The sequence below is a fragment of the Mycobacterium sp. NTMscope_Eco_3 genome (genome assembly GCF_976985685.1).
In genome coordinates, this window is record NZ_CDRJYZ010000001.1 from 5,365,218 (window position 1) to 5,421,806 (window position 56,589).

Consider the following 56,589-nt stretch of genomic DNA (forward strand, 5'->3'; position numbering starts at 1 on the left):
CGACCAGGTAAGGCCGTTGCAACGGAACGCCCAGCAGCGTCCCCTGGATCCCCCGGACGATGGAGACCCTGCCGTTGTATTCGGCGACGTAATAGTTGCGCTGGATGACCCACCACCCGACGGTGAGGCCCGCGATGACCAGCAGTACGGCCAAGGCGGCGACGACGGCCATCCGTCGACGGGACCACCGCGGCCGATGCGTCGTTTCCGGTTGCGGCGCAACACGTTTGGCGGACTCTTCGCGCGGCCTGATAGCCGAGGCGCGCCCGGCCGAGGTGTTGGGCAGCGTCATCTGATCCTCGTCGCCCGACACCGCGCCGGCCAGAATCGGCTGGGTTTGCCCGTAGTCGTAGTCGACAACGTCGGCGACCACGACGGTGACGTTGTCCGGCCCGCCGCCGCGCAGCGCCAACTCGATGAGGCGATAGGCGGCCTCGGCGACGTCGGGAATCTGCAACGCCTCGAGGATGGTCTCGTCGCTCACCGGATCCGAAAGCCCGTCGGAGCACAGCAGGTAGCGATCGCCGGCGCGCGCTTCTCGCATGGTCAGCGTCGGCTCGACCTCGTGGCCGGTGAGCGCCCGCATGATCAACGATCGCTGCGGATGGCTGTGTGCCTCCTCCCGGGTGATCCGGCCCTCGTCGACCAAGGTCTGGACGAACGTGTCGTCCTTGGTGATCTGGCTCAGTTCGCCGTCGCGCAGCAGGTAACCGCGCGAATCGCCGATGTGCACCAACCCAATTCGGTCGCCCGCGAACAGGATCGCGGTAAGGGTGGTGCCCATCCCTTCGAGTTCGGGCTCCGCCTCCACCTGCGCGGCGATGGCGGCGTTGCCGGAGCGCACCGCGTTGTCGAGCTTGGCCAACAGGTCGCCGCCCGGCTCGTCGTCATCGAGGTGCGCCAGCGCGGCGATCACCAACTGGGACGCCACCTCGCCGGCTGCATGACCGCCCATGCCGTCGGCCAGAGCCAGCAGCCGGGCGCCGGCATAGACCGAATCTTCGTTGTTGGAGCGCACCAGCCCGCGGTCACTCCGGGCGGCGTATCGCAGGACCAGGGTCACGGGCGCCACTCCTCGATCCCGGCTGGAAAATCGGCCAAGCCGGGACCATTGTCATTGGCGCGGGTCACGGGCGTAACTCGATCGCCGTTTTACCGATTCGAATTGGCGTTCCTATCGGGACTCGTACCGCAGTCGTCACTTTCGCCCTGTCAAGGTAAGTACCGTTGGTCGATCCTAGATCTTCGACGTACCACTCCGAGCCGCGCTGAGATAGCCGGGCGTGCCGGGTTGAGGCGTAGTCGTCGGTGAGCACCAGGGTGGAGTCGTCAGCTCGTCCGATCAATACCGGTTGACCGCTGAGGGTGATGCGCCCACCCGCCAGCGCGCCTTCGGTCACCACCAGGTAGCGGGCCGCGTGCCGGCGCTGGCGCGAAGGCAGCAGGGTACTGCGCAGCGCCAAACCCCGACGCACCATCACGGCACCGGTCGGCGCATAGATATCGGTCCGCAGGATTCGCAGCACGGACCAGATGAATACCCAGAGCAACATCAAAAATCCGGCGCGCGTCAGCTGCAGTACCAATCCCTGCATCTGGCGTCCTTTCCGTCCTAGCGTCGTGTCCCCGGCGCCCGTGACTCCGAGCACATCGGCTACGTCACGATACTTGGACGGTGGTCGACACGGGGCGAAGCACGGCAGCGTTGAGCCCAGCGACTTAGTGGATTCGGACGATGATTTCCGAATGGCCCAAACGGATGACGTCGCCGTCGGCCAACTGCCACTCCTGGACCGGCGCGTTGTTCACGGTGGTGCCGTTGGTGGAGTTCAGGTCCGACAGCAGCGCGACCTGCCCATCCCAGCGGATCTCCAGGTGACGCCGTGACACGCCGGTATCGGGCAACCGGAACTGGGCGTCTTGCCCGCGGCCCACGATGTTGGAGCCCTCGCGCAGCTGATAGGTGCGGCCGCTGCCGTCGTCGAGCTGAAGGGTGATCGTGGTGCCCGCGGCGCCGTAGCCGCCCTGACCGTATCCGCCGTACCCGGCCTGTTGACCGTAGTCGGCGGGCTGGCCGTACTCCGCCTGCTGGCCGTAGTCGGGCTGCTGGCCGTAGTCGTACTCGGGGCTGGCGGCTTCGGGGTATCCCCCGGCCTGGCCGCCGTACGTCGCACCCTGCGCGTGCTCGCCGTACTGGGTGTATTCGGAGGAGCCGTAGTCCTGGCGGCCGTATCCGCCGCCCTGCTGGTAGCCCTGGTCATACCCAGCGCCCTGCTCGGGGTAGGCGGGACGTTGTTCCGGTGGCGCATAGCCGCCCTCATCCTGGCGCGCCGGCCCGCGACCGTAGTCGCCGTATCCGCCGCCGTAGCCCTGGGGGCCACCGCCGGGTGGGCCATAGCCGCCGCCCTGGCGATAGCCCTGGTCGTAACCTTGGCCGCCGCCGTACCCGGTGGGCGCGGGCGGGCGCTGCTCATACGACTGCGGGTAGCCGCCCTGCCCCTGGTCGGGGTAGCCGCGCTGGTCCTGGTAACCCTGCTGAGGCGGGTAGCCGCCCTGTCCCTGGTCGGGGTAACCGCCCTGGCCCTGGTAACCGCCCTGGTCTGGGTATCCCTGCGGGGGCGGATAGCCGCCTTGTTCCGGGTAGGCGCCCTGCTCGGGGTAGCCGCCCTGCTCGGGTTGGCGCGGCGGCGGATATCCCTGCTGAGGTGGGTAGCCGCCCTGCTCAGGCGGATATCCCCCCCGCGGGTCGGGCGCACCCTGCGGGTCCGGGCCACCGCGCGCGTCGTCCTGGGGACGCCGGTAGCGGTCGTCGTAGTACTCGTCGCCGGGCCGGCCGGGCCCCTGATCCCCGCGGTAGCTCGAGTTGTCAGTCATTGGTGCTACTCCTCGTTCATCGCCGAACGCGTTATTTGATTGTGGCCGGACGGCGTCTTCGACCGTCGGGCGGGGCTGGACATCGGGGTTGACAGCACCACGGGCGCGGTACTGGCCGGTACGCAGGTTCGACGACTGCTCGAACCGGACGACCACCTCACCATACGTTTGCCACCCCTGTTCGTGGATGTAGTCAGCCAAGTACCTCGCGAATGAGCTCGACGTGAGATCCGGATCGGCGCTCACCTTTCCGAAGTCGTGCATACCGAGGGTAATGATGTATTCGTTGGGGGCCAAAAGGCGATTTCCGTGAAGCTTCTGAACTCCGTCGCGAGCCTCGCGGCATAACAGGGCTTCTACCTCTTGCGGGACGATTGATCCGCCGAACACGCGGGCGAAAGCATTGTCCACCGTCGCTTCGAGCTTGCGCTCGATCCGCGCGGCCAGCCCCCGTTGGCTACTCATGTCCTACCGTTCGCCTGCACTTGCCAGAAGGTATTGCCGGTGCGCGGCAAACGAATCACCTGCGTGCTGGTTCACTCCCGCATGCTAGCGGGACATCGCGACGGTGCGGGACTCTCGAAATCGTGAGAACTGCGTCCCTGCAGCTCAGATGGGTGCACGCGGTCAGGCCCAGGGCGCCGGAAGGCTTCGAGGCCCGCTTCGGCGGTTCGGGAATCGGGCCATTACAGTGGTATGGTCCATCGGTTGTTTTTCCCGGGCGAGTGGCGGAATGGCAGACGCGCTGGCTTCAGGTGCCAGTGTCCTTCGGGACGTGGGGGTTCAAGTCCCCCTTCGCCCACATTGAGCGGTGCTACGAAAAGTCACGACCTCGCAAGGGGTCGTGACTTTCGTGTTTTGGGAGACCGATTAAGCGCTATGAGCCGGCGCTGCGATATGTCCCGTGGCCCTCGACGATCACGTCGTCTTCGAAGACCAAGACCTCGTTGACGAGATCGCCGTTCTGGTTGCGGTAGGTGATGACGATCGTGTTGACGCCTTGGTAGACGCCTTCGACGGTGAAATGGAGATCCGGAATGCGTTCGAGGGCGGCTATCCAGTACCGACGTAGCGCCGCCTTGCCGCGGACCACTCCCTGTGTTTCCGGCAGGAGCTTGGCGGCCACGGGCGAGGTGAACACCACGTCGTCATGGAAGTCGTCGAGGACGGCGTCGACGTCGTGGGCGTTCCAGCGTTGTGCCCATCGGGTGGAGAACGCGGCCGCGTTGACGTTCATGCCGGCACTGTAGCGCAGAGAAATCCGGTGTACCAGCGACTTTCGTGCGCCGCGCCCGCTCCGGTCACAGCTGGCGGCGAATGTCGAGAAGGTGATGCTGTAGCTCGTGCACGGTGTGTACCGCGACCCAGCGCAGCGACCGTTCGCGGGTTTCCGGATAGTGGTAGAGAACGGTTCGGTCCCAGTCATCGGCGGACAGCCGAGCCAGGACATTGCTGAATAGTGCTGCCGCGTCGGCGAGTTGACGAGCGACCTCAGCCGGGTCCTGTTCGCTGTATCCGTCGTGCTCAGCCCGCTCCTCGCGGCCCATGGACGCACAATCGTGGCCGCTCGTCCGCCGGGCGGCGAGTACCCGTTCGCGCTGCACCAGCAGCACATCGCGCAGATGGCATGCGTACTCCAGCGGTGACCATACGTCGGGACGCGCGCGGGACCGCACCCCAATCTCGTTGTTAGACAGAAGTATAGCAACGTCCGCCGCCGAGGCTCGGATGTCCTGACCGGCGGATGCGGCTCGGCGCAGGTCATACGTAAAACCGCACCCTGCGCAGGGGTCTGTCACAGCACCATCATCTCAGCGGAGAAAACGCGAAGCCGGCCGGCCATCCGCCGCGGATCCGACGGCCCTCAAAGTTGTTGTGCCCGTGCGGCAATCGGCGCACCGGCAAGCCGCAGTTAGCCGGCGGCAGCGGGTAGCCCATTGCGTCGGCCTTGACGGTGAGACAACCCACACAATACCAATGAGGGTAGCCTTACCTAATTCAACCCGGTATGGTCCCGGCACATGGCCTCCTCCAATCAACCTGTGCCCGGCACCGTCGACGATCAGTTGGTCAGCATCCTTCGAGATGACCTGGACCTCAAGTTCGAAACCGTCACTGCCACAACGCGTCTGATAGATGACCTGGGAATGGACTCCGTCGCCTTTGCCGCCGGCCTGGTGGCCATCGAAGAACGGTTCGGCGCGCAATTGAGCGAGGAAGACCTGTTGACCTGCACGACCGTCGGCGACCTGCAGGCCGCGATCGCGGCCGGGGCCGACGCATGAACGTTCTCGCGGCCGCGATGCGCGACGCGATGACGCGGTCGCCGCATGACTTGGTGGTCCTAGACAAAGACGCCGATAGATGGACTGCCCGCCCCTGGCCCGAGGTCCACGGAATGGCCGAAAGCATCGCCACGCATTTACTGCAGCAGGATCACCTTGGCGCCGTGGGACTCGTCGGTGAACCGACCGTTGAGCTGATCGCCGCCATACAGGGCGCGTGGCTGGCGGGTGCCGCCGTCTCGATTCTGCCCCGCCCCAGGCGCGGCGCCGACCTGGCTGAGTGGGCTCGCAGCACCCTGAGCCGCTTCCACGGGATCGGAGTCAGCACGGTATTCAGTCACGGTGCGACGCTGCGGACCCTGCGCGATGCGGAGACGACCCTGTCGGTCAGCAGCCTTGCCGAGGCCGCTCGCACCCCCGCGTCGAATGATCCTCAGAGTCAATCCGATTCGAACGCCGCGATCCTGCAGGGTACTGCCGGATCCACCGGCGACCCCCGAACCGCGGTCTTGTCGCCGGACGCCGTGCTGAACAACATGCGCGGACTCATTCGGCGGCTACAACTCGACGGCGCCGCCGACCGGGCGTGTTCGTGGTTGCCGCTTTACCACGATATGGGTCTGGCATTCCTGTTGACCGCTGTGCTGAGCGGGACGCCGCTTTGGCAGGCGCCGACAGGGGCGTTCTCCGCCGCGCCCCTTCGCTGGGCGGATTGGCTTTCGGCCAGCGCGGCAACATTCACCGCGGGACCCAATTTCGGGTATTCCATGCTCGGCCGCTACTCGGGCCGAGTTTCGGACGTCGACTTGGGAGCGCTGCGGATTGCCATCAATGGAGGCGAACCCGTTGACTGCGAGGGGTTTCAACGATTCGCCGAGGCGATGGCTCCGTTCGGATTGCCGCCGTCCGCCGCTACCCCGGCGTACGGGATGGCCGAGTCAACCTGTGCCGTGACGATGCCCGCCTGCGGGGAGGGGTTGCGCATCGATGAGCGGACGGAATCCGGTACGCGGCAACGGTATGCACTGCTGGGCCACCCCATCCCCGGTATGGAGCTCCGCGTAAGCCCGACGGACCACGGCTCGGATGACCGCCTGGGGGAAGTCGAGATCCGCGGATCATCGATGATGACGAAGTACTTCGGTGACGCGGCCACCGAGACTGATCGCGGTGCGGAGTGGTTCCGCACGGGAGACATTGGCTATCTCGTCGACGGCCAACTGGTCATTTGCGGCCGGTCCAAAGAGATCATCACGATCGCGGGGCGCAACATCTTTCCCACCGAAGTCGAGCAGGTGGCCGCGCAAGTGGATGGGGTGCGCCACGGCGGCGTGGTCGCGGTCGGCTCCAAATCCGGTGCCGCCCAGTCGCGGTTACTCATCGCCGCGGAATTCATGGGTTCGGATCACGATGTGGCCCGTAGCGCTGTGATCAAGCGGGTCATCTCGGTGTGCGGGGTGACTCCGGCCGATGTCGTACTGATGCCGCCCGGATCATTACCCCGTACGTCGTCGGGCAAGCTCAGGCGTCTGGAGGTCCGTAGCCAACTACAGGCCTGAGAGCGAACGCTGTTACGGCGCCACCCGATTCAGGGCGTAGCGCGCCATCCTCCGATTTGGCACGTCGTGTTCGGTTCGCCGAGGACTTCGCAGCGCAGGAACTCGCACCGTCGTCGCACCGTGGTATTGCGGAACCTATTTGATTCGGCCATGAATTGACGAGCGCGTATGCGCCAGTAGCCTTATGAGCTAGCTCAGGAAGGGTTGGAAATGGGCGCAATGCGATCGCAAGGACGATCGCTTATTGCTGCGCGGCCGCGAGCGGTGCTGTGGGACTTCCGTACATAGATGAGCAGGCGCTGATCGCCGAGGCCGGCGGCGACCCGTGGGCGATCAACGCCAGCCTGCAGGCGGGCAGCCCGTTGCAGATTTCCAATCTGGCCGGCGCCTTTCACCGCGCGGGCCGATGCACGGCGGAGGCCGAGAACGCTTTCCAGCAAGCCCGCACCCGCTTCGAGGCCGCCTGGAACCACCATGACGGCGGCGGTCATCCCATCAACGACTCTGACGAAGTTCAGCGCGTCACGAAATCCCTAGGGGCGCAGTCCTTGCAGCTGCCTAAGATCGCCGCGGACCTGGAAAACATCGCCGCGTCGCTAGCCGATGCGCAGAAGGCCGGAGCCGCGCGCATCGCCACCTTAGAAGCCCAGTTGACGAACATCTCGAACATGGTCAGCCAGGCCGTCTCCATCTTGCAAAACGACCACAGCCTCAGCGCCGGGGAAAAGGACGAGCTGCACGCCCTCATCAACACGCTGGAGGACGACGCCCTGCGCGACACCAAGTCCGCGCTCGCCGCGCTGCAGTCAATTCGCAACGGGTACTCCGACGGCCTTCAGAAATCACTGAACAGCCTTCACGCCGAAGGGTACGACGGCGCCCCGCTCCATGGTGCCGATGCTGACGGCGTGGCCCCAGCGTCCCCCGCCCAACAGGCCGCGTTGGCTGACATTCGCCAAGCCACCAACCAGGCCGTTGTGGACCAAATGGCCAAGGTGCGTGCCGCGCAGGAGGCGCTCAGTAAAGCCGCGGCCGACCTGTATACCCATGGCCCGGGTTCGCCGGAAGGCGAGGCGGCCAGCGCCAAACTGCCCAAGCTCAAGGCCGACCTCGCCCGCGCTCTCGACGACCTGGGCAAGATTCCCGACTACAACAGCATTGACCCTGCATCGATAAATGTCGGCCCCGACGGGCATTTCACGTTCACCTATAACGTCAACGGGCAGCCCGTGCAGGCTTACGGCCAGCTCAAGAACGGCACGGGCGAGTTCTTCGACCAAGCCACCGGCACGTACTACACCTTCAACGGCGGCAAATTGACCGGCATGCGCACACCGGATCCCGGGCGAGTGGAAGCGACTTCCGAACCCCTCTTTACGGCCGTAACCCTGGCGGCCGGGGCGCCGGCGCTCAAGGCGGGCGGCGAGGCGGCCTTTCAGGGCCTGAAGATGCTTTTCAGCCGCGAGATGTTGGAGGGTCTGACGGCCGACAACGTGTTCCCCCGCGCACTCGCCGGAGCCGAGGAACACCTCCAAGCCGCAGAACGGAACCTGGCTTCTCATGCCCCGTTACCCGGGGAGCCGGTCCCGGGCACTCACCCTCTCGAGCCGCCCCTGGTGGAGCACACGCCGCCCGCTCCGCACGGCGACGTGCCCGTCGAACATGCGCCGGCCGGACCTCACGTGGGGGCCTTACCTGATAGCCCGGCGCCGGTTGTCATTGATCCAGCGCATCCTGAATTCCACTTGGACAACCCGCTCAACTACATGCCACCCGAGCTGCGAGCAATGTCCGAAGCGCATCTGACCGGCAGCGGGGAAACCGTTCTGGGACCATTTAAACACCCGCTCGGGGGGCCCTCGTACATCGATCTCGCACAGGAGAGGGGCGCAAGCTACTTCGATATCGGCGACGCATGGAACTCGGCCACACCCATTGAGCGACTTGCGGCGAATCAGCATGTGCTCGACATTGCAATCGCAAATCGGGACACTATTAGGTTGTCAACTTCAATCGATAGCATTCTGGATAATACTTATACTGCCGCCGAACTCAGCTACCTGAGGTCGCATGGTTACCAAGTAGTGGACGGCTATACCCTAGTCCCGCCTAAGATCGGAGGTTAGCGGTGAAAACCCTTCTGGAATTTATTGTTCAATATGTCGGCGTTCTTTACCTCAATCCAAAGTACCGGATTACCAATTCATCCAACCGAGGCCTGGCCGACATTGATGCATCGATCTCGTTTACCGGTGAGCAGCTCAGGTGGGACTTAGTCAATGATCGCGGCCTCATCTATTTCGCTGCAGTACCGCTCCTTCAAACAGTCTCCGACGATTGGTTTGGACTAGCATTAATCCGCCAGTACCTAGAAGGGGGCGACGACACGGGAGCAGACGCGCCGATAGATCAGGCCAATTGGTTGTCGACGAACCTGACTCGAGTGGAGGAGTTATTTGCGGATCAGTCGACTGCCGAACGCGTTTGCGAAGAGCTGCTTACCCTGCGCCGGTCTAATTCGTCCAAAAAATGGGGATGGCCGAAACCGGACGAGATCAATTAAGCGCGAAAACTCTAACGTATATCTGCCCAATCGCCGCGCCGCAGACGCCCCCCGGCCATTGAATATTCCTAAGACCGCACCCACTGCGTGATTTCCGGAGTGACCGGGTCCGTGATGTCGTCGAATTCAGGATGCTTCTTGAGCACCGTGCCGATCATCGAGCACACCGGAACAATGCGCTTGCCTTCATCGCGCGCCTCGTTGAGCGCCTCCTCGACAAGGATTGTCGCCAGGCCGCGTCCGCCGTAGGCCGGGTCGATTTCGGTGTGGTAGAAGACGCGTTGGTCGCCGCGGTCGGCGAAATCGGCTAGTCCCACCGTCTTGCCCTCGACGGCGATCGTGTACTTGCCGTCCTCAAGGGTGACAGTGGTTTCCGCGCCGGTCTTATCGGTCGTCATTGGTACGTTCCTTTCTTCGGGGTATCGGTCGAGGCCGCAGCCGAGTGGTCGGCAGCGGCGGGGCGGGCAGCCGGGAAAGCGCTCCCCGGTATCCGTGGACGGCACCGAATCGATCGTCGCCGTCCTCCCACAGTCGGCGGTAGTTGACGATGTCCTCGTGGCTTCGTCCGACGAAGTTCCACCACATCACCAACTCTTCGGCGAACGGCGTGCCGCCGAGCAACAGCAGCCGCGCGGGCCGCTCCCCCACGTTGCGCACATGCAGCTGCCGGTGGCCCGGGCTCAGATACGCCAGGTCGGCGATTGCCAGGGGCGTCCCACCCACCTGAACGACGCCCGAATCACAGAGCACCCCGTGTTCGAAGGCGGCATCGACATCGATGTCCAGTGCCGCACCGGCGTCGAGGTCGAGCTGGGCGCCCAGTAACGGAGTGAATGTCACTGCGGGCGAACGACTCCCGGCCAGCTCGCCGAGGAACACGCGCAGTTCGGCGCCGGGTAGCGAGACCGGCGGGGGCGCATAGTGGGCGAAGCCTCGCTCGGTGTCGCGATGGGAAGCCGGCAGCGCCACCCAAAGCTGCGCGCCGTGCAATAGGGGTTCGGACTCCACCGACACTTCGGAATGGCAGATGCCGGCGCCCGCGGTCATCAGATTCAGCTCGCCGGGCCTAACGGCCGCACGTACGCCGGCGCTGTCGCGGTGCTCCACTTCCCCACTGAACAACCAACTGACCGTCTGTAGTCCCGTATGCGGGTGCGGCGGGACATCCATCCTCGCGGCGACCGGACCGTAGTGGTCGATGAAACACCACGCACCGATCAACGAGCGTCCTCGTTGTGGCAACGTGCGTTGCACCCGTATGGCCCTCGGGCCCCCCAAGGGAACCTCGCGCGGATGCAGCACCTCCACCCCGGGCGAGATGCCCGGGTGTTGCGAAGCGGCGCAGGCGACTTCGGCCGGCGCGGCTTCAAGGTTGCTCATCGTTCACCCTCCGTCGCGGACTCCTCAACGGCGCCGTCATCCGCGACCGTACCCGGCCGACTCACTTGCCCGGGGGCCGCAGCACCTTCATGGCCAGCCGCATGACCGGCTCGGGCACCCGATCCTGCATCGACAGGGCGGTATCGGCGACGCGGGACCGCAACGGCGTACCCCGCCCGAAGACCCGGTTCAGCGGTCCCCCGGACGGCTCGAGGACCACATGCAGCGGCGGGGTGCCCACGGCCGCGCCCAGGGCGTTGGAGATGACCATCCGCTGGATCTCGCTGGTTCCTTCAAAGATGGTGTACAGCTTGGCATCCCGATACCATTTCTCGACCGGGTGATCGGTGATGTAGCCCCAGCCGCCCATGGTTTGAATTGCGCGTTCGGTGGCCTTGACCGCTACCTCGCTGGCGGCCATCTTCGACATCGAGCCCTCCCCTCGTTCGAAGGGAACGTTGTTGGCCGCCATCCAGGAGGCCCGCCAGGTGAGCAGCCGGGCCGCATCGATCTGCGTGGCCAATTCCGCGAGCGGGAACGCGATGCCCTGGTTGTCGATGATGGGCCCGCCGAACGCCTCACGCTCGGTGGCATACGCGGTCGCGTACTCCAACGCCGCACGGGCGATCCCGATGGCTTGGGCGGCGACCATGGGTCGCGTCTGCTCGAAGGTTCCCAACGTCGCTGAACCGGAGCGTTTTCCACCCGCCACAACTTCTCGCGCCTTGGCGAGTTTGTGTTCGAGTTTCTCTTCCCCGCCGAGCAGATTGGCGCGCGGCACGCGCACGCCTTCGAAAAGCAGCTCGGCCGTATGGGACGCCCGACAGCCCAGCTTGTCGAGCTTTCGCAGCAGTTTCAGGCCGGGCGTGCCGCCGGGCACCACGAAGAGCGCCTGACCTCGATGGCCGAGTTCCTCGTCGACTACCGCGTTGACCACGTGCACGTTGGCGATGCCGCCGTTGCCGATCCACATTTTGTGGCCGTCGATGATCCAGTCATCACCGTCGCGGCGGGCACGCGTGCGTAGGTTGCGCACATCGCTGCCGCCCTCGGACTCGGAGATCGCCAGGGCGGCGAGCTTGAGATCGCCTGGGGTGCCGAAACATTCGGGCGCCCACTCCAGCATCTGCTCCGGGGACGCGGCCTGGCCGATCGCTGAGAGCGCCAGGGCGGGCATCACGATGGCCAGGCCGATGCCGGCGCACCCCCAGAACAGTTCCTCCATGAACATAGGCAGGGAGATGCCGGTCGGGTCGCCGATCAGGTCGCGGTAGAACAGCGGGCTGTAGAAACCTTGTTGGGCCGCCTCTTCGAGCACCGGCCAGGGGAACTCCTGGCGTTGGTCGTATTCGAGGGCTACTGGGCGTATTACGGATTCGGCGAACTCATGGGTGCGTCGGGCCAGATCGTGTTGTGCCGCCGTCGGGGTCAGGTCGAACGTCATGGGTGCGCCTTTAAGGTCGACAGACTGGTCTTGCCGACCCCGACTACCCCATTGACTGGTTCAGCAAACTGCCGAGCTGGGATTGCGACGCGACGTCAGGCAGCCGTACGAGGCCCGACTTGGGCCAGCGGCAGATGCAACACGACTGCGGCCACCGGGACCGCCTCGTGTTCGTGCCGCGCCAGCAGCGCCGCATTCTCGGGTAGCTGCCGGGAGTTGATTTCGCCCGACGCAATACGCCGCAGGACGTCGTGGGCGTGAGCCAGCTGGTCACGCTTGCGATACTGGCCGCCCGGCAGCTTTACGCCCGCCCATACGCCGTACTCCTCGCGGTGTGCGATGGCGTGTTGGGCGCAGCGGCGCTGTTGTGCCAGTGGGCAGCGGCGCAGGCATTGCAGGCGCGCCTCGGTGGCCGACCGTTCGTATGCGCGCGCCTTCGCCGCGCCGTCACCACCGTCGTCGTCGGGGTAGCCGAACCAAAGCTCCGGGTTGGCTGCGCACGGGTGTCCCATGTCGGTCTCCTTGTCGAGCGTGAAACGTAGGCAAAAGCGTATACGGCGAGAGGCCGACCGCGCAAGAGAAACGTCGACGGAAACGTATATCTGCATATCCGAGACGGTGGCTGTGTACTATCCGGCCTATGGCCGGAGCGTGTGGTGAGCCGTGAATCGGCCGGCGCGGCTATCCGCGCGTTGCGAGAATCGCGGGATTGGTCATTAGCCGACCTCGCCACCGCGACCGGGGTCAGCATCATGGGGCTCAGCTTTCTCGAACGCGGCGCCCGTAAACCGCACAAAAGCACAGTTCAGAAGATTGAAAATGGGCTTGGCCTGCCGCCGGGCACCTACTCCCGGCTATTGGTGGCCGCCGATCCGGATGCCGAATTGGCCCGGCTGATGGCCGCGCCGCCGGCGGCCGCGATGTCCGCACGGCGTTCCGGACCGGTGGTGGTCGACCGCCATAGCGACACCGAAGTGCTGGAAGGCTATGCCGAAGCCCAGCTCGATGCCCTCAAATCCGTCATCGATCGGCTTCCTGCGACAACATCAAACGAATATGAGACGTATATTCTGTCTGTGATCGCTCAGTGCGTGAAGGCGGAGATGCTCGCCGCCAGCTCCTGGCGGGTGGCGGTGAGCGCGGGCGCCGATTCGACCGAACGGCTGATGGAGCATCTGCAGGCCCTGGAGGCGACGCGCACGGCCCTGCTGAAGCGGATGCCCGCCAGCCTGAGCGCCCGTTTCGACCGGGCCTGCGCACAGTCCTCCTTGCCGGAGCCGATCATCGCCGCGCTGGTGGGCGTCGACGTGGACGAGATATGGGACATCCGCAATCGCGGTGTCATTTCGCCGGGCGCCCTCCCCCGCGTGCACGCCTTCACCGAGGCGGTTGAGACGACGAGCCGAGAACAGGCCAGCCACGACAGCGGCGAGGAGGCACAGTGAGCCATAGCGAAGTCGAGGCGTTGAGCCGCGCTCATCAACTCTTCGCCGGCGGCACGACGCCCGCAGCGCTGGATGCGGACACCGGGCACTACCGCGGGCTGTTGCGGCGGGCCGCCGGGCTGAACGACGGATTTGCCCGTGGCGGCTACCAACTTGCGGTGGACCACAGCCGGCAGCGCCTCACGTCAGCCGCGGGGACCGACGCCGCGGTCACCGACCTGCTCAACGGCGTCCACCGCGACCGCGCGCAGGCCCGCGACCTGACCCAAAACGTCCTCGACGCGGCCCGCGCCGATGCCACGGTGCCCCCGTCGACCCCGTTGGCGCAGCGAGAGGCGATGCGCCGCCGCGTGGCGCGACTGCGTACGCAACGGGCCCACGTCGTGTCGGCGAGGTTGCGTGCGCGACAGCACCATGCGGCCCTGCTGGCGTTGCGGTATCGGCTGCGGCACGGGCGGGGCCTCGGATTGCCGCCGAACGACCGCGCCGCGGTCGCCGTGCGGGCCGCGTTGTCACGGCTGGGCCGTCCCTACGTCTGGGGCGCGACCGGCCCCGACCAGTTCGACTGTTCCGGGCTCGTTCAGTGGAGCTACGCGCGGGCCGGTATTCACTTGGACCGCACCACATATCAGCAGATCAACGACGGCATCCCGGTACCCCGTTCGCAGGTGCGACCGGGTGATCTGGTCTTTCCGCACTCCGGTCACGTCCAGCTCGCCATCGGTAACAACCTCGTTGTCGAGGCGCCGTACGCGGGCGCGTCGGTGCGAATAAGCCGACTGGGCAACAACGTTGCGATACGCCGACCGATATGACACGCCAAGTCCGCCCGGCGATCCGGGCACGACGAGAAGGGTGAGCCGATGCCGGAACAACCCGAGTCCTCGTTAGAGGCCGTTGAGGCGCGGCGATCAACGCTGGCGACTCAGCACGGCGCCGCGTCCGAAGCCGACCGCGTGCTCACCGACGTGCTGAACACCGCTCACACGGCGGCGCGCGAGAGTGTCCGGCGACTCGACGCCATCGCCGAACAGATTGACCATGCCGTCGTGCAGCAAGCGAACCTCGCCGTGGATACGCCCATGGGGGCGCGCGAGTTTCACAAGTTTCTGCTGGACAAGCAACGCGAGATCGCCGCGGTAGTGGCCGGGGCGCGCGAGCTCGTTCAGGCGAAAAGGGCTGTGTTGGAGAACCTTCGGGCGCAGTACACCGTCGGCAGCAGTTAACCGGAACTAGTCCACAACCATGCAGCTCAGTGAATTGTCGGCAGGAACGCCCCTGAGTACTGTCGCCGGGCATGGAGGGGTCGCGTCATTTCCCGCAGCGGGGGCCGCTGCAGCGCCGCCTGGGGATCTGATGTCGGCCTACGACGATCTCCTGGCAGCGGTCAAACACGTTCGAGACCGCACCGGCGATCCAAACGCGTGGCAGACGGGATTGGCGCCCACCGAAGTCTCCGCGGTGATCACGCCGACCACGGGCACCGAGCAACTCGAGGCGATCGTGCGCAAGATCCGCCGACAGCATGCGGACGTGTTCGGTGCCGCACCGGCGAGCAGCCCGCCCACGGGGCGAGTATTCGAAGGAACCGCGACAGCACCGGACCGGGAATCGGGTGCGGCCGCAGACGCCATCGCCAGCGCCGAAGCCGCTCTGGCACAGCAGAACTCGGCGAGTTCGCAACTGGACATGCAGGTCGTTTCGGCCATCCTCAACGCGCACCTGAATGCGGTCGACGGCAGGGAAGCGCTCACCAAGCTGCAACAAGAAACCGAAGCCGCGGTACGGATGAGATCAGACCTGGACACTCCCGCGGGAGCGCGCGATTTCCAACGCTTCCTCATCGGCAAGCTCCGAGACATTCGCGCGGTGGTCCTGAACGCCAGCCTGGACGACACGTCGAAATCGGCGCTGATGGCCGCATGGACGTCGCTGTACGACGCGTCCAAGAACGAACCCAATCGGCCGGGCGAACACCCACCCACGGCGTCCGTTGGTGATGTGCCCGCGGTCGGTACGACCGATGCGTCGAGCGATACCGGCCCCGAATGGGATCCGCTGCTGGATTCGCTGCTGGCCGATGACGACGAACTGTTGCCCGGAGACGTTCCGGGGCCGGACGCGGCGGCGGGCGCCCCGTTCGCGCCCGCAACGGAAACGCCGATGGCGCCCCCGATGCCGAACTTCGGCGGCGGGCCACTCCCGGGTCTGGGCACCATGCCCGCTTCCATGGCGGGATGGGAAGGGCCGGGCGGCCTTCCGTTTTCGGGGCTGCAGGGCGACGACGCAAGCGATCCGGCGCTGCAGGATTTGGCCGACGAAGAACTACCGGATGCCCAAGAGGAAGACCCGAGCGCGCTCGACGCCTCGGACAACCCCGACGAGAACAACGGCCCGCAGGACGCGTCATCCGACGAGCCAGCGGCCGGCCCGACGCCGGTGACCCTGCCCGACGGCGAAACCGTGACCGCCGCCAGCCCGCAGTTGGCGGCGGCGATCCAGGCCGCCGTCGGCGGAACGCCGATCGCGGAAGCGTTCCAACAACAGGGAATGACCATTCCCCCACCGGGAACGGCGGTCGCCAACCCCATCGATGCGCCACACGTGAGTCCGGGCGACATCGGGATGTTCACGGACCGTCACGCCCTTGCCCTCGGCCCTGACAAGGCGCTTCTTGATGGCCAAATTCAGCACATCGCCACCGTGAGCGGACCGAGCTTTCTAGGCTGGGAGCATCCGCCGGCGTCGGCCGCGTCCGCGACCACGCCGACTAAGCCTGAACCACCGACACCTACCCGGCCGGCAACCTCGTCGACCACCTGAGAAAAATGAACTCGCCGGCACGTACGGCGGTCGTCAACAGGAGACAGCGGATGGCAGATTCGATACATGTGGTGCCCGCGCACTTACGTCAGGCCGCCGCGCATCATCAGGACACCTCGGAGTACTTGCGCACCGTTCCGTCGTCGCACGCCGCGATCCAGGAGAGCCTTGATTCGCTCGGGCCGATCTTTAGCGAGTTGCGCGACGCCGGCCGCGAGCTGCTCGAGCTGCGACGCCAGTGTTATGAGCAGCAGGCTGCTGACCACGCCGATTTGGCCGACCAATTGACCGTATCGGCGACGATGTGGGAACAGCACGAGCAGGAGGCTGCACGCAAGTTCGGCGACGTCGTCGACCGCGGTCGATGACCGACGCGAATCCCGCTTTCGACACCGTTCACCCGAGTGGGCACATCCTCGTCCGCTCTTGCCGCGGCGGATATATGCACAGTGTCGCGCTGAGCGAAGAGGCGATGGAAACTGACGCCGAGACCCTGGCGCAGGGCATCGTGCTCACCGCCGATGTGTCGTGCCTCAAGGCGTTGCTGGAGATTCGCGACGAGATCGTCGCGGCAGGACACACCCCGTCCGCCGAGGTTCCTACCCCGCGAGACCTCGATGCGGCCATTGAGAAGTTGCTGGCGCACAAACTGCGCCGCCGCGATGGCGGACGCTAGGCGTTCTGCGCGGATCTCAGCTGCGCTGCCGGTCTAGCGCAGCCATGGCTTCGCTGCGCTGGGATCGGGAGCGATGCCCGTGGGCGGCTCTACGGGATTGGGGCCGAACAACTCTCGCGCGCGGGCGAGCAACGCGCGCACCTCGTCGAGTTGCTGCTGCAGTGCAGATTCAGCCATGTCCCCACGCTACCCAGGCCGTTGCGGGCGCACAATTCACTGACCGCACAAGTCGCCCGGCCACTGCCGGTACGCTTAGCTAGTGGCGATCTTCGGTCGGATGACGGCGCGTCAGCGCCTCCGGAGAGCTACCCGGGAATCCCTGGCGATTCCGGCCTTCAGCTCTCCCATCGACTGCACCCCCTGGGTGACAGGCGGGCTGTGGCCTGCCGAATTGTCGACGGTCACGGCCGAAACCGCCACTCTCGCAGAGTATCTCAGGGCCGACCTGCAGCGAATTGCCAACGGCGCCAACGACCAACTCAAGATGCTCAAGCGGGCGGGAATGACCGACCCGGCCCGGCAGGCAGCCGAGGCGCGGGTCATCGAGGAAGCCCGCGGCCGTGCCGTGCGCCGAGTCGAATCGACGATTCGCTACCTGCATACGGTGCAGAGCGGCGCGCAGGCCCCCGCTGCGCCTCCGCCGGGCCTGGAACGTGCCGCTGCGGACCTGGAAAAGACGCAGGTGCTACCGGCGGTCCGCGAGATCGACGACGCCGCGGAGCCGCCCCAGCCGACGCCGAGATGGCGTCGCCGCCCCGCGGTCGAACCGGCCGCTGGCCCGGACGAACCACAGGCGAGCGAGCCAGAGCCCACCGCCGATGACGAGGCGATCGGGACCGCCGACGCGTCGCATCTCGAGGAGACACAGGTCATTCCGGTGGTCAGGGACGCGGAGCCGGTGGTCGAGACGCCGGCCGAGCGGGCTCCGGAGCCGCCGGTCGAGGAAACTCCCGAGGCGCCGGTCGAGGAAGTTCCCCAGGCGCCGGTCGAGGAAGCTCTCGAGCCGCCGGTCGAAGAATCCACCGCAAGCGGCCGCCACCATGCGGTTGTGGATGAGTCGGTCGTTGGGGACGAGCCGGCGGCACCCGGCCAGGAAGCCACCGCCGATCCGGAGGAGCCGGCCGGGGTTGCCGATGCGCCGCCTCTCGAGGAGACGCAGGTCATTCCGGTGGTCACGGACGCGGAGCCGGTGGTCGAGGCGCCGGCCGACAGCGCACCAGAGCCCGTTGAGGAGCCCCTCGAACCCGCGGCGGGCGGACGCCACCACGCCCCGGCGGACGAGCCCGCGCGGGTTGGCGGCGACGAGCCGGCGGCTAGTGCGCCGGAAGCTCCCGTGGAAGCCGCCGAGGCCGTGCAGGTGCCCGTCGAAAAGCCGGTGGCCCCAACGGGATTCGACAAAGACCGGCTGAACCGGCTCCTCGAGTTCGTGGTACGGCAAGAGCCACGGCTGAACTGGGCGATCGGGGATCGCGCCGACGGGACGACGGTATTGGTCACCGACCTCGCCCACGGCTGGATCCCGTCGGGCATCAGCCTTCCCGCAGGCGTGCGGTTGTTGGAACCCGAGCGACGCAGCGGCAGGGTCGCCGCACTGATCGGGGAAACGACCGGCGTGGTCACCTACACCCCCGGTGATTCGCTGCGCCGCTCGGTCGACTTCGCCGCGACCCGATCTTCTGTCGAGCCGCGCCAGCTGCCGGCCATCGATGACCTGGCGGCGGCGCTCAGCCATGTCACCCGGGGGCGCGCCGAGCTGCCCAAGATCGTCACGCGGTTGGCCGACGCGGCGGCCGCGGGCACGTTCGTCGTCGACCAGGAGGTCGACGTGCTGCGGGTGCATCTCGACACAGCGCGTTACCAGCTTTTGGTTCAGTATCCGAACGTCAATCCGGGACTGCTGCTCAAGTGCATGTTGATGGCGGCCACCGAAGCCATTGCCAGCGGCGACACGGTGTCGGCGAACTACCACCTCGCCTGGTATCACAAGCTCGCCGCGTCGACGCCCGGCAGTTGAGCCGAGAACCCGCCGCGTATGAATTGACGCTGGTCGGAGGGGTCGACGATACTGTCCCTCGTGTCGGGTTCGGGCAGTCGCGCGAATCTCAGCGATAAGGATCTCGTCGAGTCGGTTCTTCGGGAACTGAGCGAAGCGGCCGACAAGTGGGAAGCCCTGGTGGCGCAGGCCGAGGCGGTGACCTACAGCGTCGACCTGGGCGACGTGTACGCCGTGGCGAATTCAGACGGCCGGCTGATCAAACTGACTCTGCATCCCGGGGTGATGACCGGGTACGGCCACGGTGAGTTGGCCGACAGGCTGAACCTGGCGATCACGGCGCTGCGAGAAGAGGCCGAGGCCGAGAACCGGGCGAGCTACGGCGGCCCCCTGCACTGACGTCGGTGACGCGCCAATCGCGCGGACGCGGTTGACGGCCCCGGTCCTGTTCACTCGCTCATCGCCCGGGGCCGGGAGGCCCCGCGAAAGCCTGCGCGATCTCCAGCCAACGCCGCGCGTCGGCGCCTCGGGCCGTGATGTCGAGGGCGCTCAGGGGGCGCCGTTGAGTGACGAGGAAGCAGAAATCCTCCGCCGAGCCGCTGACCCGTTGCTCAGCCTCCGGCGGTCCCCAGGACCAAATGTCACCGCCGGGTCCGCGCAGCTCGACCCGGAACGGCTCGGCCGGGGGCGCCAGATTGTTGACGGCGAAGGCGAAATCGCGGGTGCGCACCCCCAGATGGGCGATCGACCGCAGGCGGTCGGTCGCGGGCCGCGTGATGCCCAGGGCGTCGGCGACGTCGAGACCGTGTGCCCACGTCTCCATCAACCGCGCGGTGGCCATCGACGCCGCACTCATCGGTGGGCCGAACCACGGGAGTTTGCGACCGTCGGTGACTCCGAGCAGCTCCTCGTGCAGCCGCCGGCGGGTGGCGCGCCAGTCGGCGAGCAGCTCGGCGGGCGCCAGGGTTGCGAGTTCTTCGGCGCCCTTGTCGACGAAGCCGGTCGGGTCGGCGGCCGCACCCGCCACCAGGTCGGCGAATCTTGGCTCGTCGGTCACGGCGATCAGGGCGACGCGGTCGGTCCACAGCAGGTGGCCGATCTGGTGCGCGATGGTCCAGCCGGGCGCGGGCGTGGGATCGGCCCAGCGCTCGGGCTCCAACGGCGCGACCAGGGCGTCGAGCGCGTCGCTTTCGGCGCGCAGGTCCTCGACCATGGGCGCGGGTCCGGTCATCGGCGCCCTCCCCTGTCGGCGGCGGCCGTCGGACACGTCACGTCGTCACCTTAGCGGTCATTCGCCTGCTCGCCGCGGCGCCCGATGAAGCTGTGCACCGCCAGGCCGGCCAGGTAGAGCATCGAGCCGAACAGAGCGAACGCGGGCGCGTGTCCGTCGCCGGGAATCAACATTCCGGCCGCCGTGATCGCGACGATGAACGCCACCCAGAACAGCGCATCCTGCACGGCGAACACGTGTCCGCGAAGAGCGTCGTCGACATCAATCTGGATCGCCGTGTCGGCGCACAGCTTGACCATCTGACCGGTCACACCGAGCAAAAAGCCGCACGCCACCATGACCGGGACCAGCAGTTCGGCGCCGGCGACCTCGATGATCGCCGAGGCCGCCAACGCACCGTTTGCCGTGGCGTAGCGCCCCCAGCGACGGATCGCGGGCGGCGTCAGCAGGTTGGCCAGGAAGGCGCCCAGGCCCGCGGCGCCGAAGAACAGCAGGGCGGTCCCGAATCCCCCACCGTCGGCGTCGGGCAGGTGATGGACCAGCAACAAGACCAGCAGCGAGTTGATCCCGACCACCATCCGGTGGGCGGCCAGGCCGGACAGCGTGGCGCCGACCGTCGGGCGCTGCGCCACCGTGCGCGCTCCGTGCAACCAGCCCGTGACCACCGCGTAGATGACCGGTCCGTGGATCGCGCGCCGGGTGTCGTCGGGGCCCAGCACCCGCGCGCCGAACCGCCACGACAGCAGTAACGCGATCGACACGGGAATCGCGGTGATGAAGACGATCGCCGAGGCGCCCTTGTCGCTGGCGCCGAAGATGAACCGCGGCACCAGCATGAAGTTTGCGCCGACGAACGCCGCGATGGCCCCGACCGCGGTGGCCACCGAGTTCATCGTCACCACCTGCTCGCGCGGCACCACGTGCGGCAGCGACGCCGACAGCCCGGACCCCACGAAGCGGGCTAAGCCATTCGCGAACAGGGCGCCCAGCAGCAGCGGCAGGTCGCCGGCCCGGACCGCCAGAATCGTGCCGATCGCGGCGATGAGGATCAAGCGGCCCGCGTTGGCGCCGACGAGGACAAGCCGACGGTCCCACCGGTCCATCAGCGCGCCGGCGAACGGTCCCAGCAGCGAGTAGGGCAAAAACAGGACCGTGAAGGCGCGCGCGATGGAAAGCGGGTCGGCCGCCCGATCCGGGTTGAACAGCAGCGCTCCGGCCAGCGCCGCCTGAAACAGGCCGTCACCGAACTGACTCGCCATGCGCACCTGCAGCAGCCGCCAGAAGTCCGGCAAACCGCGCACCGACCGCCAGATGTCGACGGGTGCGCTGGACTGCATCCGGGTTGGGATCACCGAAACCGACTTCCACGATTGGGGCTGGCAAGCTCGCGCGCTCAGAGCTGTCCCAACAACAGTACAAATCGTTGTGTTCCCCGCTCTCGATTGCCCTGGGCCACGATCGGGTGGATGCGATGATGGTGGGGTGCCCCCGCCGGAGGATCCAGAGGACTACGTCGCACCCGCCGCGCAACGAGTGCGCGCGGGCACTTTGCTGCTCGCCAACACCGATCTTCTCGAACCGACGTTTCGGCGCAGCGTGATCTACATCGTCGAGCACAACGATGGCGGCACGTTGGGTGTGGTGCTCAACCGCGCCAGCGAAACCGCGGTGTACAACGTGCTGCCCCAGTGGACCAACCTGGCGGCGAAGCCGAAGACGATGTTCATCGGTGGCCCGGTGAAGCGTGACGCCGCGCTGTGCCTGGCGACGTTGCGCGTCGGCGCCGATCCGCAAGACGCGCCGGGCTTGCGGCACGTGGACGGCCGGGTGGTGATGGTCGATTTGGACGCCGACCCCGACACGATCGCACCGCTGGTGGAGGGGGTGCGCATCTTCGCCGGGTACTCCGGCTGGACGATCGGTCAGCTCGAAGGCGAGATCGAACGCGACGACTGGATTGTCTTGTCCGCCTTGCCATCCGACGTTCTCGTCGGGCCGAGGTCAGACTTGTGGGGCCACGTCCTGCGCCGGCAGCCGCTGCCGCTTTCGCTGCTCGCGACGCACCCGATCGACATCAGCCGAAACTAGCGCTCCCCCAGCGGGAGGTCAGGCGCACGATTGCGTGCAGCCGGCGCAGCTGCCCGCGCAGGCGGGCGCCGCCGCTTCCTGGCGCAGCGCGAAACGCGCGCTCTGCCAGGAGCCCGCGGCCAGCGTCCCCAGCGCCCCGACGACGCACACGATCAGCACCACCAGGGCGGTGTGTGGGACCGCGGCCAGCGCCACGACGCCGCCGGCGCCGAGCATCACCGCGGCGGCCAACTGGGTGGGCGCCATGGCGCGCAGCGCCAGCGCCGTGGCGCCGAAATTCCGATTGTGCGCAAGCGACCAGGTGCCGAACCCCGCCGAGGCCACCGCCGCACACATGCACAGCACGCCCGCAATCAGCATGGGCTCACAATACGAGCCGGGTTGCCGGCCCGCTCATCCGGCTCTGCGGGCGGACTCAGTGCTGAAGGAACGAAAAGTTCGGCAGCGGCGGGAGGCCCGGCACCATCGCCAGCAGGCTGGGCGTGTGCTGCTGGTTGGTCAGCGGCGCCTGCGCGGGGAGCCGGGCCGGGGCGGCGGGCGTCGTCTGGGCGAGCGGCACCAACGGAGCCGTAGCGGGCGCCGGGGCAACTGGGGCGGCCGGGGCGACCGGAGCGGCAGGGGCCGGAGCGACCGGAGCGACCGGAGCGGCCGGGGCAACCGGGGCCGGGGCAACTGGAGCGGCCGGAGCGGTGGCGGGTGCCGGAGCGGCGGGCGGCTGAGCGGGTCGCCCGACCGGAGAGGCGGCGGGAGCCTGGGCCGGCGCCGGGGCGGCGGCGCCGGGGGCGGCGACCCGGAAACCGTTGATGATGGCGTCGGTGGCCGGGGCGTCGGCGACGCTGACCGCGCGATCGGTGGTCACCGCGAGCGAGACGAGGTATCTGTCGGGTCCCGACGTGGCGATGACGTGGCGCCGGGACGTGTTCAACGTCAGGTCCCCATCGCGGTAGGTGCCCTCGACGATGGACGACGGGAAGCCCCCGAAATCGGCCATCGAGGCGTTCGTCGGCTGCCACGCCGGCAGCTTCTGACTGTCGACGTAGCCGTGGGTGATCGCCTCCTTCGGATCGAAGTCGCCGACCAGCTTGTACACCACCACCTGGGCATTCGAGGAATAGATGCTGCTGCCCCGCCGATCGGCGATAACGGCGAACGCGTCGGGCACGTTGGGGTCGGGCACCTGGGTCCAGCGGGCGGGCACCGGCAGGGTGATGTCGAGCGCCTTGAATCCCTGCGGCTTTTGCGCCTCGAGCTTGACGCCCTTCGACTGCAGGAATTCACGGATGGTTCCGGACGTCGCGGGAACCGGCGCCGGGGCCGGAGGGGTCGCCGGCGTGGCCGCGGCCGGTGCCGCCGCTCCCGGAGCCCCGGCGGTGGCCGGCGGCGCCAGGGGAGTCGCCGCCTGCGGCGCGGCGAGGTATCTGCTCGGCGGCACCAGCTCGGGCCCGAGGTTCTGCGGCGCCTGGGCGGGGACGGCCGGGACCGGTGCCGGCGCCGGGGGCAACGGGTCCGCCGATGCCGCGCCGCCCGCAACAACCGCCAACCCCATCAGGCCGGCGACCATACCGCCGAGCAGTGCCCGGTGGACGGGGACGATGTCAATCATCTGCGTCGGTCCTTCCCATGGCTCAGATACCAGAAGCCGTCGATAGTGGCCGACTGTAACTAGAGGTCAAAGGCGGTGAACAGGCCCGAAATACACCTGGGATGAACCCCTGATCGGCGCGCAACGGAACCGAGACCAACCTGTGGCCGGCGAACTGGCCGTGTCGCCCCTTATACCCTGTTCAGGTGACCGAATCCCCGACCACTTCCCCAGGCAGCGGCTCTGGCGCCGCCCAGCCGGACTCCGACGCCCCGCCGCATCGTTACACCGCGGCGCTGGCGGGCCGGATCGAGGGCGCGTGGCAGGACAAGTGGGCGAAGCTGGGGACGTTCAACGTGCCCAACCCGGTCGGATCGTTGGCTCCGGCGGACGGGTCCCCCGTCCCGGACGACAAGTTGTTCGTGCAGGACATGTTCCCCTACCCGTCGGGGGAGGGCCTGCACGTCGGCCACCCACTGGGCTATATCGCGACGGACGTATACGCCCGCTATTTCCGCATGACGGGCCGTAACGTGTTGCACGCGTTAGGTTTTGACGCGTTCGGGCTACCCGCCGAGCAATACGCCGTGCAGACGGGCACCCACCCCCGCACCCGGACCGAGGCCAACGTCGTGAACTTCCGGCGCCAGCTGGGCCGCCTCGGGCTGGGCCACGACAGCCGGCGCAGCTTTTCCACCACCGACGTCGAGTTCTACAAGTGGACGCAGTGGATCTTCCTGCAGATCTACAACGCCTGGTTCGACACCGCCGCCGACAAGGCCCGCCCCATCGCCGAACTGGTCGCCGAATTCGATTCCGGTGCGCGCCGGCTCGAGGACGGGCGGGACTGGGCCGCCTTGTCGGTGGGGGAGCGGGCCGACGTGATCGATAGCCACCGACTGGTCTACCGGGCGGACTCGATGGTGAACTGGTGCCCCGGACTGGGCACGGTACTGGCCAACGAAGAGGTCACCGCCGACGGTCGCAGCGACCGAGGCAATTTCCCGGTGTTCCGGAAGCGGTTGCGGCAGTGGATGATGCGAATCACCGCCTATTCCGACCGGCTGCTCGACGACCTCGACTTGCTGGACTGGCCGGAGGCGGTCAAAACCATGCAGCGCAACTGGATCGGGAGATCCACCGGCGCCAAGGCCCTGTTTTCGGCGACCAAGTCGGACGGCGAGACGGTCGACATCGAGGTGTTCACCACCCGGCCCGACACGCTGTTCGGCGCCACCTATCTGGTGCTGGCGCCCGAGCACGACCTGGTCGACGAGCTGGTGGCTGCGACCTGGCCAGACGGTACCGACCCGCGCTGGACGTATCGCGCCGCGACGCCGGCCGAAGCGGTCGACGCCTACCGGCACGCCATCGCCTCGAAGTCGGACCTCGAGCGCCAGGAAAGCAAGGCGAAGACCGGCGTCTTTTTGGGCAGCTACGCCACCAATCCCACCAATGGGAAACCCGTGCCGATCTTCATCGCCGACTACGTGCTGGCCGGATACGGCACCGGGGCGATCATGGCCGTCCCCGGCCACGACCAGCGCGACTGGGACTTCGCCCACGAGTTCGGTCTACCGATCGTGGAAGTCATTGCCGGCGGGGATATTTCGGAAGCCGCCTACGCCGGGGACGGGGTGCTGGTCAACTCCGGATACCTCGACGGCCTGGACGTGGCCGCCGCCAAGGAAGCGATCACCGCCCGCTTGGAGTCCGAAGGCCGCGGCCGGGCCCGCGTCGAAGTCAAGTTGCGCGACTGGCTTTTCGCCCGCCAGCGGTACTGGGGCGAACCGTTCCCGATCGTCTACGACAGCGACGGGCGTGCGCACGCACTCGACGAGGCCGCGCTGCCGGTCGAGCTGCCCGACGTGCCGGATTACTCGCCCGTGCTGTTCGACCCCGACGACGCCGACAGCGAGCCCTCGCCGCCGTTGGCGAAGGCGACGGAGTGGGTGCACGTCGAGCTGGACCTCGGCGACGGCCTCAAGCCCTACAGTCGCGACACCAACGTCATGCCGCAATGGGCCGGCAGCTCCTGGTACGAGCTGCGCTACACCGACCCGCACAACTCGGAGCGGTTCGCCGCCCCGGAGAATGAGGCCTACTGGATGGGCCCGCGGCCGGCCGAGCACGGCCCGCAGGATCCCGGTGGCGTCGACTTGTACGTCGGCGGCGCCGAGCACGCGGTGTTGCACCTGCTCTATGCGCGGTTTTGGCACAAGGTCCTCTACGACCTGGGCCACGTCAGTTCGCGGGAGCCCTACCGCCGGCTGGTCAACCAGGGCTACATCCAGGCCTTCGCCTACACCGACGCGCGCGGATCGTATGTACCCGCGGAAGAGGTGGTCGAACGCGACGGCGGCTTCGTCTACCCGGCGCCCGGGGGAGACGTCGAAGTCTTCCAGGAATTCGGCAAAATCGGTAAGAGCCTGAAGAATTCGATCTCACCCGACGAGATCTGCGACGACTACGGCGCCGACACGTTGCGGGTCTACGAGATGTCGATGGGCCCGCTGGAGGCCTCCCGGCCCTGGGCGACCAAGGACGTCGTGGGGGCCCACCGCTTCCTGCAGCGCGTGTGGCGGCTGGTGGTCGACGAACAGAGCGGCGAGACGCGGGTGCTCGACGCGCCCGCGCAGGAGCTGGCCCCCGGCACCCTGCGGGTACTGCACCGCACCATCGCCGGGGTCTCGGAAGACTATGCGGCACTGCGCAATAACACCGCGGCGGCCAAGCTGATCGAATACACCAACCACCTCACCAAGGAGCACCGTGACGCGGTGCCCCGCGCGGCGGTCGAGCCGCTGGTGCTGATGCTGGCGCCGCTTGCACCGCACCTGGCCGAGGAATTGTGGCTACGACTCGGCCACACCACCTCGCTGGCGCACGGGCCGTTCCCGGTGGCCGACCCGGCGTACCTCGTCGACGACACCGTGGAATATCCGGTGCAGGTGAACGGCAAGGTGCGCGGACGCGTGACGGTCGCGGCCGACGCCGACCAGGACACGTTGAAGGCCGCGGCGCTGGCCGACGAGAAGGTCCAGGCGTTCTTGGCGGGCGCCAGCCCGCGCAAGGTGATCGTGGTTCCCGGTCGGCTGGTCAACCTGGTCGTGTAGCGCCGCTATCGTCCGGCCGGCCGCAGCACCACCTCGTGGACGTGCCCGTCGGGTGGGGTGGCCACCACGTTGGCGACCGCGGCCGCAACGGTTTCCGGCTTCAAGAACTTCGCGGGATCGTAGCTGCCACCTTCGAATTCGATGAGTTCGCGTTGCATGTCGGTGTCGGTGCGGCCCGGATAGACCGTGGTGACGCGCAACTCAGGCTCGTCGTTGCGCAGGGAGTCCGCGAAGGCGCGGATGGCGAACTTGCTGGCCGAGTAGGAGGCCATGCCGGGCGAGACGTTGCGGCCCGCGCCGGAGTTGATGAAGATGACCTGGCCACGGGCCCGTCGCAGCGCGGGCAGCAGCGCCAGCGTAAGTTCCACCGGCCCAAAGACGTTGACGGCGAAGGTGGCACGCCACTCGTCGACGTGGGAATCCGCGACGTTCCCGGGGATCGACAAGCCCGCGTTGTGCACCAGCACGTCGAGTTCGTCCACGATTTCGCAGGCGGCCTCGATATCGCCGCCGTCGGTCAGGTCCAGTGGAAACGTGGTGGCATCGAGCCGCTCCGCGACCGCGTCGAGCCGGTCGGACGGGCGGCCGGCTAGCAGCAGGGTGTGCGTCGGCGCCAGCGCCGTCGCGATCGCCGTACCGATCCCGCGTCCGGCGCCGGTGATGAGTGCAGTGGGCATGAGGGAAAGTCTACCCAGACCGAAACGATAGACGAATAGCGTTGAACGCCGGTGGTTTTCAGGCTTCCTGGCGGGCGGGCGGGACGCCGGCCGGCCCGGATGTGGGATCGCCGGAGGCCAACCGCTCCAGCGGTGCCAGCGCCTTCATCAGGGTGTCGAGGTCGGCGGTGGGGAGCTGGCTGAGCATCGCGGCCAGGGCCGCGCGACGATTGGCCAGCGACTCACCGTGAACGGCTCGACCGCGCGGGGTGATGTCGACCAGGACCGCCCGCAGGTCGGACGGGTCGCGGGAACGCTTGACCAGCCCCACCTTCTCGAGGCGGCGGATCGCCACGGTCGTGGTGGGAGTCCGCACGCGTTCGTGCGCCGCCAGATCGGTCATCCGGATCGGGCCCTGATCGAGCAAGGTGACCAGGATCGACAGCTGCGCCAGGGTCAATTCCCCGGCCGCGGCCCCGCTGGGGTCCCCGCGCCGCAGCATGGCAAACAATTTGGACAGCGCGCGGTGCAAACCTTCGGCGAGCTCGGCAACGTCGGCCGGGTTCGATTCGCTGTCTGCCATAAATCGGGAGTCTAACCCGTTATCAGGTGCGGACAAGGTAGCTATTGCCCATTGGGCAGTGGAGATCAAAGCACTTGGGACAAAAACCGCTGCAGCCGTTCGGTCTCGGCCGCTTCGAATATCTGCTCGGGCGGGCCCGATTCCACCACTTTGCCGTGATCCATGAATACCACCGTGTCGGATGCCGACCGGGCGAAACCCATTTCGTGGGTCACGACAACCATTGTCATGCCATCGGCACCGAGGTCGGCGATGAGTTGCAGGATTCCCTTGACCATTTCGGGATCCAGCGCCGAGGTCGCCTCGTCGAAAAACATCACCTGTGGCGACATCGCCAGCGCGCGGGCGATCGCCACCCGCTGTTGTTGGCCGCCCGACAACATGCCGGGGCGGGCACCGGCCTTGTGTTTCAGGCCAACTCGATCCAGCTGCGTCAGCGCCAGTTCGCGGGCCTGGTCGGCGGGCAGGCGCCGCAACTTGCGCGGTGCCAGCGCGACGTTGTCCAGCACGGTGCGGTGCGGGAAGAGATTGAAATGCTGGAACACCATGCCGATGCGCTGGCGTAGCTCGTCGGGGTTGTCCTTCAACACCGACTTGCCGTCGAGCAGGATGTCGCCGCTGTCCGGCTCATGCAAGCGGTTGAGCGTGCGCAGCAGGGTCGACTTGCCCGAGCCCGACGGCCCGATGACCGCGACGGTGCTGCCCGCGGGCACCTCCATATCGACGCCGCGCAGCACCGCGGTGCCGTCCAGGGTCTTGTGAATGCCATTGCACGCCAAGGAGACTGACGACCGGCCGACGATGCTGGCAGTCACGTGATCTCCTGGCCGAACGTCGTGGTGAGCATGTCGGGCCGATCTTCGGGATCGACCGCGGCGCGACCACGGCGCAGCCGCGCGTCGATGTAGTTGACCAAATGCGTTAACGGCACAGTCAATATCAGGTAGAAGGCGCCGGCGGCGACGAGCGGCGACAGGTTGCCGGTCTGGGCGTTGAGATCGCGGCCCACCTGGAACAGCTCCCGCTGGTCGGCGACCAGGCCCAGGAAGTACACCAGCGCAGAGGCTTTCAACAGCGCGATGAATTGATTGACCAGCGCCGGCAGCACCCGTCGGACGCCCTGCGGCACCACCACCAACCGCATCGCCACCGGATAGCTGAATCCCAGGGCACGCGACGCCTCCAGCTGGCCGGGATCCACGCTTTGGATCCCCGATCGCAGAATTTCGCCGATATAGGCGGCGGCCATCATCCCCAACGCGGCAACGCCGATCGGGTAGGGGTTGTTGTTGGTCAACCCGCCCACTATCGGCCCGACACCGAGCCCGATGATCAGGATGATCACCACTTCCGGAAGTCCCCGGAACACGTCGGTGTACACCCGCGCCGGCCAGCGCAGCCAGCGCGACTGGGATATCCCGGCGACGGCCAGCAGCATGCCCAGCGCCAACCCGATCACGCCGGCGCTGCTGGTCAGGATCAACGTGTTGGGCAATCCGGTGCTGAACAGAGCGGGAATGGCCTGCCGGTACATGTCCCAGTCGAAGAAGGAGTCGCGCAACTGCGCGAGGGTCGATTTCGGCGCGGCCGGACCCACCTCTTTGTGGTGTTGCTTCGCCGCGATGGCGGCGAAGTCCGGCAGGACCGGCGCCGGGGCGGCCAGCGAGCCGGGTTTCCAGCCCCGCGGCAGGGTGCGGGGCACCCACTGCGAGTACAGGTTTGACCAGGTGCCGTCGGCGATGACGGCGTCCAACCCGGAATTCAGCGCATCCACCAACGGCTTGTTGTCCTTGGCCACCGCGTACGCCACGAATCCCTCGTTGCTGAAGCTGTGCGCCACGATCACCGCCGGATCGCCCCGCTGGATCGTGCTGGCGGCCTCCCCGGCCGGTGCCACCCACGCGTCGATCTGGCGCGTTTTGAGGCTGGCATAGACGGTGGCGAAGTCGGGGTACTTCACCGGCTGCAGATGCAGGTTGTCGACGACGTAGGACTCTTCGACGGTGCCCTGCACCACGCCGATGCGCTGGCCCGCGGCCAGATCGCTGAAGTCTTTTATCGCGGAGCCCGGGGGCACCACCAGCGAGTAGTAGCCGAAGTCGTAGCCGTTGGTGAAGGAGACGGTTCGGCGGCGCTCCTCGGTGGCCTTGATCGACGACGACCCGACGTCGAAGCGGTGCGTCGCCACCTGAGCGAGCAGCCCGGCGAAATCCGTGCCGACGAAGCGAACTTGGAGTCCGAGCTTGCGGGCGATCGCCCGGAGCAGCTGATTGTCGAAGCCGCTGTACTGGCCGGTGGGGGTGATGCAGATGTGGGGCGGAGCGCCGGAGAGCGTGCCGACGGTCAGGACCCCCGGCGTGCCCAATCCCAGGGTGTCGATGTTCACCGAACTCAACGGCTCGACGCCGGCCGTGGTGTGCTCGTCGGGCCGGCCCATGGCACTGCTATGGGCCAGATTCTCGGGCAACACGGCCGCGCTTTTCGGGCCGGCTGGCGCGCATTGGTTCCGGTCGGCGGCCGCGGGGCTCGCCAACGTGATCGACGCCGACCCCCACACCACCAGCAATGTCGAGGCCAGTGCGAATAGCTTGGCAAGGCGCGTGGTGCGCTGGCGCACGGGCAAACTCATCACTGCCACCGTATCGATTCGCCGGCGGCAGGACCGGCCAGAGCCTGTTCTACAGCGCCAACGAGGCTTCGGCGGAGATCGTCTCGCCGCCGGTAATCACCTGAAGTGGGCCGGGAACCACGCGGCTGACGTCGTCGGGCGGTGTGAAGACCCTGCGGCGAACCAGCTCCGCAAGCATGGTTTGGGCCATCAGGTAGGAGCGCTCGACGCACGCGGCCCGTGCCGCGTCGGGGTCGCGGCGGTGTATCGCGGCGGTCTCGTCTTCGTAGAACGGCAGCATTTCCTCGCGTCCGCTCTGATAGGTCGTCCAGAACAGGCGGGGGATGAGGTTTTGCGAAGCGCGGATGGTGGCGTGCAGCCGCGGCCCGGCGTACTCATCGTTGACGGTGCGACGGTATTCGGCGGCGATGTCGGCGAACGCGCGGGCATCTTTGGCCGTGCGGAGCGAGCGCATCAGGGTGTCGAGCTGCCCCAGGATCCGCGGGGTGGGACTGGTGGCCGCGCGCGCGGACGCCATCCCGTTGAGCAGACCGTCCAGCTCGTGGTGCTCGAGGACGGTTGCTTCGTCGAACCGCTCGACAAAGGCGCCGCGGTGGTAACGGGTGGACACAATGCCGTCGTGTTCGAGTTGGACCAGTGCCTCTTGAATGGGCACCCGGCTGACTCCCAAGCCCAGCGCGATTTCATTGCGGTCTACGCGGTCCCCGCTGCGCAGCTTGCCGGTCAACAACAGGTGGAGGATGTGCGAAACAACCAGGTCCTTTTCTTTGACCCCGTATTTTTTCGGCATCTTTTTGTTGAGTCTCTTTCGCACCGGGTTCGGCCATCTAGCGCTGAGAGTTTCTCACGAATTGACGCAAGCGTTTACGTGTTTCGCCGATGAAAACAAAACTGACGGCCGCCCGATCAACGGTTATTGCGCCACTTGCAGAGCGCTTCGGCGTCGCTCAGGTCGTAACCCGGGCCGTCGCATGCCACGGTCAGCAGTGTGACGCCGAGGCCGACGAGGGTTTCGGCGTTGGCGAGCAGTTCGCCGCCGCCCTTGACGGCCGCCGAGCGTTCGATGCCGGCCGGATCGCGACCGACGTCGGCGCAGTGGCGCGCGAGGACCTCCGACTTGGCCGGGAACTCGTCGGCGGAGGTGAAGCTGTGCCAGAGGTGCGCGTGTTCGGCGACCAGCCGCAGCGTCTTGCGTTCGCCGCCGCCGCCGATCAGGATCGGGATCTCCCGGGTGGGCGCGGGGTTCAGCTTGGCCAGCCGGTTTTTGATCCGGGGGAGCGCGGTCGCCAGGTCGTCGAGGCGGCTGCCGGCGGTCCCGAATTCGTAGCCGTACTCGTCGTAGTCCTTTTGTTTCCATCCCGAACCGATGCCCAGGATGAGTCGCCCGTCGGAAATGTGGTCGACGGTGCGGGCCATATCGGCGAGCAGCTCGGGGTTGCGGTAGGAGTTGCAGGTCACCAGCGCACCGATCTGGATGCGCGACGTCTGCTCGGCCCAGGCCCCGAGCATCGTCCAGCATTCGAAATGCGCGCCGTCCGGGTCGCCGTAGAGCGGGAAGAAGTGGTCCCAGTTGAAGGCGATGTCCACGCCGATGTCCTCACACCGGCGCACGGCGTCGCGGATCTGGCTGTACTGCGGAGCGTGTTGGGGTTGTAGCTGCACACCGATGCGGATAGGGCGCTGAGAGGTCATAGGACCCACCGTAGGCCCGGTCAACCCACCGGCGTCGCCTCGATCCGGTCACGCACCACGCAATGCGTTCCGCTGTAGACGGTGGGCATGCATTTCATGCAGTGGATGCACAACCCTTCGGTGGCGGAATGCTCACGAAATCGCTTGACCAGAAAGGGATCTCGTAGCAGCGCGCGGGCCATCGCCACGAATTCGAACCCCTCGGCCAGGGCGCCTTCCACCGTGTCGAGCCGGTTGATGCCGCCGAGAAGGATCAACGGCATCGACACCGCCGCGCGGAACTGGCGCGCAAGCGGCAAGAAGAACGCCTCTTCGAAGGGATAGGTCCGGAACAGCCGCCGACCCATCACGCGCAGACCTAAACCGACCGGCCGGGCTTGGGAGGCGACGAATTCGTCCATGGGGACATCGCCGCGGAAGTAGTACATCGGGTTGAGCAGCGAGCTGCCGCCGGTCAGCTGCAACGCGTCGAGGTGCCCGTCGGACTCCAGCAGCTGCGCCGTCGGGATGCTGTCGTTCAGCCAGAAGCCGCCCCGCACCCCGTCGTCCATGTTGAACTTGGCGGTGACGGCCACGGAGCGGCCGACGGTGGACCGGACCCGTTCGGCGACGCGGCGGGCCAGTTCGGCCCGGCGCACGGTATCGCCGCCGTAGCGGTCGGTGCGCCTGTTCAGATTCGGGCTGAAGAACGAGCTGAGCAAATAGCCGTGGCCCATGTGGATTTCGAGCGCGTCGAATCCGGCGTCGACCGCGTTTTGGGCTGCGGCCCCAAAGCCGTCGACGACCGCGTCGAGCTGTTCGGGGGTGGCGGCCCGAACCAGTCCCATGGCCGGCGCGCTCACCCGGGTGGATGGCGCCAGTGTCGGCGTCCGGTTCGACAGCGTGTTGGCGACCAGTCCGGCGTGGCCGATCTGGGCGCAGACGAGCGCACCGGCGGCGTGCACGGCCTCGGTCAGCCGGCGCAGCTGCGGCACGCGATCGCGGTCCAGCACGACCGTGTCGCGGTGCACCCGGCCGCCCGGTGAGATCGCGCAGTAGGCGACGGTCGTCATGGCGGCCCCGCCCCGGGCGACCTCGGTATGGAAGTCGATCAGCGCGTCGCTGACGGTGCCGTGCGGCATCACGCCCTCGAACGTCGCCGCCTTGACGAAGCGGTTCTTCAGGGTGAGGGGGCCCAGCCGCTGCGGGCCGAACGCCAGTTTCGATACCATTGGCACCGAAATATAGCACGACGAACTGACCACAGAGCGGAGAACGATCGATGCGCGTAGCGGTGACGGGCGGAACCGGATATCTCGGCGCGCACACCGTGCGCGCACTGATCCAGGCCGGCCACCACGTGAAGCTGTTGGCCGCGCCCACGGACCCCGCCGCCGTCCTCGACCGCCTCCGAGCGCTCGGCTCCGTGACGGTGCTGTCCGGTGACGTGAGATCCGCCGCGACCATCGAGCAGCTACTCGCCGGAGCCGACGCCGTGTTGCATGCCGCCGGGGTCGTGGGCACCGACGAACGCCGCGCCCAGTTGATGTGGGACGTCAATGCCTATGCGACGGAGGCGATTTTGACTCGCGCGGTCCGCCTCGCGCTCGACCCGGTGGTGTTGGTCAGCAGTTACAGCGCGCTGTTCCCCCCACCCGATGGCATCATCTCGCCCGATTCGCCCACCGCGTGTGGCCGCAGCGCGTACGCGAAGACCAAGGGTTACGCCGACCGGGTCGCCCGACGGCTGCAGGAGGCGGGGGCGCCCGTCGTCGTGACGTATCCCTCGAGCGTCGTGGGACCGGCCTTGGGCACCGCCCCCGGCGTCACCGAACGAGGGTGGGCACCGATCGTGCGGTGGGCGGTGGCACCGAAAGTTCGCGGAGGCATGCAGATGGTCGACGTGCGAGACGTCGCCGACGTGCACACGCGAATCATGCAGGCCGGTCGCGGCCCCCACCGCTACGTGTGCGGCGGGCACCTGCTCAGCTTCGACGAGATGATCGACGCGCTCGAAGAGGGGCTGGGCCGGCGGGTGCGGCGCGTGCCCCTGTCGCCGCGCTTGCTGCGGGGCATCGGTCGACTCGCCGACGCCGCCGGCCGGTACGTCGCGCTCGGCGACGGCCTCAGTTACGAAGCGGCGCTGCTGCTTACCGCCGCCACCCCCACCGACGACAGCACGACCGTGGGCGACCTCGGCATCACGTGGCGCTCCCCGAAGGCGGCGATCGTCGAGTCATTGCGGGTGGGACGCGGCGACGGCCGTGATCAACAGCTGCGCGATCCGGTTTCGTAGGGCCTCGGAGTCGTCCTCGACGGCGACCGTCGTGACGAACAGCGCGGCGCCCGCCGCCATCGCCAGGGTGGCCCGGGCGTCGACGTCGGCTCGGCGTCGCTTGGCGGGCGTCGTCGCATGCACGTCGTCGGCGAAAAGCTGCACGGCCGGTCCGCTGAACCGTGCCCACAAGTCCCTGCGTAAGTCGTCGTTTTCGCCGAGGGCCAGCAGCAAGCCCGGTACCGCGGCCCGCACGTCGGGCCGGCCGAACAGTTCGTGACTGCCACGCACCACCCAGTCGATCCAGCCGGTCAGGTCGGTGCCGGAAAACGGTGCCAGGTCAGGGGTTTCACCCAGGATGGCGTGCAGCACCAGTTCCGCCTTGGACGACCAGCGACGGTTCAGGCTGGACCGACCGACGCCGGTCCGCGCCGCGACGAGGCGCATGCTCAGCTCGTCCCAGCCGACCTCCACCAGCAAGTCACGGGTCACCGACAGCACGCGCTCGTCGATCGAGGCGTCGCGCGGCCGCCCGGAGGCTCTGGCGCTGCGGTCGTCGGTCATGATGGCTCAGCGTGCGTCGAGCACCCCGCGCAGCAGGTCGATCAGCGCGCGGGGTTGGTCGCTCTGCACGGAGTGTCCCGAATTCTCGACCACGTGTGCGGCGCGGAAATGCTTTGCGCGACGGCCGAGTTCGGCCGCGTCGTCGTCGCTGACGAAACCCGATGTGCCACCGCGTATGAGGGTCACGGGTGCGGACAGGGCGTCGACGTCGTCCCACAGTCCGGAGAAGTCGGGGAAGGTGCGGATGGCGTCGTAGCGCCATGTCCAGCTGCCGTTGTCGAGTTTGCGGGAGTTGTGGAACACCCCGCGGCGCAGCGCCTTCACCTCGCGGTGCGGCGCGGCGGCGATCGTCAGGTCCAGCATGGCCTGGAAGTTGGGGAACTCCCGCTCCCCGTGCATCAGCGCCACCGTGCCCTGCTGCTCCTTGGTCATCTCGGAATGGCGTTGCAGCGCCGAGGGGGTGACGTCGATCAGCACGAGTTCCTTGACAAGCTCGGGTGCCACCGCGCCCAGCCGGATCGCGGTCAGTCCGCCGAGCGACATGCCGACGACGAGGTCAGCCGTCGTTGCGTGCTCGCGCAGGATCGGCAGCAAGGTGTCGACGTTGAGCCGCGGCGAATAGTCGCCGTCCTCGCGCCAGGCGGAGTGGCCGTGGCCGGGAAGGTCGACCGCCAGCGCCGGCTCACCGAGGCCGACGATGACCGTGTCCCAGGTGTGCGCGTTTTGTCCGCCACCGTGGATGAACACGATGCGCGGCGCAGCGCCGCCCCAGCGCAGCGCGCTGACTTTGCCTTCACCGGTGCCCGATTCGACGCGCTCGACGTCGGGCAGTGGGCCGGACACCCCGGCCTGCTCGGCGTTTTCCTGCAACAGCGCGAACTCGGACAAGCCGGCCAGTTCGTCTTCGGAGATCTCGGTCACGATCTTTGACCCTAGACCGCTCTAGAGGACATAGCGGCGGCGAATGACACGGAAGCGTTCCCACATCGCGGCGGCGCGTTCTTCGGGGCTCACCATGGCGGTTCCTTCGGGGAGCACGCGGGGCAGCTCGTCGTGCTTGACCACCCGGGTGTCCAGCGCGGCGGGTTCGCCCTCGAGCATGTGCCGATAGGTGAGGTTGCCACGTTCGAAGCCCTGGGTGTCCAGCCAGTTGTGCACGCCGGGATCACGATGGGCCATCACCAGCCGGATGCGCCCGTCGCGGTCGACCCTGGTGCGGCTCGGCGTGTAGCTCACCGGGCGGTACAGGTAATCCATGCTGTTGAAGAAGACGCCCATGTTGGTGAACATCCACAACCCGTCGTGGGCGCCGAATTCGACGATCAGCGCCTCGTCGGCGGCCAGCTCCCAATACATGTTGGCGGCGGCCCGGCCGCGCTTGCCGTCGGCGTCGGTCGTCGCGACGCCGGGGAAACTGTTCGGGTGGTCGGCGTCGACGCCGCCGTAGTGGAACGCGAACTCGGGCCAATCGGACATCAGGCCGGTGACGAAATCGCCGGCCCAGCGCATCGCCTCGACCATGTCGGCGGGCGTGGGCAACGGTTTGGGGGAGGCCATGTCGACGCGCTCGATGCGCAGCCGCGCGGGAAGCTCGTCCCAGCGGTCGAATCCCTGGCGGATGAACAGCTTTCGTGACTCGGGCGTGGTGGGCAGCCAGTTAGGCCCACGCTCGGGACCGCCGATGAAGAGCTCGAACTCCCCGTCCTCACCGGTGCGGAGCTGATGGCCGAGCAGGTTGGCTTCCGGTGTGTCGCCGAAGGGTTCGTGCAGCACGCCGGGGCCGGGCGTGCGTCGGCCCTGCACGGTGACGTTGAAGAATCGAGAGGTGCCGCGGGTGCCGGTGAGCCGGTACGCCGAGTGCCCGTCGATCCATGCCTGCTGGTAGGTGAAGTCGGCGCAGTCGCCGCCGAGCTTGCGGGTGGGGCCGCTGAAGGTGTGCAGCGCGGGGTAGCCGGTGTCGCGGGTTTCGAGGGCGAGATCGAAGGCCTGGCCGAGGTTTTGGGTGAGGAACCGGTAGGCGTCGACGCGATGCGTTCCCGACGCCGGGTTGTGGTCCTTGAAAACGCGCTCGCCCGCCCGCCGGAGCCGGTCACAGAATTCGGTCCAGGCTGCTTGCAGGGCCGTGTCGTCGGGACCGTCACCGAAGGCCATGCTCACGCACCCAGCCTGTCCAGCATCGCGCCGGCGACATCGCAAGCGCGCCGGGCGGATTCGAGCCGCCCCGCCGTGTCGATACGGGGACCGATGAGTTCGAGGTCGAAGCCGTGCGTGTAGCCGCCGGCGAGCGCCTGGGCCACGAACGCTTCGATCGGAATGGTGCCGTCGCCGGGGACCGCCCGGTTCGGCAACGCCCGGTCACCGAGCACATAGTCGCTCAGCTGGATGAGCGCCGCCCGCGGCAGCGCCCGCTGCACCTGCGCCTCGAAATCCCCTTCGGCCCAACAGTGAAACACGTCGATGCAGACCCCGAGATCGCTCATCTCCGCCAGGGTAACGGTGTCTCGCAGCGTATGGGCGAGATGAATGTCGGCGTACAGGCTCGATGCGTTCTCGATCGCCAGCGCCACCCCGGCGTCCTTCGCGCGGGCAGCGCAGGGCGCGACCATGTCGCAGAATCGCTCGGCGGCCTGTGTCCAGGTGAGGTGTCCGCGTCCGCCGGTGAGCATGTAGACCGTGCGCGCGCCCACCTCGGCTGCCGCGTCGATGACGGTGGACAGCGCATCGCGGGCGGCGTGGGCGTCGGAGGTGAGGCTACCGCCGGCGAAGAGGTGATATACCGCCTCCACGGTGTAGTTGTTGTGCCGCACCAGGATTGGAAACTGCGGGTCGAGCAGCTGGCTGTCCAGGATGCTCAACCGGGAGACGCCGAGCGTGGCCCAGTGCTCTTGCAGCTCGGCCGGCGAAGCGCCGTAGAAGGTGACGTTGTGGACGGACAGACGGTGGTGTGCGCCCGTCATGTCAGCGCCGGTTTTCGATCGCGACACCAAACCGGTCACGGAACGGCTTGAATTCGGCGTGCAGCGCGTCGAGGTCCTCGCCGATGTCGGTGAGCAGTTGTGTGGAGTAGCGGAACTTTCCGTAGCGGTCGCCGCGATTGTCGGTCAGGTAGGCGCGCATCGCGGACTCGGCCTCGGCCGTCAGCTCGCGACCGCAGAACGTGTAGTAACGCCGGACGGCGCCAACGTGATCGGCGATGAAGTCGGCGTAGCGCAGGTGCAGGATGCGGGGATCGTCGACCAGGGGGTTGCTCATGGTGTTGGCGACCCCGGCCCGGGTCAACTCCAAGTGCATCTTCGCCAGGGCATGCAGGTCGACGGTGCCGACCATGCCTTCGGCGATGTCGGCCATCATCATGGTGCGCGACGCGGCGACCTGCACGGGGTCGCGATGCAGCCACACCATTCGCGCGTCGGGGTAGGTGTCGAACAGTTCCTTGAGCCGGAATCCGTGAAAGCCCTTCAGCACCCAGTACTTTCGCGGCCGGCGGTATTGCAGCTGTTGCAGCATCGCCTTGTGCAGCCGGTATTGAGCGGCAGGATCGGTGGCCAGGCCGCCAACGAGCGACTGCATGGGCACCCGCCACCACGCCGTGGGTGTCATCACGCGAAAGTCGAACGCCCAGGTGCGTTCGTCTTCGGGCAGGCCGTCACCCAGCATGTCGTTGTAGGGATGGCTGCGCAGCCATTTGGGCATCTTCGCGTTGATCTCGCGCCAGTCGGCGTCGGCCCGCGCCCGGCGCTGGTCGCCGGGTCCGCTGAGTCCCGGCGGCGGGGACGGATACATCACCTCCCAGAACCGCAACGCGCGAGCGTGCGGGTCGACGGACATCAGGGCGTGCATCAGCGTTGTCCCCGAGCGCGGTTCGCCAGTAACGAACATCGGCGAGTCGATCACTTCCTCGCCGATCGGGTACCGGTTGCGGTCCTCGATGAGTTCAAGCCGCGACGTCAGCAGCCATCGACATACCTGCGCGGCTTCGAATCTGCCGTCGGCGTCCATGCCGAGGCCGTTCAGATGGTCGACGGCGACGGCGAAGCGCTCCGGCAATGTCGGATCGCCGTAGTCGCGCAGCCCGGTCTCGGCCTCGGCGGCGGCGAGCAACTCCGCGGCGTCCAAAGGTGTTGTCACGACGGGTCTCCGCAGAGCCGCACGAGTTCGTCCTCCGCGGCGCGGACGTTCGCCGCCGACGCCTGCGCGTATGTCAGACCGGCCATGGCGCCGTAGTCGAGAATCTTCGGCACGCGCAGGCCCGCGTCCACATACGTCTTGACGATCTTGGCGACCTCTTTCGGTGTCCCGTGGGGGACGACGGAGAGCACCATCTCGGGTCGCACCTTGCCCAGGAATTCGACGATGCGGTCCCGGGTGAGCACCGCGGGGTCGATGTCTTGAAAGCCGCGCCAATCGTCGCCCATCGGGTGCTCGAAACCGAAGTCGCGCAACGTCTTCGCGGACACCTGTAGCAGAAATGCCTTGACCAGGGGTGCTTGCAATATCTCGGTGAGGGCCGCGTCGTCCTTGCCGATCAGGCATACCTGGATGAAGCACGGTGTGATCGCCATCGGGTCGCGGCCGGCGCGTTCTGCGGATGCCCGCACCGCGGAGAGCATCTCGGCGTAGTGCTCGGGAGTCCAGGCGCCCGCCGGCCACCACCCGTCGGCGTGCCGGCCGGCGATGTCGAGCATCCGGGGGCCGCTGGCGCCGACCCAGATCTGCGGTGGCCGGCCCTCGTAGGGCTCGGTGTCCAGGCGGGCGTGGTGCAGCGAATAGAACTGCCCATCGAAATCGACCGGGCCGTCGCTTCCCCAGAGCAGCCGGATCACCGTCAAAGCTTCCTCGAAACGGCTGACCGGACGGGAGAAGTCGAAACCGTAGGGCAGGGTGTTTTCGCTCTCGCCGCTGCCCAGGCCGAGGATGAAGCGCCCCTTGGCGAGGTGATCGATGGTCAGCGCCGTCTGCGCGAGCATGACGGGGTGGCGGCGCACCGTGTCGACCACGGCGCTGACAAGCGGCACCCGCTCGGTCAACACTGCCGCCGCGGCCGCGACCGCGAGCCCGTCGAGGTGGCGGTGCGGCGACGGGGAAGCGGTGGCCAAGTCGGTGAACTCGGGAGTCCAGATCGAGTCGGGCCAGAAGCTGACCATGTGATCGGGCAGCCAGATCGAGTGGTAGCGGCCGCTGTCCAGTTCGGCGAGCCGGGACAGGTCGAGGGGGAGTGTGGTGCGGAGGAACGCCGCGGGCTGAACGGTCATCGAAAGATGATGCTAAGCACCCGCACAGCGTCGTGTCGATGATTTGGTCCCAACGGCCGCGAGCGTAACGCGGTGGCGGATTCTCGACGGGCAGATTCATACGGTCAATGCAATTTCCATGTTTAGGGAGGTTGCAGGTGCCAGGTGCTTATCCGCGTTCGATGCGGCGAGAGTTCTTTGATCGGGTGTGTGCCGGGGAATCATTGCGTGAAGCCGGCCGTCAGGTCGGTGTGTCGATCCAGACCGGATGGAGCTGGTGGCATGACGCTGGATCAATGCAATTACGAAGTGGTACGGGCTCTGATACCGGCCTGGCCGAACCGGGTGATCTGACCCGGCCTGGCGCGCGGGGACATCGGCTCGGTTTCGAAGAACGCCTGGTCATTATGCGGGGTCTGGACAAGGGCCTCACTCAGGTTGAGATCGCCGGTCAGCTCGACCGCAATGCCAGCGTCATCTCCCGTGAGCTCAAGCGCAATCGCAATCTCGACGGGGATTATCACGCTGGTCTGGCCCATGCCCGTGCCGCCCAGAAAGCCAAGCGTCCCAAAGCATTCAAGCTCGAAGACCGCGCGCTATGCGAGGCCATCGAGGACTGGATGGATCAGGGATGGAGTCCAAAACTGATCGCCGATGTCTTGGCGCGCGGTCACCCCGGTGACAGGCTGGCACGGGTGAGCCACGAAACCATCTACCAGTGCCTCTACGTCCAAACTCGTGGTCAACTGCGGGCCGATCTGAGCAAGCGCTTGTCGACGAAACGCACGGCCCGCAAATCCCGGGGCCACACCGAACGGCGGGGGAAATTCCACGATGTGTTCACCATCAGTGACCGGCCCGCCGAGGCCGCCGACCGCGCTGTGCCCGGCCATTGGGAGGGTGACCTGATCGTCGGCCCGAACAGCGCGATCGGCACCCTGGTCGAGCGGTCCACCCGCTTTACGATGCTGTTGCATTTGCCCAGCGATCACACCGCCGAGACGGTGGCCAGCGCGATGATCGAAGCCATGCGCCAGTTACCCGAACACCTTCGGCGATCGATTACCTGGGACCGGGGCAGTGAAATGGCCCGCTGGCGCGACATTCAGCTGCAGCTCAACACCCCGGTCTATTTCTGCAATCCGCACTCGCCCTGGCAACGCGGTACCAACGAAAACACCAACCGCCTCCTGCGGTTCTGGTTCGAGAAGGGCAGCGACCTCAGCGGTCACACTCCGGCTGACCTCAAACGCATCCAAGACACCCTCAACCGACGACCCCGCCCAACCCTTGACCTCGACACCCCCGCCCAACGCCTGGCCGCTCTCCTCGACCAAGCCGCCTAACAAAAATGCATTAGCCACTTGACTTTGAGACGTGAAAATCGCCGTGGCGTTACGCTCGCGACACGGTGGTGCGTCGAGGGGCTCAGCCCTCGATGATGAACTCTTCGAGCTGGGTGCGCGCGATGTCGTCGGGCAGCTGCTGCGGCGGGCTCTTCATCAGGTAGGCCGACGCCGGGATCACCGGGCCGCCGATGCCGCGGTCCTTCGCGATCTTGGCGGCGCGCACCGCGTCGATGATGACGCCGGCGGAGTTCGGCGAGTCCCAGACCTCGAGCTTGTACTCCAGGTTCAGCGGCACGTCACCGAAGGCGCGGCCCTCGAGGCGGACGTAGGCCCACTTGCGGTCGTCGAGCCAGCCGACGTGATCCGACGGGCCGATGTGCACGTCCTTGGTCTTGAACTCGCGCTGCAGGTTGGAGGTCACGGCCTGCGTCTTGGAGATCTTCTTGGACTCCAGCCGCTCGCGCTCGAGCATGTTGAGGAAGTCCATGTTGCCGCCGACGTTGAGCTGCATGGTGCGGTCCAACTGCACGCCGCGGTCCTCGAACAGCTTCGCCATCACGCGGTGGGTGATGGTGGCGCCGACCTGGCTCTTGATGTCGTCGCCCACGATCGGCACACCGGCGTCGGCGAACTTCTTGGCCCACACCGGGTCCGAGGCGATGAATACCGGCAGCGCGTTGACGAACGCCACGCCCGCGTCGATGGCGCACTGGGCGTAGAACTTGTCGGCCTCCTCCGAGCCCACCGGCAGGTAGGACACCAGGACGTCGACGTTGGCCTCGCGCAGCGCCTTGACCACGTCGACGGCCTCGGCGTCGGACACCTCGATGGTGTCGGCGTAGTACTTGCCGATGCCGTCCAGCGTCGGGCCGCGCTGCACCGTGACGTTGGTGGGCGGCACGTCGGCGATCTTGATGGTGTTGTTCTCCGACGCGAAGATAGCCTCGGACAGGTCGAACCCAACCTTCTTGGCGTCCACGTCGAACGCGGCGACGAACTTCACGTCGCGCACGTGGTACTGACCGAACTTCACGTGCATCAAGCCGGGCACCGTGCTGTTCTCGTCGGCGTCGTAGTAGTACTGCACGCCCTGAACCAGCGAAGACGCGCAGTTACCGACGCCGACAATGGCGACTCGTACCTCCGTCGACGCAAGCGGCGCGTTCTGCTCACTCATATGGGCGTTCTCCTAACCTCTGACCTCTGACTGGGATGGCTGGGTTCGTGCGGGGGATTATGTTTGCTCGGAGAGGCCGGGCATAGCCCGCTCCGCAGCAATGAGCTCGTTGAGCCACTTGACTTCGCGCTCGCTGGACTCGAGCCCCAACTGATGAAGCTGGCGGGTGTAGCGATCGAACGAGCTACTGGCCCGCGCCACGGCGTCACGCAGACCCTCCCGCCGTTCTTCGACCTGACGGCGGCGGCCTTCCAGAATGCGCATCCGCGCCTCTGCCGGAGTCCGGTTGAAGAACGCCAGGTGTACCCCGAAGCCGTCGTCGGTGTAGTTGTGCGGACCGGTGTCGGCCACCAGCTCACCGAAGCGCCGACGGCCCTCGTCGGTCAACTGGTAGACGCGCCGGGCCCGTCGGACAGGCGTCCCGGCCGGCGCGGCGTCCTCGGCGATCAACCCTTCGCCCTGCATGCGGCGCAGGGCCGGGTAGAGCGAACCGTACGAAAACGCCCGGAACGCGCCGAGTAAACCGGTCAGCCGTTTGCGCAACTCGTAGCCGTGCATGGGCGACTCGATCAGGAGACCCAGGATGGCAAGCTCCAGCATCGACTCACCCCCTCAAAAGTGGTTTGCATGGCTAGTTACGACGATCCGACGCCTCGCGCAATCGTATCGCCTCGATATATTAGCCACAACACCACTTAGTGTTGGTTTGCCATTCGTCACACCGCGCGGGATTGAGTCGGGCCGGGGGCGACGCTACGTGGGCAAACTCATCTGCTTGACGGTGCCATCACCGCCGAAGGCGATGTAGCCGCCGCCGTAGTCGCTGGAAACATACAGCGACAGCGTGAGCGCCCCGGGTGTGGTCGGGTCTTTTGCCGGCTCGACGATCAGGTAGGTCGATTTCACGTCGGACGGCTTCATGCGCAAGGTCTCGGGCGCGCCGCGCATGATGCCCACTGCCGCGTTGACGTCGAACTTGCTCAGGTCGACCGGCACGGGACCGTCCGAGGAACTCTTGGCCGAGCTGGTCGGATCGCCCCAGCCGCCGCGGTAGGTGTAGGCCAGGACGCGCCGGTCGTCGGAGGGGTCCGGTCGGTCCAACGCCGCGTAGGTCGGGTAGATCACCAGCCGGTAGCCCATGGTGTTGCCGAACCGTTTGCGCATCTGCTCGAGCAACCCCGCGAGGCCGCCGACCGAGTGCAGCTGCGTGGGCGGCGTCAACACCACGGCGGCGACGCCGTCGGGCGCCACAGTTTTGGTTGCGTATCACTGGTCGGCATGGCGTCGTACTCTGGTGGGCGTGCGACTGCAGCGACAAGTGGTGGATTACGCGCTTCGGCGGCGCTCACTGCTGGCCCAGGTGTACTCGGGCCGAACAGGTGTGTCCGAGGTGTGTGACGCGAACCCTTATCTGCTGCGCGCCGCCAAGTTTCACGGGAAAACGAGCCAGGTCATGTGTCCGATCTGCCGCAAGGAGCAGCTGACGCTGGTGTCGTGGGTGTTCGGCGAGCACCTGGGACCGGTCTCGGGCTCGGCGCGCACGGCCGAGGAGTTGGTGATGCTCGCATCCCGCTTCGATGAGTTCGCGGTCCACGTGGTGGAGGTGTGCCGCACGTGCAGCTGGAATCACCTCGTCAAGTCCTATGTGCTCGGTGCGGTGCGCCCGGCATCTCCTCCCAGGGGCACCGGGCGCTCGCGGACGGCGCGCAACGGCGCCCGCACGGCCACTGAATGAGCTCGAATGACGAAGGACGGCACAGCCAGTCGTCCGGTGACCAACGTGGGCCAGGGACTGAGCGGCTGGGCAACCACGGCAAGGACGACCGTCCGGATGCTGAGCGCCGGAGCGGCGATTCCCAGGATTCCGGACACCGGAATGCCCCGCCGGCGTCCAACCGGCGCCGCCAGGGTCCGCCCGACGATCGCCTGACCACGATCCTGCCCGCGGTCAAAGATGACCGCGCGCCCCGGCGCTCCGACCCCATCGACGAAGTCAAAGCCGCCTTGGCCGGGCCCCCGTCGGCGCCCGTGCGGCGTGACGCGCTCGACGAGGTCAAGGCCGCCTTGGATCGCCGGTCGCCGGCCTCCGGCCGGCAAGAGCGCGCCAGCTTCGGCGGCCGCCCACCCGGCGGACCTCCTCCTCCGCCGCCACGGCGCGGGCGGCCCGGGGGACCCGATGGGCCCGGCAAGCGGGCGGCCGGGCCGTGGCGCGACTGGACCTGGACCCAGCAGGTCAACTGGTTGTGGGTGCGCCGCGCGGCCTACCTGTGTGCGGCCGTTTTGGTGCTGTTGCCGATAGTCACCTTCGCGATGGCGTACTTCATCGTCGACATTCCCAAGCCGGGCGACCTTCGTACCAACCAGGTTTCGACCATCCTGGCCAGCGACGGCTCCGAGATCGCCAAAATCATTCCGCCGGAAGGCAATCGGGTCGACGTCAACCTCAATCAAGTGCCCGTGCACGTCCGCCAGGCGGTGATCGCCGCCGAAGACCGCAACTTCTATTCCAACCCCGGCTTCGACTTCAGCGGCTTCGCACGGGCGGTGAACAACAACCTATTCGGCAGCGGGGATTTGCAGGGTGGATCGACAATCACCCAGCAATACGTGAAGAACGCCCTCGTCGGCTCGGCGCAGCACGGCGTCAGCGGACTGATGCGCAAGGCCAAGGAATTGGTCATCGCCACCAAGATGTCGGGGGAGTGGTCCAAAGACGAAGTGCTGCAGTCCTATCTGAACATCATCTACTTCGGTCGGGGTGCCTACGGTATTTCCGCGGCGTCGAAGGCCTATTTCGATAAGCCCGTCGAGCAGCTCACCGTCTCGGAGGGGGCGTTGCTGGCGGCGCTCATTCGGCGGCCGTCCACCCTGGATCCGGCCGTCGACCCCAAGGGCGCCCTGGCCCGCTGGAACTGGGTGCTCGACGGCATGGTGGAGACCAAGGCGCTGTCGTCGAACGACCGTGCCGCGCAGGTGTTCCCGCAGACCGTGCCGCCCGATCAGGCGCGCGCGCAGAACCAGACGACCGGCCCCAACGGGCTCATCGAACGCCAGGTGACCCGAGAGTTGATGGATCTGTTCAACATCGACGAGCGGACGCTGAACACCCAGGGGCTTCAGGTCACCACCACCATCGATCCCAAGGCCCAGCAGGCCGCCGAAAAGGCCGTGTCGACATACCTCGACGGCCAAGACCCCGACATGCGTACGGCGGCGGTGTCGGTCGATCCGCACGACGGCTCCATCCGCGCCTACTACGGCGGTAGCGATGCCAACGGTTTCGACTTCGCTCAGGCCGGATTGCAGACCGGGTCGTCATTCAAGGTGTTCTGCCTGATTGCGGCGCTCGAGCAGGGGATCGGCCTGGGCTATCAGGTGGACAGTTCGCCGTTGACTGTCGACGGCATCAAGATCACGAACGTCGAGGGCGAAAGCTGCGGGACGTGCAACATCGCCCAGGCGCTCAAGCAGTCGTTGAACACCTCGTATTACCGGCTGATGCTCAAGCTCAAGGGCGGACCGCAGGCCGTCGCCGACGCGGCGCACCAAGCCGGCGTCGCGACCAGCTTCCCCGGGGTGGCCCACACGTTGTCGGAGGACGGCAAGGGCGGGCCACCGAACAACGGAATTGTGTTGGGCCAGTATCAAACCCGGGTGTTCGATATGGCCTCGGCGTATGCCACCCTGGCCGCGTCCGGCGTCTATCATCGGCCGCATTTCGTGCAGAAGGTGGTCAATTCCGACGGCCAGGTGCTGTTCGACGCGAGCAAGTCCGAGGACAGCGGCGAGCAGCGCATCCCCAAGGCCGTCGCCGACAACGTCACCGCGGCCATGGTGCCGATCGCCAGCTACTCGCGCGGCCACGCCCTCGCCGGCGGCAGGCCGTCGGCCGCCAAGACCGGCACCACGCAGCTGGGTGACACCAACTCGGACAAGGACGCCTGGATGGTCGGCTACACGCCGTCGCTGTCGACGGCCGTGTGGGTGGGTACGGCCAAAGGCGACGAGCCGCTGGTAACGGCTTCGGGCGCACCGGTTTACGGGTCGGGGCTGCCATCGGATATCTGGAAGGCCACGATGGACGGGGCGCTCAAGGGCACCTCCAACGAATCCTTCCCCAAGCCGACCGAGATCGGCGGTTACGCGGGTGTGCCGGCTCCGCCGCCCCCGCCGAAGCCGCCGGCGGAAACCGTCATCCAGCCCACCATCGAAGTGGCGCCGGGCATCACCATCCCGGTCGGTCCGCCCACGACGATCACGCTGGCGCCACCGCCGCCCGGGGGCGGCCCGCCGGGCTCTCCTGAGCCGGGTGGTGGCCTCCCGCCGGGTGGGCCCCAAGCGCCGCCCCCGCCGCCGTGACCGGGGCCGCGGAACACGGCGCCACCATTTCACCGCGACCGCTGGCCGCGGATCTGCGTAGCGCCGACAACCGAGACTGCCCCAGCCGCACCGACTTTCTGGGCGCCGCGCTCGCCGACGTCGTCGGGGGCCCCGTCGGCCGCCACGCGCTGATCGGCCGCGCTCGTTTGATGACCCCGCTGCGGGTGATGTTCTTGATCGGACTGGTCTTTTTGGCGCTCGGCTGGTCGACCAAGGCGGCCTGCCTGCAAAGCACCGGCACCGGCACCGGCGATCAACGCGTGGCCAATTGGGACAACCAGCGCGCCTACTACGAGCTGTGCTACTCCGACACGGTGCCGCTCTACGGCGCGGAGTTGTTGAGCCAGGGCAAGTTTCCGTACAAGTCGAGCTGGATCGAGACCGACTCCACCGGCGCCCAGCAGATCCGCTACGACGGCCGCCCCGCGGTGCGGTACATGGAATATCCCGTGTTGACGGGGATGTATCAGTACGTCTCGATGGCGTTGGCCAAGACCTACACGGCGCTGAGCAAGCTTGCGCCGCTTCCGGTGGTCGCCGAGGTCGTGATGTTCTTCAACATCTCGGCGTTCGGGCTGGCCCTCGCCTGGCTGGCCACCGTCTGGGCGTCCGCGGGCCTGGCCGGGCGGCGGCTCTGGGATGCGGCCCTGGTGGCGGCGTCGCCGGTGCTGATCTTTCAGATCTTCACCAATTTCGATGCGCTGGCAACAGGTTTCGCGATGGCCGGATTGCTGGCCTGGGCGCGGCGCAAGCCGGTGCTGGCCGGTGTGCTGATCGGGTTGGGGGCCGCGGCAAAGCTGTACCCGCTGCTGTTCTTGGGTCCCATGCTGCTGCTGGGAATCCGGACCGGGCGGCTGCGGGCGTGGGGCCGCACCGCGGCGGCGGCGGTGGTGACCTGGCTGCTGGTGAACCTGCCTGTGTTGGTGTTCTTTCCGCGCGGATGGTCGGAGTTCTTCCGGCTCAATACGCGCCGCGGCGACGACATGGATTCGTTGTACAACGTCGTGAAGTCGTTCACCGGCTGGCGGGGTTTCGATCCCAAGCTGGGGTTCTGGCAGCCGCCGACGGTGTTGAACACCGTGGTTGCGGTGCTGTTCGTGACGTGTTGTGCGGCAATCGCATTCATCATCCTGACCGCTCCCCGACGGCCGCGGGTGGCGCAGGTGGTGTTCCTGGTGGTGGCGGCTTTCCTGCTGACCAACAAGGTGTGGAGTCCGCAGTTCTCGCTGTGGCTGGTGCCGCTGGCGGTGCTCGCGCTGCCGCATCGCCGCGTGCTGCTGGCCTGGATGACGATCGACGCGCTGGTCTGGGTGCCGCGAATGTATTACCTGTACGGCAATCCGAACCGTTCATTGCCCGAGCAGTTCTTCACCACCACGGTGCTGTTGCGTGATGTCGCGGTCATCGCGTTGTGCGCGCTGGTGATTCGTCAGATCTACCGGCCCGACGAGGATTTGGTGCGCTGGGGCGGACGGGTGGACGACCCGGCGGGCGGGCCGTTCGACCGCGCACCCGACGCCCCGCCCGGCTGGCTGCCGGACCGGCTGCGGCCGGTCGCATCGCGTCGCGCCAGTGCCCCGGCGTCCGAGGGCGCCGACGAACAACCCGCGATGGCAACATGACGCCATGACCCAGGTCGCCATTCCCCTCTTTCCGCGATTCACCGCGCTCGACGCCGTCGGCCCCTACGAAGTGCTGCAACGCATCCCGTCGGTTGACGTCGTGTTCGTCGGGCACCGCCGCGGTGAGGTGCGCACCGAGAACGGAATGCTCGGCGTCACCTGCGACGCCACCTTCGACGAGGTGGCCGCGCCGGACGTGGTGGTGTTCCCCGGCGGCATCGGCACCCGGCAACTGATCCACGACGAGGCCATCCGGGATTGGTTGCAGGCGGTGCATCCGAACACCCGGTTCACGACATCGGTGCGCACCGGCGCGCTGCTGCTGGCCGCGGCCGGCCTGCTGGACGCGCTGACCGCCACCACCCATTGGGCGGCGGCCGACCTGCTCAACGGATTGGGCGCCCGCTACGTGGCCGAACGCGTCGTCGAACACCTGCCGCAGCGGATCATCACCGCCGCGGGGGTCTCCAGCGGCATCGACATGGCCCTGCATCTGGTGGAATTGCTGGTCGATCGCCAGGCGGCACAGGCCGCTCAGCTGCTCATCGAATACGACCCGCAGCCGCCCTTCGACTCGGGTGCGCTCGCCAAGGCCGACGCGGCGACGTTGGCCAGGGCCAGGGAATACTCGGGCGCCCGGCGATAGCGACCCGCACCGCCCGGATTTTTCTGGTCAGCCCGGTATCCGGTAGCCTGGGGCGGTTGCCGACGCAGGCGACCCTCCTGCCACGGATCGACCGTGGCCGCTGAGACCAGAGGAGGTGGTGAGGTTTCCATGCGTCCATACGAAATCATGGTCATTCTTGACCCCACGCTCGACGAGCGCACCGTTGCTCCGTCCTTGGAGACGTTCCTGAACGTTGTCCGCAAGGATGGCGGTTCCGTCGACAAGGTCGACATCTGGGGCCGGCGCCGGCTGGCCTACGAGATCGCCAAGCACGCCGAAGGCATCTACGTCGTCGTCGACCTCAAAGCCGAGCCGGCGACGGTGTCCGAGCTCGACCGCCAGCTGAGCCTCAACGAGTCGGTACTGCGCACTAAGGTGATGCGCACCGACAAGCACTAACAATCGTGGCCGCGCCGTGGACCCACGGCGGGGTGCACCTGCGTAGGCTCAGCGAGGACACGCTCATGACATCCACTACCGGAGCGGCGAGCAACAGCGTGGAACGAGGAGGAAACTGTGGCTGGTGACACCACTATCACCGTCGTCGGAAACCTGACCGCAGACCCTGAACTGCGGTTCACTCCGTCGGGTGCCGCCGTCGCGAATTTCACGGTGGCGTCGACGCCTCGGATCTATGACCGCCAGAGCGGGGAGTGGAAGGACGGCGAGGCGCTGTTCCTGCGATGCAACATCTGGCGGGAAGCCGCCGAGAACGTCGCCGAAAGCCTCACCCGCGGCTCCCGTGTGATCGTCACCGGCCGGCTCAAGCAGCGTTCGTTCGAGACCCGTGAAGGTGAGAAGCGCACCGTCGTCGAGGTCGAGGTCGACGAGATCGGCCCCTCGCTGCGGTATGCCACGGCCAAGGTCAACAAGGCCTCGCGCAGTGGCGGTGGCGGCGGCGGCTTCGGCGGTGGTGGCGGCGGTGGATCCCGCCAGCAGGCGGCGCCCGCGACCAGCGCACCGGCCGACGACCCGTGGGGCAGCGCGCCGGCATCGGGCTCGTTCGGCGGCGGCGACGACGAACCGCCGTTCTAACAGAACTTCAGCAGTAGAAAAGGGAAAGAAAGACAGACATGGCCAAGTCCAACAAGCGGCGCCCGGCTCCGGAAAAGCCGGTCAAGGCACGGAAGTGTGTCTTCTGCGCCAAGAAGGATCAAGCGATCGACTACAAGGACACCGCGCTGCTGCGCACGTACATCAGTGAGCGCGGCAAGATTCGCGCGCGTCGCGTCACCGGCAACTGTGTGCAGCACCAACGTGACATCGCCATCGCGGTAAAGAATGCCCGCGAAGTGGCGCTGCTGCCCTTCACCTCCTCGGCGCGATAGACGCCGAGGGCCAACTGAAAGTACGAAACGATGAAGCTGATTCTGACGGCTGACGTCGACCACCTTGGTTCCGTCGGCGACACTGTCGAGGTCAAGGACGGCTACGGCCGCAACTACCTGCTCCCGCGCGGACTGGCGATCGTGGCCTCCCGTGGTGCGCAGAAGCAGGCCGACGATATCCGGCGGGCCCGCGAGACCAAGGCGGTGCGCGACCTTGGCCACGCCAACGAACTCAAGACGGCGATCGAGGCGCTGGGACCGGTCTCGCTGCCGGTGAAGACCGCGGCGGATTCCGGGAAGCTGTTCGGTTCGGTGACCGCGGGCGACGTCGTCACCGCGATCAAGAAGGCCGGTGGTCCGAACCTGGACAAACGGATCGTCCGGCTGCCGAAGTCGCACATCAAAGCCCTCGGTACCCACCCGGTGGCGGTGCACCTGCACCCCGAGGTCGACGTCGAGGTCGCGCTCGAGGTAGTCGCGCAGAGCTAAGCGCCCGACATTTGCTCGTTCCCGGCGGTGGCCTTGATCGGCCGCCGCCGGGCTTCGTTGCGCTGCGGGCTTGTGGCGTCAGTTTGCCCCGGGCGGTCGCGGAGGTGCTCCCTAGCGAACTATTTCTGGGGTGCATTCGCGCGGTCCGCGTAACCGGCCCGTAACGCTGGGAAAATATGGCGGAAAGCCAACACGCCCGGGACGGTAACCCGGCCCGACACGCCGTAGAGATTCTTGTCCACACGATTTTCATGGCGTTGTATGGCCGGTATCTGCAGTGATGTCCTGGCCCTTTGCATTAATCCACAGGTTCTCCACACCCCGCTCAACACAGGTGTCGATGTATATGCACACACGATGCACAGGTTCATGAACAGCACCCCGTTTACCTAGTACCCAGCAACGTCTAACGTCGTCCCGGCGCCGGGCGTGCGGGTGCTCTGGGGCGAAGGTGTCAGGACCTTGACCTACCCTCAATGTCGGCTATCGAATGTATGTTCGGATGAGTGGATCACGGGAGAAGGGAATCCATGGCGGTCGTCGATGATCTGACGTCGGGCATGGATGCATCGTCGCCCAGCGAGGACTTCGGGCGTCAGCCACCGCAGGACATGGCGGCAGAGCAGGCCGTGTTGGGCGGCATGCTGCTGAGCAAGGACGCCATCGCCGACGTGCTCGAGCGGCTGCGGCCCGGGGACTTCTACCGCCCCGCGCACCAAAACGTCTACGACGCGATCCTGGACTTGTATGGGCGTGGCGAGCCGGCCGACGCCGTCACGGTCGCCGCGGAATTGGACCGCCGCAGCCTGTTGCGCCGGATCGGTGGCGCGCCGTATCTGCACACGCTGATCTCGACGGTGCCCACCGCGGCCAACGCGGGCTACTACGCGACCATCGTGGCCGAGAAGGCGCTGCTGCGGCGCCTGGTCGAGGCCGGCACCCGGGTGGTGCAGTACGGCTACGCGGGCGCCGAGGGGGCCGACGTGGCCGAGGTGGTCGACCGCGCGCAGGCCGAGATCTACGAGGTGGCCGACCGGCGCACGACGGAGGATTTCGTTCCGCTCGAGGACCTGCTGCAGCCGACGATGGACGAGATCGACGCCATCGCGTCGAACGGCGGTGTGGCGCGCGGCGTGCCAACCGGTTTCACCGAACTCGACGAGGTGACCAACGGTCTGCATGCCGGGCAGATGATCATCGTGGCGGCCAGGCCTGGAGTGGGGAAGGCCCTGGCGTTGGATACGCCGCTGCCCACGCCGACCGGGTGGACGACGATGGGCGATGTCGCGGTCGGTGACGAGCTGCTCGGCGCCGACGGGAAGCCGACGCGGGTGGTCGCCGCCACCGACGTGATGCTGGGACGGCCGTGCTACGAGGTGGAATTCTCTGACGGGACAGTGATCGTCGCCGACGCGGCGCATCAGTGGCCGACCACCCGCGGCATCCGGACGTCGGTGCAGCTGCGCGCCGGTGGGGACGCGATCGTCGCCCCGGGGTCGACGTCGGGGCTCGCCGGGCACGGGGCTACCGCCGCGGTGTTGGCTCCTGTGCTGCAGGTCGAGGCGGTGCGCCGGGTGGACAGTGTTCCGGTGCGCTGCGTGCAGGTCGACAATGGCGCACGGTTGTACCTGGCTGGCCCGGGCATGGTGCCGACACACAACTCCACGCTGGGGCTGGATTTTTTGCGATCGTGCTCGATCAAGCACCGCATGGCGAGCGTGATCTTCTCGCTGGAGATGAGCAAGTCCGAGATCGTGATGCGGTTATTGTCGGCGGAAGCGAAAATCAAACTCGCCGATATGCGTTCGGGTCGCATGAGCGACGAGGACTGGACGCGGCTGGCGCGCCGGATGAGCGAAATCAGCGAGGCGCCACTGTATATCGACGACTCGCCGAACCTGACGATGATGGAGATTCGCGCCAAAGCGCGTCGGCTGCGGCAGAAATCCGACCTGCGTCTGGTGGTCGTCGATTATCTGCAGCTGATGTCGTCGGGAAAGAAGGTCGAGTCGCGGCAGCTAGAAGTTTCCGAATTCTCGCGCCAGCTCAAGCTTTTGGCCAAGGAGCTCGAGGTTCCCGTCGTGGCGATCAGCCAGCTCAACCGTGGTCCCGAGCAGCGCACCGACAAGAAGCCCATGCTGTCTGACCTTCGGGAGTCGGGATGCCTTACCGCGTCGACGCGGATTTTGCGTGCCGACACGGGCGCCGAGGTGACCTTCGGCGAGTTGATGCGCACGGGCGAGCGTCCTTTGGTGTGGTCCCTGGACGAGCGACTGCGGATGGTCGCGCGCCCGATGACCAACGTGTTCCCGAGCGGTCGCAAGGAAGTGTTCCGGCTACGGCTGGCCTCCGGCCGCGAAGTGGAGGCCACCGGCAACCATCCCTTCATGAAGCTCGACGGTTGGACGCCGTTGGAGCAGCTGCAGGTTGGCGACCGCATCGCCGCGCCGCGGCGGGTGCCGGAGCCCGTCGACACCCAGCGGATGGATGATCGCGAAGTCATGCTGCTGGCCCACATGATCGGTGACGGGTCGTGCGTTAAAAGACAACCGATACGGTATGCGTCCGTGGACGAGGCGAACCTGGTCGCGGTGACGGTCTCGGCCGCGCACTTTGGTGTAACCGCGGTTCGGGACGAGTATCCGGCGGCGCGAGTCACGACGCTGCGGTTGCCGGCGCCGGAGCGCTTGACCCATGGCAAGCGGAATCCGATCGCCGCGTGGCTCGACGGCCTAGGGTTGTTCGGCAAGCGCAGTTACGAAAAGTTTGTGCCGGAAGCCGTCTTTCGCGCGCCCAACGACCAGGTGGTGCTGTTCCTGCGTCACCTGTGGGCGACGGATGGCTCGGTTCGCTGGGACGCCAAGTCGGGCCAAGCAAAGATTTACTATGCGTCCACCAGTCGTCGATTGGTCGACGATGTTGCACAGCTGCTCCTGCGTCTTGGAGTGCAGAGCCGAATCACGCGAATGCACAAGGCGGGGTACCGCGACTGCTGGCATTTATGGATTGACAGGGCAGGGAATCAAACAGCGTTCTTGACCAAGATCGGCGTCTATGGGGCGCGCGGCACTTCTGCCCAGTTTGTGCTCGAAAAGCTGCAATCGCGCATTCGCCGCCCTGGCGGTGACACGGTGCCCGTTGAGGTTTGGGGCAAAGTAGAGGAAGTTGTAGCTCGCAAGGAGCTTACTAGCGGCGAACTCAAAGTTGCTATGAAGACGCGCTTCTGCAAGTCCCGGTTGCAACATGCACCGGGGCGGTCACTGCTCCATAGGATGGCAGCATTGCTTGAAGACTCCGAAATCCATGCTCTCACGACCAGCGATGTCTATTGGGATCGGATCATCGAGATTACCAGCATCGGCGAGCAAGACGTATATGACGGAACTGTAAGCGACACACATAATTTCGTTGCAAATGGGATTAACCTACACAATTCTTTAGAGCAAGATGCCGACATGGTGATCCTGCTGAACCGTCCGGACGCGTTCGAACGGGACGATCCACGCGGGGGAGAGGCGGATTTCATCCTCGCCAAACACCGCAACGGCCCGACCAAGACGGTCACCGTGGCCCACCAGTTGCACCTGTCGCGGTTCGCCAATATGGCGCGATGACAATGGTTTGTGGTGCCGGCGCCTGCGATCCCAGTAGACGTCAGCGGAAACGGATGTTCAACGTCGCCAGGCCAAAGATCTTGCGGCCGGCCGACTTTGCGCCGACGATCACGACTCCGGTGCGGGTTTCCGGGTCCAGTGACTTGATCCTGCCGCTGTATTCGATGTCGGCACCCTCGGTGGACGACACGACCACGGGCTGGGACAGCCGCACCGCGTAGCGGGTAACCGCACCGGGATCGCCTGACCATGCGGAGCCGAATCCGGCACCCAATGCCATGGTGAGCATTCCGTGGGCGATCACGTCGGGCTGTCCCGCCAGTTTTGCGAGGTTCTCGTCCCAATGAAGCGGGTTGGCGTCGCAGGCCACCCCCGAGTAGTTCACCAGGTCGCCGCGCGACAGTCGCGCGTGGTGGACCGGTAATTCGTCGCCGACCTTCACGTCATCGAAGGACGGCGTCCCCGGGGTGCGGCGCGTGCCTCCCGGCGCGACCCGAACGTCGTCCGCCGGGCGCACCGTCTTTTGGTAGTCCGCTTCGGAGTAGTCGATGCCCGCGAGATTCACGTCGTGCATCATCACTTGCTGCGCGACGGTCCTGATCCCCGGATCGACATCCTCGGCAGTGACGCCGACGACGGTGGTGTGCAGGGTGTGCACCCGCTCGCCGGCGGTATCGGTGAATGTATTGGTCACCGTGATCAAGTCTCTGCCGGCGATCCTGCGCACCGATGACAGTTCGACATCAATGTGCAGCTCGTCGCCGGCCACGATCGGTCGGTGCTGCTCGAAGACTTCTTCGGTCTGCAGATACATCTCGTAACCGATGACGACGGACTCGAACAAGTGCCGATTGGCGGCCATCGCCGGAGCCGACGTGAAGGTCAGCGGAGCCACCAGGTCCGAATAGCCCAGCTCAGCGGCAGCGTCGAGTTTCCAGTGCGCAGGGTGATAGTCCTGCACGGCACGGGCGAACTCGCGCACCTTTTCACGGCCGACCAGGTACGTGTCGTCGATCTGGTAGAAGTGACCGACCCGCGCTTCGAGTGCTGACGCTTCTGCTGCTGCTGCTGTCATATTTGCCCAACTTTTCTGTCGGCCTGTTCACGGAAGGCGACCTACGCACACTAACGCGGCCACACCAGGCCACCGGAGGCCGCAACGCGGAACAACATCGCTCGAGTGAGTCACCGCTAGCCGACCCTGGCCGATGTCATCGACAGACTCGACGTCGACCGCATTGACGACCACCACTGCGTCGCTACCCAGTTGGACACATGAACGTCAACCGCTTTGC

54 protein-coding genes, 1 tRNA gene and 2 pseudogenes (1 of these 57 cut by a window edge) are annotated in these 56,589 nt (G+C 66.8%); 26 read left to right on the forward strand and 31 right to left on the reverse strand.

Translation table 11 applies throughout. From position 1 onward, the window contains the following. The 3 genes from AC0KTM_RS24925 to AC0KTM_RS24935 form a co-directional block, all read right to left on the reverse strand. Positions 1-1,063: the 5' portion of a PP2C family protein-serine/threonine phosphatase gene (locus AC0KTM_RS24925; RefSeq protein ID WP_225330558.1), read on the reverse strand. 449 nt of this gene lie to the left of the window's left edge; the window shows 1,063 of its 1,512 coding nt (coding positions 1-1,063); its start codon is at positions 1,061-1,063; the stop codon falls past the left edge of the window. Between the two features lie 64 nt (positions 1,064-1,127). After that, complete coding sequence (locus tag AC0KTM_RS24930; RefSeq protein ID WP_007771646.1) at positions 1,128-1,595, reverse strand: FHA domain-containing protein FhaB/FipA; 468 nt, start codon at positions 1,593-1,595, stop codon at positions 1,128-1,130. 124 nt (positions 1,596-1,719) lie between these two features. Next, positions 1,720-3,339 carry a DUF3662 and FHA domain-containing protein gene (locus tag AC0KTM_RS24935; RefSeq protein ID WP_238955279.1) on the reverse strand — a complete coding sequence of 540 codons (1,620 nt, stop codon included), beginning with the start codon at positions 3,337-3,339 and terminating at the stop codon, positions 1,720-1,722. Positions 3,340-3,593: 254 nt separating this feature from the next. Between AC0KTM_RS24935 and AC0KTM_RS24940 the strand changes: the two genes are divergently transcribed. Continuing rightward, positions 3,594-3,676 (forward strand) — tRNA-Leu (locus tag AC0KTM_RS24940). Between the two features lie 75 nt (positions 3,677-3,751). On the opposite strand, the gene AC0KTM_RS24945 is transcribed toward AC0KTM_RS24940, so the two are convergent. Together AC0KTM_RS24945 and AC0KTM_RS24950 are read right to left on the reverse strand one after the other, a co-directional pair. Then, positions 3,752-4,111: a nuclear transport factor 2 family protein gene (locus tag AC0KTM_RS24945; protein ID WP_238955324.1), complete on the reverse strand. Its 360-nt coding sequence runs from the start codon at positions 4,109-4,111 to the stop codon at positions 3,752-3,754. A 64-nt stretch (positions 4,112-4,175) separates the two neighbouring features. After that, on the reverse strand, positions 4,176-4,634 hold the full coding sequence (locus tag AC0KTM_RS24950; RefSeq protein WP_238957245.1) for a DinB family protein: 459 nt from the start codon (positions 4,632-4,634) through the stop codon (positions 4,176-4,178). A gap of 261 nt (positions 4,635-4,895) precedes the next feature. On the opposite strand from AC0KTM_RS24950, the gene AC0KTM_RS24955 reads away from it, so the two are divergent. The 4 genes from AC0KTM_RS24955 (at position 4,896) to AC0KTM_RS24970 (ending at position 9,281) form a co-directional block, all read left to right on the forward strand. After that, entirely contained in the window at positions 4,896-5,159 is a 264-nt protein-coding gene (locus AC0KTM_RS24955; protein ID WP_238955326.1) for an acyl carrier protein, read from the forward strand. Further along, complete coding sequence (gene mbtM / locus AC0KTM_RS24960; RefSeq protein WP_472416971.1) at positions 5,156-6,718, forward strand: long-chain-fatty acid--ACP ligase MbtM; 1,563 nt, start codon at positions 5,156-5,158, stop codon at positions 6,716-6,718. The genes AC0KTM_RS24955 and mbtM overlap by 4 nt, the downstream gene beginning before the upstream one ends. A gap of 269 nt (positions 6,719-6,987) precedes the next feature. Beyond that, the gene (locus AC0KTM_RS24965) at positions 6,988-8,844 is read left to right on the forward strand and encodes a putative alpha/beta hydrolase (RefSeq protein ID WP_238955330.1); all 1,857 of its coding nucleotides are present in this window, start codon (positions 6,988-6,990) and stop codon (positions 8,842-8,844) included. 2 nt (positions 8,845-8,846) lie between these two features. Beyond that, a complete protein-coding gene (locus AC0KTM_RS24970; protein WP_225329735.1) occupies positions 8,847-9,281 on the forward strand; it encodes a hypothetical protein in 435 nt (144 codons plus the stop codon). A gap of 68 nt (positions 9,282-9,349) precedes the next feature. On the opposite strand, the gene AC0KTM_RS24975 is transcribed toward AC0KTM_RS24970, so the two are convergent. From AC0KTM_RS24975 to AC0KTM_RS24990, 4 genes are all read right to left on the reverse strand, one after another. Then, positions 9,350-9,679 (reverse strand): GNAT family N-acetyltransferase, encoded by a 330-nt coding sequence (locus AC0KTM_RS24975; RefSeq protein ID WP_225329734.1) that lies wholly within the window; start codon positions 9,677-9,679, stop codon positions 9,350-9,352. Further along, complete coding sequence (locus AC0KTM_RS24980) at positions 9,666-10,661, reverse strand: pirin family protein (RefSeq protein ID WP_225329733.1); 996 nt, start codon at positions 10,659-10,661, stop codon at positions 9,666-9,668. The genes AC0KTM_RS24975 and AC0KTM_RS24980 overlap by 14 nt, the downstream gene beginning before the upstream one ends. A 61-nt stretch (positions 10,662-10,722) precedes the next feature. Further along, positions 10,723-12,105, reverse strand: coding sequence for an acyl-CoA dehydrogenase family protein (locus AC0KTM_RS24985; protein ID WP_472416972.1), 1,383 nt, complete (start codon positions 12,103-12,105; stop codon positions 10,723-10,725). 95 nt (positions 12,106-12,200) lie between these two features. Further along, complete coding sequence (locus AC0KTM_RS24990) at positions 12,201-12,617, reverse strand: WhiB family transcriptional regulator (RefSeq protein ID WP_008262579.1); 417 nt, start codon at positions 12,615-12,617, stop codon at positions 12,201-12,203. Between the two features lie 144 nt (positions 12,618-12,761). Here AC0KTM_RS24990 and AC0KTM_RS24995 point away from each other — a divergent pair, with 144 nt between their 5' ends. The 6 genes from AC0KTM_RS24995 to AC0KTM_RS25020 all read left to right on the forward strand — a co-directional run bounded on the left by AC0KTM_RS24995 (position 12,762) and on the right by AC0KTM_RS25020 (position 17,049). Beyond that, positions 12,762-13,550 carry a helix-turn-helix domain-containing protein gene (locus AC0KTM_RS24995; protein ID WP_225329731.1) on the forward strand — a complete coding sequence of 263 codons (789 nt, stop codon included), beginning with the start codon at positions 12,762-12,764 and terminating at the stop codon, positions 13,548-13,550. Beyond that, positions 13,547-14,365, forward strand: coding sequence for a C40 family peptidase (locus AC0KTM_RS25000; RefSeq protein ID WP_225329730.1), 819 nt, complete (start codon positions 13,547-13,549; stop codon positions 14,363-14,365). The genes AC0KTM_RS24995 and AC0KTM_RS25000 overlap by 4 nt, the downstream gene beginning before the upstream one ends. A 48-nt stretch (positions 14,366-14,413) precedes the next feature. Next, positions 14,414-14,776: a DUF4226 domain-containing protein gene (locus tag AC0KTM_RS25005; protein WP_472416974.1), complete on the forward strand. Its 363-nt coding sequence runs from the start codon at positions 14,414-14,416 to the stop codon at positions 14,774-14,776. Between the two features lie 130 nt (positions 14,777-14,906). After that, entirely contained in the window at positions 14,907-16,373 is a 1,467-nt protein-coding gene (locus AC0KTM_RS25010; RefSeq protein WP_225329728.1) for a DUF4226 domain-containing protein, read from the forward strand. Positions 16,374-16,423: 50 nt separating this feature from the next. Then, positions 16,424-16,741 carry an ESX-1 secretion-associated protein gene (locus tag AC0KTM_RS25015; protein ID WP_008262603.1) on the forward strand — a complete coding sequence of 106 codons (318 nt, stop codon included), beginning with the start codon at positions 16,424-16,426 and terminating at the stop codon, positions 16,739-16,741. Next, entirely contained in the window at positions 16,738-17,049 is a 312-nt protein-coding gene (locus AC0KTM_RS25020; RefSeq protein ID WP_020821275.1) for a DUF2694 family protein, read from the forward strand. The genes AC0KTM_RS25015 and AC0KTM_RS25020 overlap by 4 nt, the downstream gene beginning before the upstream one ends. 33 nt (positions 17,050-17,082) lie before the next feature. Here the strand turns inward: AC0KTM_RS25020 and AC0KTM_RS25025 are convergent, their stop codons facing one another. Then, positions 17,083-17,226 (reverse strand): hypothetical protein, encoded by a 144-nt coding sequence (locus tag AC0KTM_RS25025; protein ID WP_014378759.1) that lies wholly within the window; start codon positions 17,224-17,226, stop codon positions 17,083-17,085. Positions 17,227-17,308: 82 nt separating this feature from the next. Between AC0KTM_RS25025 and AC0KTM_RS25030 the strand changes: the two genes are divergently transcribed. Then, positions 17,309-19,063 (forward strand): DUF5631 domain-containing protein, encoded by a 1,755-nt coding sequence (locus AC0KTM_RS25030; RefSeq protein WP_225329727.1) that lies wholly within the window; start codon positions 17,309-17,311, stop codon positions 19,061-19,063. A gap of 51 nt (positions 19,064-19,114) precedes the next feature. Next, positions 19,115-19,441: a DUF2710 family protein gene (locus tag AC0KTM_RS25035; RefSeq protein ID WP_225329741.1), complete on the forward strand. Its 327-nt coding sequence runs from the start codon at positions 19,115-19,117 to the stop codon at positions 19,439-19,441. A gap of 58 nt (positions 19,442-19,499) precedes the next feature. On the opposite strand, the gene AC0KTM_RS25040 is transcribed toward AC0KTM_RS25035, so the two are convergent. Together AC0KTM_RS25040 and AC0KTM_RS25045 are read right to left on the reverse strand one after the other, a co-directional pair. Next, the gene (locus AC0KTM_RS25040; RefSeq protein ID WP_225329726.1) at positions 19,500-20,273 is read right to left on the reverse strand and encodes a TIGR03084 family metal-binding protein; all 774 of its coding nucleotides are present in this window, start codon (positions 20,271-20,273) and stop codon (positions 19,500-19,502) included. A 50-nt stretch (positions 20,274-20,323) separates the two neighbouring features. Further along, a pseudogene (locus AC0KTM_RS25045) lies at positions 20,324-21,656 on the reverse strand (MFS transporter). Between the two features lie 99 nt (positions 21,657-21,755). On the opposite strand from AC0KTM_RS25045, the gene AC0KTM_RS25050 reads away from it, so the two are divergent. After that, positions 21,756-22,361 (forward strand): YqgE/AlgH family protein, encoded by a 606-nt coding sequence (locus AC0KTM_RS25050; protein WP_225329725.1) that lies wholly within the window; start codon positions 21,756-21,758, stop codon positions 22,359-22,361. Between the two features lie 18 nt (positions 22,362-22,379). Here AC0KTM_RS25050 and AC0KTM_RS25055 read toward each other — a convergent pair whose 3' ends face one another. Together AC0KTM_RS25055 and AC0KTM_RS25060 are read right to left on the reverse strand one after the other, a co-directional pair. Then, on the reverse strand, positions 22,380-22,721 hold the full coding sequence (locus AC0KTM_RS25055) for a hypothetical protein (protein WP_225329724.1): 342 nt from the start codon (positions 22,719-22,721) through the stop codon (positions 22,380-22,382). Positions 22,722-22,776: 55 nt separating this feature from the next. After that, a complete protein-coding gene (locus tag AC0KTM_RS25060; RefSeq protein WP_225329723.1) occupies positions 22,777-23,964 on the reverse strand; it encodes an LpqN/LpqT family lipoprotein in 1,188 nt (395 codons plus the stop codon). A gap of 185 nt (positions 23,965-24,149) precedes the next feature. Between AC0KTM_RS25060 and leuS the strand changes: the two genes are divergently transcribed. Next, positions 24,150-27,059, forward strand: a complete 2,910-nt coding sequence (gene leuS / locus AC0KTM_RS25065; protein WP_472416977.1) for a leucine--tRNA ligase — start codon at positions 24,150-24,152, stop codon at positions 27,057-27,059. Positions 27,060-27,064: 5 nt separating this feature from the next. Here the strand turns inward: leuS and AC0KTM_RS25070 are convergent, their stop codons facing one another. From AC0KTM_RS25070 to AC0KTM_RS25100, 7 genes are all read right to left on the reverse strand, one after another. Beyond that, positions 27,065-27,736 (reverse strand): SDR family oxidoreductase, encoded by a 672-nt coding sequence (locus AC0KTM_RS25070; RefSeq protein WP_238955341.1) that lies wholly within the window; start codon positions 27,734-27,736, stop codon positions 27,065-27,067. Positions 27,737-27,794: 58 nt separating this feature from the next. Then, complete coding sequence (locus tag AC0KTM_RS25075) at positions 27,795-28,298, reverse strand: MarR family winged helix-turn-helix transcriptional regulator (protein WP_225329720.1); 504 nt, start codon at positions 28,296-28,298, stop codon at positions 27,795-27,797. A 65-nt stretch (positions 28,299-28,363) separates the two neighbouring features. Further along, positions 28,364-29,113 carry an amino acid ABC transporter ATP-binding protein gene (locus AC0KTM_RS25080; RefSeq protein ID WP_308011592.1) on the reverse strand — a complete coding sequence of 250 codons (750 nt, stop codon included), beginning with the start codon at positions 29,111-29,113 and terminating at the stop codon, positions 28,364-28,366. Then, complete coding sequence (locus AC0KTM_RS25085) at positions 29,110-30,927, reverse strand: ABC transporter substrate-binding protein/permease (protein ID WP_225329719.1); 1,818 nt, start codon at positions 30,925-30,927, stop codon at positions 29,110-29,112. Before AC0KTM_RS25085 ends, AC0KTM_RS25080 begins: the two co-directional genes overlap by 4 nt. Before the next feature lie 49 nt (positions 30,928-30,976). After that, the gene (locus AC0KTM_RS25090; protein ID WP_472416979.1) at positions 30,977-31,717 is read right to left on the reverse strand and encodes a GntR family transcriptional regulator; all 741 of its coding nucleotides are present in this window, start codon (positions 31,715-31,717) and stop codon (positions 30,977-30,979) included. Between the two features lie 116 nt (positions 31,718-31,833). Beyond that, the gene (locus tag AC0KTM_RS25095) at positions 31,834-32,619 is read right to left on the reverse strand and encodes an LLM class F420-dependent oxidoreductase (RefSeq protein WP_225329717.1); all 786 of its coding nucleotides are present in this window, start codon (positions 32,617-32,619) and stop codon (positions 31,834-31,836) included. Between the two features lie 20 nt (positions 32,620-32,639). After that, the gene (locus tag AC0KTM_RS25100; protein WP_472416981.1) at positions 32,640-33,830 is read right to left on the reverse strand and encodes an NADH:flavin oxidoreductase; all 1,191 of its coding nucleotides are present in this window, start codon (positions 33,828-33,830) and stop codon (positions 32,640-32,642) included. A 50-nt stretch (positions 33,831-33,880) separates the two neighbouring features. Between AC0KTM_RS25100 and AC0KTM_RS25105 the strand changes: the two genes are divergently transcribed. Then, positions 33,881-34,894 carry an NAD-dependent epimerase/dehydratase family protein gene (locus AC0KTM_RS25105; protein WP_225329715.1) on the forward strand — a complete coding sequence of 338 codons (1,014 nt, stop codon included), beginning with the start codon at positions 33,881-33,883 and terminating at the stop codon, positions 34,892-34,894. Here the strand turns inward: AC0KTM_RS25105 and AC0KTM_RS25110 are convergent. From AC0KTM_RS25110 to AC0KTM_RS25135, 6 genes are read right to left on the reverse strand one after another with little or no spacing between them, the layout of a single operon-like run. Then, on the reverse strand, positions 34,835-35,437 hold the full coding sequence (locus tag AC0KTM_RS25110; RefSeq protein WP_225329714.1) for a TetR/AcrR family transcriptional regulator: 603 nt from the start codon (positions 35,435-35,437) through the stop codon (positions 34,835-34,837). The genes AC0KTM_RS25105 and AC0KTM_RS25110 overlap by 60 nt on opposite strands. A 6-nt stretch (positions 35,438-35,443) precedes the next feature. Further along, positions 35,444-36,358, reverse strand: a complete 915-nt coding sequence (locus AC0KTM_RS25115; protein ID WP_472416983.1) for an alpha/beta fold hydrolase — start codon at positions 36,356-36,358, stop codon at positions 35,444-35,446. 21 nt (positions 36,359-36,379) lie between these two features. Further along, complete coding sequence (locus AC0KTM_RS25120; RefSeq protein ID WP_225329739.1) at positions 36,380-37,588, reverse strand: DUF1214 domain-containing protein; 1,209 nt, start codon at positions 37,586-37,588, stop codon at positions 36,380-36,382. A 2-nt stretch (positions 37,589-37,590) separates the two neighbouring features. Continuing rightward, a complete protein-coding gene (locus AC0KTM_RS25125; protein WP_225329712.1) occupies positions 37,591-38,394 on the reverse strand; it encodes a sugar phosphate isomerase/epimerase family protein in 804 nt (267 codons plus the stop codon). A 1-nt stretch (position 38,395) separates the two neighbouring features. Beyond that, positions 38,396-39,565, reverse strand: coding sequence for a sulfotransferase family protein (locus AC0KTM_RS25130; protein WP_225329711.1), 1,170 nt, complete (start codon positions 39,563-39,565; stop codon positions 38,396-38,398). Further along, a complete protein-coding gene (locus tag AC0KTM_RS25135; protein ID WP_225329710.1) occupies positions 39,562-40,689 on the reverse strand; it encodes an LLM class flavin-dependent oxidoreductase in 1,128 nt (375 codons plus the stop codon). Before AC0KTM_RS25135 ends, AC0KTM_RS25130 begins: the two co-directional genes overlap by 4 nt. A 137-nt stretch (positions 40,690-40,826) precedes the next feature. Here AC0KTM_RS25135 and AC0KTM_RS25140 point away from each other — a divergent pair, with 137 nt between their 5' ends. Further along, complete coding sequence (locus AC0KTM_RS25140) at positions 40,827-42,014, forward strand: IS30 family transposase (RefSeq protein WP_425326320.1); 1,188 nt, start codon at positions 40,827-40,829, stop codon at positions 42,012-42,014. A gap of 82 nt (positions 42,015-42,096) precedes the next feature. Here AC0KTM_RS25140 and AC0KTM_RS25145 read toward each other — a convergent pair whose 3' ends face one another. The 3 genes and pseudogenes from AC0KTM_RS25145 to AC0KTM_RS25155 form a co-directional block, all read right to left on the reverse strand. After that, positions 42,097-43,194 carry an inositol-3-phosphate synthase gene (locus AC0KTM_RS25145; RefSeq protein ID WP_225327715.1) on the reverse strand — a complete coding sequence of 366 codons (1,098 nt, stop codon included), beginning with the start codon at positions 43,192-43,194 and terminating at the stop codon, positions 42,097-42,099. Between the two features lie 57 nt (positions 43,195-43,251). Next, positions 43,252-43,794, reverse strand: coding sequence for a PadR family transcriptional regulator (locus AC0KTM_RS25150; RefSeq protein ID WP_225327716.1), 543 nt, complete (start codon positions 43,792-43,794; stop codon positions 43,252-43,254). Positions 43,795-43,947: 153 nt separating this feature from the next. After that, positions 43,948-44,439, reverse strand: a pseudogene (locus AC0KTM_RS25155) (hypothetical protein); the annotation flags it as partial. Positions 44,440-44,494: 55 nt separating this feature from the next. Here AC0KTM_RS25155 and AC0KTM_RS25160 point away from each other — a divergent pair. The 9 genes from AC0KTM_RS25160 (at position 44,495) to AC0KTM_RS25200 (ending at position 55,294) form a co-directional block, all read left to right on the forward strand. Continuing rightward, the gene (locus AC0KTM_RS25160) at positions 44,495-44,929 is read left to right on the forward strand and encodes a DUF5318 family protein (RefSeq protein WP_225327717.1); all 435 of its coding nucleotides are present in this window, start codon (positions 44,495-44,497) and stop codon (positions 44,927-44,929) included. A gap of 65 nt (positions 44,930-44,994) precedes the next feature. Continuing rightward, complete coding sequence (locus tag AC0KTM_RS25165; RefSeq protein WP_472417564.1) at positions 44,995-47,553, forward strand: transglycosylase domain-containing protein; 2,559 nt, start codon at positions 44,995-44,997, stop codon at positions 47,551-47,553. Further along, positions 47,550-49,196 (forward strand): glycosyltransferase family 87 protein, encoded by a 1,647-nt coding sequence (locus AC0KTM_RS25170; protein WP_225327719.1) that lies wholly within the window; start codon positions 47,550-47,552, stop codon positions 49,194-49,196. The genes AC0KTM_RS25165 and AC0KTM_RS25170 overlap by 4 nt, the downstream gene beginning before the upstream one ends. A 4-nt stretch (positions 49,197-49,200) precedes the next feature. Continuing rightward, complete coding sequence (locus AC0KTM_RS25175; RefSeq protein WP_225327720.1) at positions 49,201-49,842, forward strand: DJ-1/PfpI family protein; 642 nt, start codon at positions 49,201-49,203, stop codon at positions 49,840-49,842. 129 nt (positions 49,843-49,971) lie between these two features. Beyond that, positions 49,972-50,262: a 30S ribosomal protein S6 gene (rpsF, locus tag AC0KTM_RS25180; RefSeq protein WP_007771721.1), complete on the forward strand. Its 291-nt coding sequence runs from the start codon at positions 49,972-49,974 to the stop codon at positions 50,260-50,262. 117 nt (positions 50,263-50,379) lie between these two features. Continuing rightward, positions 50,380-50,898, forward strand: coding sequence for a single-stranded DNA-binding protein (locus AC0KTM_RS25185; RefSeq protein ID WP_008262692.1), 519 nt, complete (start codon positions 50,380-50,382; stop codon positions 50,896-50,898). A gap of 38 nt (positions 50,899-50,936) precedes the next feature. After that, positions 50,937-51,191, forward strand: a complete 255-nt coding sequence (gene rpsR, locus AC0KTM_RS25190) for a 30S ribosomal protein S18 (RefSeq protein ID WP_003874730.1) — start codon at positions 50,937-50,939, stop codon at positions 51,189-51,191. A 30-nt stretch (positions 51,192-51,221) separates the two neighbouring features. Further along, positions 51,222-51,680 carry a 50S ribosomal protein L9 gene (gene rplI, locus AC0KTM_RS25195; protein WP_225327721.1) on the forward strand — a complete coding sequence of 153 codons (459 nt, stop codon included), beginning with the start codon at positions 51,222-51,224 and terminating at the stop codon, positions 51,678-51,680. A gap of 530 nt (positions 51,681-52,210) precedes the next feature. Beyond that, positions 52,211-55,294 (forward strand): replicative DNA helicase, encoded by a 3,084-nt coding sequence (locus AC0KTM_RS25200; RefSeq protein ID WP_238955365.1) that lies wholly within the window; start codon positions 52,211-52,213, stop codon positions 55,292-55,294. A 40-nt stretch (positions 55,295-55,334) separates the two neighbouring features. On the opposite strand, the gene AC0KTM_RS25205 is transcribed toward AC0KTM_RS25200, so the two are convergent. Continuing rightward, positions 55,335-56,369 carry a fused (3R)-hydroxyacyl-ACP dehydratase subunits HadA/HadB gene (locus AC0KTM_RS25205; protein ID WP_225327723.1) on the reverse strand — a complete coding sequence of 345 codons (1,035 nt, stop codon included), beginning with the start codon at positions 56,367-56,369 and terminating at the stop codon, positions 55,335-55,337. Positions 56,370-56,589: the final 220 nt, after the last annotated feature.

Bases quoted from the DNA above. Each gene is read 5' to 3' on its own strand.
- AC0KTM_RS25095 (WP_225329717.1), bottom strand. From the start codon at position 32,619: ATGACCTCTCAGCGCCCTATCCGCATCGGTGTGCAGCTACAACCCCAA.
- AC0KTM_RS25020 (WP_020821275.1), top strand. From the start codon at position 16,738: ATGACCGACGCGAATCCCGCTTTCGACACCGTTCACCCGAGTGGGCAC.
- AC0KTM_RS25175 (WP_225327720.1), top strand. From the start codon at position 49,201: ATGACCCAGGTCGCCATTCCCCTCTTTCCGCGATTCACCGCGCTCGAC.
- AC0KTM_RS25075 (WP_225329720.1), bottom strand. From the start codon at position 28,298: ATGGCAGACAGCGAATCGAACCCGGCCGACGTTGCCGAGCTCGCCGAA.
- AC0KTM_RS24985 (WP_472416972.1), bottom strand. From the start codon at position 12,105: ATGACGTTCGACCTGACCCCGACGGCGGCACAACACGATCTGGCCCGA.
- rpsF (WP_007771721.1), top strand. From the start codon at position 49,972: ATGCGTCCATACGAAATCATGGTCATTCTTGACCCCACGCTCGACGAG.
- AC0KTM_RS25025 (WP_014378759.1), bottom strand. From the start codon at position 17,226: ATGGCTGAATCTGCACTGCAGCAGCAACTCGACGAGGTGCGCGCGTTG.
- AC0KTM_RS25105 (WP_225329715.1), top strand. From the start codon at position 33,881: ATGCGCGTAGCGGTGACGGGCGGAACCGGATATCTCGGCGCGCACACC.
- AC0KTM_RS25070 (WP_238955341.1), bottom strand. From the start codon at position 27,736: ATGCCCACTGCACTCATCACCGGCGCCGGACGCGGGATCGGTACGGCG.
- AC0KTM_RS25010 (WP_225329728.1), top strand. From the start codon at position 14,907: ATGTCGGCCTACGACGATCTCCTGGCAGCGGTCAAACACGTTCGAGAC.
- AC0KTM_RS25060 (WP_225329723.1), bottom strand. From the start codon at position 23,964: ATGATTGACATCGTCCCCGTCCACCGGGCACTGCTCGGCGGTATGGTC.
- AC0KTM_RS24945 (WP_238955324.1), bottom strand. From the start codon at position 4,111: ATGAACGTCAACGCGGCCGCGTTCTCCACCCGATGGGCACAACGCTGG.
- AC0KTM_RS25120 (WP_225329739.1), bottom strand. From the start codon at position 37,588: ATGGCCTTCGGTGACGGTCCCGACGACACGGCCCTGCAAGCAGCCTGG.
- AC0KTM_RS24930 (WP_007771646.1), bottom strand. From the start codon at position 1,595: ATGCAGGGATTGGTACTGCAGCTGACGCGCGCCGGATTTTTGATGTTG.
- AC0KTM_RS25100 (WP_472416981.1), bottom strand. From the start codon at position 33,830: ATGGTATCGAAACTGGCGTTCGGCCCGCAGCGGCTGGGCCCCCTCACC.
- AC0KTM_RS24980 (WP_225329733.1), bottom strand. From the start codon at position 10,661: ATGAGCAACCTTGAAGCCGCGCCGGCCGAAGTCGCCTGCGCCGCTTCG.
- AC0KTM_RS24935 (WP_238955279.1), bottom strand. From the start codon at position 3,339: ATGAGTAGCCAACGGGGGCTGGCCGCGCGGATCGAGCGCAAGCTCGAA.
- AC0KTM_RS24975 (WP_225329734.1), bottom strand. From the start codon at position 9,679: ATGACGACCGATAAGACCGGCGCGGAAACCACTGTCACCCTTGAGGAC.
- mbtM (WP_472416971.1), top strand. From the start codon at position 5,156: ATGAACGTTCTCGCGGCCGCGATGCGCGACGCGATGACGCGGTCGCCG.
- AC0KTM_RS25110 (WP_225329714.1), bottom strand. From the start codon at position 35,437: ATGACCGACGACCGCAGCGCCAGAGCCTCCGGGCGGCCGCGCGACGCC.
- AC0KTM_RS25135 (WP_225329710.1), bottom strand. From the start codon at position 40,689: ATGACCGTTCAGCCCGCGGCGTTCCTCCGCACCACACTCCCCCTCGAC.
- rpsR (WP_003874730.1), top strand. From the start codon at position 50,937: ATGGCCAAGTCCAACAAGCGGCGCCCGGCTCCGGAAAAGCCGGTCAAG.
- AC0KTM_RS25205 (WP_225327723.1), bottom strand. From the start codon at position 56,369: ATGACAGCAGCAGCAGCAGAAGCGTCAGCACTCGAAGCGCGGGTCGGT.
- AC0KTM_RS25055 (WP_225329724.1), bottom strand. From the start codon at position 22,721: ATGCTGATTGCGGGCGTGCTGTGCATGTGTGCGGCGGTGGCCTCGGCG.
- AC0KTM_RS25200 (WP_238955365.1), top strand. From the start codon at position 52,211: ATGGCGGTCGTCGATGATCTGACGTCGGGCATGGATGCATCGTCGCCC.
- AC0KTM_RS25145 (WP_225327715.1), bottom strand. From the start codon at position 43,194: ATGAGTGAGCAGAACGCGCCGCTTGCGTCGACGGAGGTACGAGTCGCC.
- AC0KTM_RS25015 (WP_008262603.1), top strand. From the start codon at position 16,424: ATGGCAGATTCGATACATGTGGTGCCCGCGCACTTACGTCAGGCCGCC.
- rplI (WP_225327721.1), top strand. From the start codon at position 51,222: ATGAAGCTGATTCTGACGGCTGACGTCGACCACCTTGGTTCCGTCGGC.
- AC0KTM_RS25125 (WP_225329712.1), bottom strand. From the start codon at position 38,394: ATGACGGGCGCACACCACCGTCTGTCCGTCCACAACGTCACCTTCTAC.
- AC0KTM_RS25090 (WP_472416979.1), bottom strand. From the start codon at position 31,717: ATGCCGAAAAAATACGGGGTCAAAGAAAAGGACCTGGTTGTTTCGCAC.
- AC0KTM_RS24990 (WP_008262579.1), bottom strand. From the start codon at position 12,617: ATGGGACACCCGTGCGCAGCCAACCCGGAGCTTTGGTTCGGCTACCCC.
- AC0KTM_RS25040 (WP_225329726.1), bottom strand. From the start codon at position 20,273: ATGACCGGACCCGCGCCCATGGTCGAGGACCTGCGCGCCGAAAGCGAC.
- AC0KTM_RS25005 (WP_472416974.1), top strand. From the start codon at position 14,414: ATGCCGGAACAACCCGAGTCCTCGTTAGAGGCCGTTGAGGCGCGGCGA.
- AC0KTM_RS25150 (WP_225327716.1), bottom strand. From the start codon at position 43,794: ATGCTGGAGCTTGCCATCCTGGGTCTCCTGATCGAGTCGCCCATGCAC.
- AC0KTM_RS24955 (WP_238955326.1), top strand. From the start codon at position 4,896: ATGGCCTCCTCCAATCAACCTGTGCCCGGCACCGTCGACGATCAGTTG.
- AC0KTM_RS25085 (WP_225329719.1), bottom strand. From the start codon at position 30,927: ATGAGTTTGCCCGTGCGCCAGCGCACCACGCGCCTTGCCAAGCTATTC.